53 protein-coding genes, 1 tRNA gene, 3 pseudogenes and 1 riboswitch (1 of these 58 only partly in view) are annotated in these 56,274 nt (G+C 58.4%); of the genes and pseudogenes, 34 read left to right on the top strand and 23 right to left on the bottom strand.

Annotated elements, in window-relative coordinates:
- Positions 1–110: pseudogene (locus H6G62_RS10195) on the bottom strand (transposase); its annotated part reaches 403 nt to the left of the window's first position; the annotation flags it as partial.
- Between the two features lie 63 nt (positions 111–173).
- Between H6G62_RS10195 and H6G62_RS28565 the strand changes: the two are divergent.
- The gene (locus H6G62_RS28565) at positions 174–911 is read left to right on the top strand and encodes a DUF4926 domain-containing protein (protein WP_347239329.1); all 738 of its coding nucleotides are present in this window, start codon (positions 174–176) and stop codon (positions 909–911) included.
- Between the two features lie 213 nt (positions 912–1,124).
- Positions 1,125–2,129 (top strand): protochlorophyllide reductase, encoded by a 1,005-nt coding sequence (locus H6G62_RS10185; RefSeq protein ID WP_190494687.1) that lies wholly within the window; start codon positions 1,125–1,127, stop codon positions 2,127–2,129.
- A gap of 299 nt (positions 2,130–2,428) precedes the next feature.
- Here H6G62_RS10185 and H6G62_RS10180 read toward each other — a convergent pair whose 3' ends face one another.
- Positions 2,429–2,809: a YkgJ family cysteine cluster protein gene (locus H6G62_RS10180; RefSeq protein ID WP_190494685.1), complete on the bottom strand. Its 381-nt coding sequence runs from the start codon at positions 2,807–2,809 to the stop codon at positions 2,429–2,431.
- Between the two features lie 202 nt (positions 2,810–3,011).
- Here H6G62_RS10180 and H6G62_RS10175 point away from each other — a divergent pair, with 202 nt between their 5' ends.
- On the top strand, positions 3,012–3,131 hold the full coding sequence (locus tag H6G62_RS10175; protein ID WP_190494683.1) for a photosystem II reaction center protein Ycf12: 120 nt from the start codon (positions 3,012–3,014) through the stop codon (positions 3,129–3,131).
- Positions 3,132–3,244: 113 nt separating this feature from the next.
- On the opposite strand, the gene map is transcribed toward H6G62_RS10175, so the two are convergent.
- From map to H6G62_RS10145, 6 genes are all read right to left on the bottom strand, one after another.
- Positions 3,245–4,051, bottom strand: a complete 807-nt coding sequence (map, locus tag H6G62_RS10170) for a type I methionyl aminopeptidase (RefSeq protein WP_347239328.1) — start codon at positions 4,049–4,051, stop codon at positions 3,245–3,247.
- Positions 4,052–4,197: 146 nt separating this feature from the next.
- Entirely contained in the window at positions 4,198–5,718 is a 1,521-nt protein-coding gene (gene purF / locus H6G62_RS10165) for an amidophosphoribosyltransferase (RefSeq protein WP_190494717.1), read from the bottom strand.
- A gap of 450 nt (positions 5,719–6,168) precedes the next feature.
- Positions 6,169–7,641, bottom strand: coding sequence for a sugar transferase (locus H6G62_RS10160; protein WP_190494679.1), 1,473 nt, complete (start codon positions 7,639–7,641; stop codon positions 6,169–6,171).
- Between the two features lie 293 nt (positions 7,642–7,934).
- Positions 7,935–9,140, bottom strand: a complete 1,206-nt coding sequence (locus tag H6G62_RS10155; RefSeq protein WP_190494677.1) for a ferrochelatase — start codon at positions 9,138–9,140, stop codon at positions 7,935–7,937.
- Between the two features lie 126 nt (positions 9,141–9,266).
- On the bottom strand, positions 9,267–10,481 hold the full coding sequence (gene alr / locus H6G62_RS10150; RefSeq protein WP_190494675.1) for an alanine racemase: 1,215 nt from the start codon (positions 10,479–10,481) through the stop codon (positions 9,267–9,269).
- Positions 10,482–10,484: 3 nt separating this feature from the next.
- Positions 10,485–10,805 carry a hypothetical protein gene (locus H6G62_RS10145; protein WP_190494673.1) on the bottom strand — a complete coding sequence of 107 codons (321 nt, stop codon included), beginning with the start codon at positions 10,803–10,805 and terminating at the stop codon, positions 10,485–10,487.
- A gap of 379 nt (positions 10,806–11,184) precedes the next feature.
- Between H6G62_RS10145 and H6G62_RS10140 the strand changes: the two genes are divergently transcribed.
- Entirely contained in the window at positions 11,185–12,261 is a 1,077-nt protein-coding gene (locus H6G62_RS10140) for a D-alanine--D-alanine ligase family protein (protein WP_190494670.1), read from the top strand.
- Positions 12,262–12,353: 92 nt separating this feature from the next.
- On the opposite strand, the gene H6G62_RS10135 is transcribed toward H6G62_RS10140, so the two are convergent.
- Entirely contained in the window at positions 12,354–12,983 is a 630-nt protein-coding gene (locus tag H6G62_RS10135; RefSeq protein ID WP_190494668.1) for a hypothetical protein, read from the bottom strand.
- 177 nt (positions 12,984–13,160) lie between these two features.
- Here H6G62_RS10135 and H6G62_RS10130 point away from each other — a divergent pair, with 177 nt between their 5' ends.
- Together H6G62_RS10130 and H6G62_RS10125 are read left to right on the top strand one after the other, a co-directional pair.
- Positions 13,161–13,799, top strand: a complete 639-nt coding sequence (locus H6G62_RS10130) for a restriction endonuclease subunit R (protein ID WP_190494666.1) — start codon at positions 13,161–13,163, stop codon at positions 13,797–13,799.
- A 267-nt stretch (positions 13,800–14,066) separates the two neighbouring features.
- Positions 14,067–15,128 carry a potassium channel protein gene (locus H6G62_RS10125; protein WP_190494664.1) on the top strand — a complete coding sequence of 354 codons (1,062 nt, stop codon included), beginning with the start codon at positions 14,067–14,069 and terminating at the stop codon, positions 15,126–15,128.
- 116 nt (positions 15,129–15,244) lie between these two features.
- Here H6G62_RS10125 and H6G62_RS10120 read toward each other — a convergent pair whose 3' ends face one another.
- Positions 15,245–16,045 carry a creatininase family protein gene (locus H6G62_RS10120; protein ID WP_190494715.1) on the bottom strand — a complete coding sequence of 267 codons (801 nt, stop codon included), beginning with the start codon at positions 16,043–16,045 and terminating at the stop codon, positions 15,245–15,247.
- 180 nt (positions 16,046–16,225) lie between these two features.
- A riboswitch (Glutamine riboswitch) is annotated at positions 16,226–16,307 on the top strand.
- Between the two features lie 39 nt (positions 16,308–16,346).
- On the opposite strand from H6G62_RS10120, the gene H6G62_RS10115 reads away from it, so the two are divergent.
- The 4 genes from H6G62_RS10115 to H6G62_RS10100 all read left to right on the top strand — a co-directional run bounded on the left by H6G62_RS10115 (position 16,347) and on the right by H6G62_RS10100 (position 19,787).
- Positions 16,347–16,517: a DUF4278 domain-containing protein gene (locus tag H6G62_RS10115; protein WP_190494661.1), complete on the top strand. Its 171-nt coding sequence runs from the start codon at positions 16,347–16,349 to the stop codon at positions 16,515–16,517.
- 243 nt (positions 16,518–16,760) lie between these two features.
- Positions 16,761–18,062: a PAS domain-containing sensor histidine kinase gene (locus tag H6G62_RS10110; protein WP_199324885.1), complete on the top strand. Its 1,302-nt coding sequence runs from the start codon at positions 16,761–16,763 to the stop codon at positions 18,060–18,062.
- 145 nt (positions 18,063–18,207) lie between these two features.
- Positions 18,208–18,996 carry a pseudouridine synthase gene (locus tag H6G62_RS10105; RefSeq protein ID WP_190494657.1) on the top strand — a complete coding sequence of 263 codons (789 nt, stop codon included), beginning with the start codon at positions 18,208–18,210 and terminating at the stop codon, positions 18,994–18,996.
- A gap of 29 nt (positions 18,997–19,025) precedes the next feature.
- Positions 19,026–19,787, top strand: a complete 762-nt coding sequence (locus H6G62_RS10100; protein ID WP_190494656.1) for a RodZ domain-containing protein — start codon at positions 19,026–19,028, stop codon at positions 19,785–19,787.
- A gap of 130 nt (positions 19,788–19,917) precedes the next feature.
- Here H6G62_RS10100 and H6G62_RS10095 read toward each other — a convergent pair whose 3' ends face one another.
- Both H6G62_RS10095 and H6G62_RS10090 read right to left on the bottom strand, forming a co-directional pair.
- The gene (locus tag H6G62_RS10095) at positions 19,918–20,742 is read right to left on the bottom strand and encodes a prohibitin family protein (protein WP_347239330.1); all 825 of its coding nucleotides are present in this window, start codon (positions 20,740–20,742) and stop codon (positions 19,918–19,920) included.
- A 120-nt stretch (positions 20,743–20,862) separates the two neighbouring features.
- Positions 20,863–21,747 carry a tetratricopeptide repeat protein gene (locus H6G62_RS10090; protein ID WP_199324884.1) on the bottom strand — a complete coding sequence of 295 codons (885 nt, stop codon included), beginning with the start codon at positions 21,745–21,747 and terminating at the stop codon, positions 20,863–20,865.
- 456 nt (positions 21,748–22,203) lie between these two features.
- Here H6G62_RS10090 and H6G62_RS10085 point away from each other — a divergent pair, with 456 nt between their 5' ends.
- The 5 genes from H6G62_RS10085 (at position 22,204) to H6G62_RS10065 (ending at position 26,121) form a co-directional block, all read left to right on the top strand.
- Positions 22,204–22,737: a pentapeptide repeat-containing protein gene (locus tag H6G62_RS10085; RefSeq protein WP_190494652.1), complete on the top strand. Its 534-nt coding sequence runs from the start codon at positions 22,204–22,206 to the stop codon at positions 22,735–22,737.
- Positions 22,738–22,858: 121 nt separating this feature from the next.
- The gene (locus H6G62_RS10080) at positions 22,859–24,271 is read left to right on the top strand and encodes a DUF3084 domain-containing protein (protein ID WP_190494649.1); all 1,413 of its coding nucleotides are present in this window, start codon (positions 22,859–22,861) and stop codon (positions 24,269–24,271) included.
- 384 nt (positions 24,272–24,655) lie between these two features.
- Entirely contained in the window at positions 24,656–25,045 is a 390-nt protein-coding gene (locus H6G62_RS10075) for a PadR family transcriptional regulator (protein WP_190494648.1), read from the top strand.
- Positions 25,046–25,154: 109 nt separating this feature from the next.
- Positions 25,155–25,715, top strand: a complete 561-nt coding sequence (locus H6G62_RS10070; protein WP_190494646.1) for a cofactor assembly of complex C subunit B — start codon at positions 25,155–25,157, stop codon at positions 25,713–25,715.
- A gap of 79 nt (positions 25,716–25,794) precedes the next feature.
- A complete protein-coding gene (locus H6G62_RS10065; protein ID WP_190494644.1) occupies positions 25,795–26,121 on the top strand; it encodes a 2Fe-2S iron-sulfur cluster-binding protein in 327 nt (108 codons plus the stop codon).
- A 37-nt stretch (positions 26,122–26,158) separates the two neighbouring features.
- Here H6G62_RS10065 and H6G62_RS10060 read toward each other — a convergent pair whose 3' ends face one another.
- Positions 26,159–26,974, bottom strand: coding sequence for an inositol monophosphatase family protein (locus tag H6G62_RS10060; protein ID WP_190494642.1), 816 nt, complete (start codon positions 26,972–26,974; stop codon positions 26,159–26,161).
- 313 nt (positions 26,975–27,287) lie between these two features.
- Positions 27,288–28,751 (bottom strand): BCD family MFS transporter, encoded by a 1,464-nt coding sequence (locus H6G62_RS10055; RefSeq protein WP_190494641.1) that lies wholly within the window; start codon positions 28,749–28,751, stop codon positions 27,288–27,290.
- A gap of 271 nt (positions 28,752–29,022) precedes the next feature.
- On the opposite strand from H6G62_RS10055, the gene H6G62_RS10050 reads away from it, so the two are divergent.
- A complete protein-coding gene (locus H6G62_RS10050) occupies positions 29,023–29,196 on the top strand; it encodes a hypothetical protein (protein WP_190494639.1) in 174 nt (57 codons plus the stop codon).
- Positions 29,197–29,258: 62 nt separating this feature from the next.
- Here H6G62_RS10050 and H6G62_RS10045 read toward each other — a convergent pair whose 3' ends face one another.
- The 3 genes from H6G62_RS10045 to H6G62_RS10035 form a co-directional block, all read right to left on the bottom strand.
- Positions 29,259–30,800, bottom strand: a complete 1,542-nt coding sequence (locus tag H6G62_RS10045) for a cobyrinate a,c-diamide synthase (protein WP_190494637.1) — start codon at positions 30,798–30,800, stop codon at positions 29,259–29,261.
- A gap of 109 nt (positions 30,801–30,909) precedes the next feature.
- The gene (locus H6G62_RS10040; RefSeq protein ID WP_190494635.1) at positions 30,910–31,386 is read right to left on the bottom strand and encodes a GNAT family N-acetyltransferase; all 477 of its coding nucleotides are present in this window, start codon (positions 31,384–31,386) and stop codon (positions 30,910–30,912) included.
- 35 nt (positions 31,387–31,421) lie between these two features.
- Entirely contained in the window at positions 31,422–33,143 is a 1,722-nt protein-coding gene (locus H6G62_RS10035) for an ABC-ATPase domain-containing protein (RefSeq protein WP_190494633.1), read from the bottom strand.
- A 235-nt stretch (positions 33,144–33,378) separates the two neighbouring features.
- Here H6G62_RS10035 and H6G62_RS10030 point away from each other — a divergent pair, with 235 nt between their 5' ends.
- From H6G62_RS10030 to H6G62_RS10020, 3 genes are all read left to right on the top strand, one after another.
- Positions 33,379–33,588 (top strand): RNA-binding S4 domain-containing protein, encoded by a 210-nt coding sequence (locus H6G62_RS10030; RefSeq protein WP_190494631.1) that lies wholly within the window; start codon positions 33,379–33,381, stop codon positions 33,586–33,588.
- A 29-nt stretch (positions 33,589–33,617) separates the two neighbouring features.
- On the top strand, positions 33,618–34,241 hold the full coding sequence (locus H6G62_RS10025) for a cation transporter (protein ID WP_190494629.1): 624 nt from the start codon (positions 33,618–33,620) through the stop codon (positions 34,239–34,241).
- 98 nt (positions 34,242–34,339) lie between these two features.
- Positions 34,340–34,801 (top strand): hypothetical protein, encoded by a 462-nt coding sequence (locus H6G62_RS10020; RefSeq protein WP_190494627.1) that lies wholly within the window; start codon positions 34,340–34,342, stop codon positions 34,799–34,801.
- Between the two features lie 40 nt (positions 34,802–34,841).
- Here the strand turns inward: H6G62_RS10020 and H6G62_RS10015 are convergent, their stop codons facing one another.
- Positions 34,842–36,569: a DUF87 domain-containing protein gene (locus H6G62_RS10015; RefSeq protein ID WP_190494625.1), complete on the bottom strand. Its 1,728-nt coding sequence runs from the start codon at positions 36,567–36,569 to the stop codon at positions 34,842–34,844.
- Between the two features lie 165 nt (positions 36,570–36,734).
- On the opposite strand from H6G62_RS10015, the gene H6G62_RS10010 reads away from it, so the two are divergent.
- The 10 genes from H6G62_RS10010 (at position 36,735) to H6G62_RS09965 (ending at position 46,070) form a co-directional block, all read left to right on the top strand.
- Positions 36,735–37,844 carry a DUF3326 domain-containing protein gene (locus H6G62_RS10010; protein ID WP_190494711.1) on the top strand — a complete coding sequence of 370 codons (1,110 nt, stop codon included), beginning with the start codon at positions 36,735–36,737 and terminating at the stop codon, positions 37,842–37,844.
- A 266-nt stretch (positions 37,845–38,110) separates the two neighbouring features.
- On the top strand, positions 38,111–38,542 hold the full coding sequence (locus H6G62_RS10005) for a response regulator (protein ID WP_190494623.1): 432 nt from the start codon (positions 38,111–38,113) through the stop codon (positions 38,540–38,542).
- On the top strand, positions 38,543–39,775 hold the full coding sequence (locus H6G62_RS10000) for a hybrid sensor histidine kinase/response regulator (RefSeq protein ID WP_199324883.1): 1,233 nt from the start codon (positions 38,543–38,545) through the stop codon (positions 39,773–39,775).
- Positions 39,776–39,820: 45 nt separating this feature from the next.
- Positions 39,821–40,381: a 16S rRNA (guanine(966)-N(2))-methyltransferase RsmD gene (gene rsmD / locus H6G62_RS09995; RefSeq protein ID WP_190494621.1), complete on the top strand. Its 561-nt coding sequence runs from the start codon at positions 39,821–39,823 to the stop codon at positions 40,379–40,381.
- 23 nt (positions 40,382–40,404) lie between these two features.
- Positions 40,405–40,668: a hypothetical protein gene (locus H6G62_RS09990; protein ID WP_190494620.1), complete on the top strand. Its 264-nt coding sequence runs from the start codon at positions 40,405–40,407 to the stop codon at positions 40,666–40,668.
- A gap of 209 nt (positions 40,669–40,877) precedes the next feature.
- Positions 40,878–42,974, top strand: coding sequence for a cation:proton antiporter (locus tag H6G62_RS09985; protein ID WP_190494618.1), 2,097 nt, complete (start codon positions 40,878–40,880; stop codon positions 42,972–42,974).
- Between the two features lie 106 nt (positions 42,975–43,080).
- Positions 43,081–44,133, top strand: a complete 1,053-nt coding sequence (locus H6G62_RS09980; protein ID WP_190494616.1) for a ParM/StbA family protein — start codon at positions 43,081–43,083, stop codon at positions 44,131–44,133.
- Between the two features lie 2 nt (positions 44,134–44,135).
- Entirely contained in the window at positions 44,136–44,477 is a 342-nt protein-coding gene (locus H6G62_RS09975; RefSeq protein WP_190494614.1) for a hypothetical protein, read from the top strand.
- 130 nt (positions 44,478–44,607) lie between these two features.
- Positions 44,608–44,694 (top strand) — tRNA-Ser (locus H6G62_RS09970).
- Positions 44,695–45,170: 476 nt separating this feature from the next.
- Positions 45,171–46,070 carry a hypothetical protein gene (locus tag H6G62_RS09965; protein WP_190494612.1) on the top strand — a complete coding sequence of 300 codons (900 nt, stop codon included), beginning with the start codon at positions 45,171–45,173 and terminating at the stop codon, positions 46,068–46,070.
- A gap of 8 nt (positions 46,071–46,078) precedes the next feature.
- On the opposite strand, the gene H6G62_RS09960 is transcribed toward H6G62_RS09965, so the two are convergent.
- The 3 genes from H6G62_RS09960 to H6G62_RS09950 form a co-directional block, all read right to left on the bottom strand.
- Positions 46,079–47,689, bottom strand: a complete 1,611-nt coding sequence (locus tag H6G62_RS09960) for an ABC transporter substrate-binding protein (RefSeq protein WP_199324882.1) — start codon at positions 47,687–47,689, stop codon at positions 46,079–46,081.
- 191 nt (positions 47,690–47,880) lie between these two features.
- Entirely contained in the window at positions 47,881–49,020 is a 1,140-nt protein-coding gene (locus H6G62_RS09955) for an extracellular solute-binding protein (RefSeq protein ID WP_190494610.1), read from the bottom strand.
- A gap of 238 nt (positions 49,021–49,258) precedes the next feature.
- Entirely contained in the window at positions 49,259–50,122 is an 864-nt protein-coding gene (locus H6G62_RS09950) for a fructosamine kinase family protein (RefSeq protein ID WP_190494608.1), read from the bottom strand.
- Positions 50,123–50,341: 219 nt separating this feature from the next.
- On the opposite strand from H6G62_RS09950, the gene H6G62_RS09945 reads away from it, so the two are divergent.
- Positions 50,342–51,571, top strand: coding sequence for a glycoside hydrolase family 10 protein (locus H6G62_RS09945; RefSeq protein WP_199324881.1), 1,230 nt, complete (start codon positions 50,342–50,344; stop codon positions 51,569–51,571).
- A 518-nt stretch (positions 51,572–52,089) separates the two neighbouring features.
- On the opposite strand, the gene H6G62_RS09940 is transcribed toward H6G62_RS09945, so the two are convergent.
- Positions 52,090–52,389, bottom strand: a complete 300-nt coding sequence (locus tag H6G62_RS09940; RefSeq protein ID WP_347239327.1) for a hypothetical protein — start codon at positions 52,387–52,389, stop codon at positions 52,090–52,092.
- Positions 52,390–52,677: 288 nt separating this feature from the next.
- Between H6G62_RS09940 and H6G62_RS09935 the strand changes: the two genes are divergently transcribed.
- The 3 genes from H6G62_RS09935 (at position 52,678) to H6G62_RS09925 (ending at position 54,872) form a co-directional block, all read left to right on the top strand.
- Positions 52,678–53,322 (top strand): response regulator transcription factor, encoded by a 645-nt coding sequence (locus tag H6G62_RS09935; RefSeq protein WP_190494606.1) that lies wholly within the window; start codon positions 52,678–52,680, stop codon positions 53,320–53,322.
- Between the two features lie 68 nt (positions 53,323–53,390).
- Positions 53,391–54,266: an S-methyl-5'-thioadenosine phosphorylase gene (locus tag H6G62_RS09930; RefSeq protein ID WP_190494604.1), complete on the top strand. Its 876-nt coding sequence runs from the start codon at positions 53,391–53,393 to the stop codon at positions 54,264–54,266.
- Between the two features lie 75 nt (positions 54,267–54,341).
- On the top strand, positions 54,342–54,872 hold the full coding sequence (locus H6G62_RS09925) for a hypothetical protein (RefSeq protein WP_190494602.1): 531 nt from the start codon (positions 54,342–54,344) through the stop codon (positions 54,870–54,872).
- Positions 54,873–54,919: 47 nt separating this feature from the next.
- Here H6G62_RS09925 and H6G62_RS09920 read toward each other — a convergent pair.
- A pseudogene (locus tag H6G62_RS09920) lies at positions 54,920–55,940 on the bottom strand (IS256 family transposase); the annotation flags it as partial.
- Positions 55,941–56,064: 124 nt separating this feature from the next.
- Here H6G62_RS09920 and H6G62_RS09915 point away from each other — a divergent pair.
- Positions 56,065–56,274, top strand: a pseudogene (locus H6G62_RS09915) (IS4 family transposase); the annotation flags it as partial.

Here is a 56,274-nt window from a genome sequence, read left to right as displayed (position 1 = left end):
CCCCAGACCCACCGTTTGCCGGACAGGATCCGGGTTTCCCCGGCTCTGAGACTGGCAAAGACCCGCTCTCCCGATTGACGAGACTGGCCAGAGCGGGAACTGATCGTTTGGATTGTTCGCCCAGATGAAATATTTCCCCGCCTAGTGAGTTGCTACGTTTTGAGGTGATGCCTGTGGTCAGTGTTTTAACTCAATTTCAACTGCTGGATGTGGTGGCACTCAAAGAGGATCTACCTGATCATCATCTGATGGCTGGGCAGGTAGGCACCTTGGTCGAACAATTGGCCCTCGATGTTTACGAAGTAGACTTTAGCGACGATGACGGCCAAACCTATGCGATGCTGCCGTTGCATACCAGCCAATTGGTCAAACTCCACTATGCCCCCGACATCTTTTCCGCAGAGGATTTAGCACAAGGTTCAACCATGGTTAACACAATTCATCAACACGGCAGCGGCGACAACATTGCTGGAGATAAGGTACTGGGCGACAAGGTGGCGGGCAACAAAATCGGCAATCAAATCAACGGGGGCAACATCGCCAGCGTGGTCAACGAGGTCAAGGATCAGGCCCAGGTGGTGGCGGCAGGGGTGAACCAAACCAGCGGCGTTTCTACCGCAGAATTGTTGACCATCATTGCTAGCTTGCGCCAACTTGCGGCTCAGTTTCCCCCAGCGGTGCAAGAGGATTTAATCATCGACATTGATGATGTGGAAGCTGAAATCCAGAAGCCCGAAGACCAGCGCAGTTTGCCCAAACTCAAAAAGCGGCTGACGGCTTTGGCTACAGCGGCCACTCTCGCTTTAGGTGGGGTAGCGGGTGGGGTGGCGGCCACCAACGACTTTGTGGATAACGTGGTTGATCTGAGCGGCAAGTTGGGAATCGAACTGCCTTTGCCGACCCAGCCTTAGTCCCTTGGCTCAGGTAGGGAAGGTGCGAGGAGTGGTCTCGGTGATCAGCCACGTCCAGATCCATAGACTGGGCGGCACGGCAGCCAACGGCCTTCCTCAAGAAAGGTTGTCGGATGTAACGACATTTCAAAAAACGTTAAGAGTTGGCGGTATTGCGTGGAGAATCCTTAAGACTGGAAAACTAGAAGCATTTCAGCCGTCTTTGAAACCGCTATGGAACAGCAAAAAACCGTTATTGTGACTGGAGCCTCGTCTGGGGTGGGGCTGAATGCCGCCAAGGCGTTGGCCGATATGGGTTGGCATGTGGTGATGGCCTGCCGCAACCTGGAGAAGACCCAGGCCGCCGCCAAGGAAATTGGGATGCCCGCCGGAAGCTACAGCATCATTCATTTGGATTTGGCTTCTTTGGCCAGTGTGCGCCAGTTTGTCAGTGATTTTCGGGCCACGGGCCGCACGTTGGAATCCTTGGTGTGCAATGCGGCAGTCTACCTGCCCCTAGAAAAAGATCCGATCTACAGCGAAGATGGCTACGAAGTTAGCGTGGCCACCAACCACCTGGGCCATTTCCTGCTGTGCAACCTGCTGCTGCCGGATCTAAAGTCCTCCCCCGCCGCCGACAAGCGCCTGATCATCCTCGGCACCGTTACCGCCAACCCGAAGGAACTGGGCGGCAAGATTCCCATCCCCGCCCCGCCGGATTTGGGCAACCTGGAGGGCTTCGAGGCGGGCTTCAAGGCTCCCATCTCGATGATCAACGGCAAGAAGTTCAAGTCGGGCAAAGCCTACAAAGATAGCAAGCTCTGCAACGTGCTCACCATGCGCGAACTACACCGCCGCTACCACGACGAAACCGGGATTACCTTCAGTTCTCTCTATCCGGGCTGTGTGGCCGATACGCCCCTGTTCCGCAACCACTTTAAGGCGTTCCAGGTGATTTTCCCCTGGTTCCAAAAGAACATCACGGGCGGCTATGTCACCCAACAACTGGCCGGGGAACGGGTCGCCGCTGTGGTGGCCGATCCCGACCTGAAGGAATCTGGCATGTACTGGAGCTGGGGCAACCGCCAAAAGCCCGGTCGTCGTTCCTTTGCCCAGGAAGTGTCTAACGAAGCCCAGGACGACGCCAAGGCCCGTAAACTGTGGGATCTGAGCGCCAAACTGGTGGGTTTGGATGACGAATCCGCCAAGGGGATTCCCGCTGCGGCTGGGTCGGTTTAGGCCATCACGGGGAACGCCCTCCAGGTAGGGTAAATCCTTCTTGGACGCCCCGATCCCTAACCCCTCTCCTGATGGGCTACTGCTGATACGTCAGCCCGTATTTTGCCTTGCGCCGAGGAGATCCCCCCTAGCCCCCCTTAGCAACGGGGGAACCGGATTCAAAGTCCCCCTTGCTAAGGGGGATTTAGGGGGATCTCCCAGGCGGTGAAGGGAAAAGGCCAGATGGGTATCCGCGCCGATCCTGACGGGAGAGGGGCTTGTTGTGCGCTGGGGTAGCGGTAACGTGGCACCGGGAGACCCTAATCGGCGTCGAGGGGAGGCTCTGGTTCGACCCAGCCGACGGCTTGGTTGAAGCGCTGCATTTCGGGGCTGGTTTCGCCGTAGCGATCTTCGATGTGCTGCTGGCAGCAGTCGATGGCGAAGTCGTTCAGGTCGGTGGGGTCAATGCCAAACATTGCCTCAAAGGTGTGGGGCGTGACCTGACAAAACTCAGGGCGGGTGTCGTAGATCGAGCAGTTGCGGGCTTCGGCGTTGTAGTGAATACACCAGCCATCGTCTCCCACCAGGCTCAAGTATTGCTGAAGCTGGTCGGGGCTGAGATAGTCCTCTAGGTCGGGGCGTTCGCTGGAGTCGAGGAAGCAGCAGGCTCCGCAGTTGGTCACACATTGCCAGGTGGTCATAGTCCGGTTGAGTCCTTGGGTTGAGTCCTTGGGTGGCGTTCTTATCAGCGGGGTGGGGACAGGCGGGACGAGGAGACTGCCCGAACGCGATGGGCCTTAGAATTTTGTTAAGTTATCTAAAATAGACAGGCCGTAAGCGGGTAAAATAAGCCACAAGTAATTTGCTAGCTTTCATTCTAGTTGGTCTGTGTTGGGAGGATCCATGAGCTTTTTGAGTAGCATCAACTTCGAGCTAATTGCCCAGTTAGCGATGTTGGCCATGATTGTTATCGCTGGCCCCACCATCGTCTTTTTGCTGTTCCTGCGTGGCGGCGACCTCTAAGGTTTTGGTCGGTTAAGTCCGTCGGTCGGTTAAGGACGATGGAAAAAGGGGGCGTCCGAGAGGGCACCCCCTTTTTTGTATTTTTTGAATCCTTCGCAGATACCTCACGGCCCCTAGGCGAGGACTTTGGCCGGGGAGAGGGTGAGCACTTCGACTCCGGTTTTGGTGACGGCAACGGTGTGTTCAAACTGGGCGGAGAGTTGGCGATCTACCGTCAGAGCCGTCCAGCCATCCTCCAGGATTTCAGCCTCGTGGGATCCGATATTGATCATCGGTTCGATGGTGAACACCATGCCGGGGCGTAGTTTTTTGCCCTTGCCGCGCACCCCATAGTGGGGCACCTGGGGGGCGGTGTGGAAGATACGGTGGACGCCATGGCCGACAAAATCTCGCACGACGGAAAAGCCCTCGGCTTCGGCATATTCTTGAATGGCGGCTCCAATGTCACCAATGCGGGCACCGGGTTTGACCTCACGGATGCCCCGCCACATGCATTCTTCGGTCACTTCTACGAGTTTGCGAACCCTGGGTGCAACCTCACCCACCAGGAAGGTACGGGAGGTGTCCCCGTGGTAGCCATCGACGATGGGGGTGACATCGATGTTGATGATGTCGCCATTGCGTAGGATCTGGTTGGCGTTGGGGATGCCGTGGCAAATCACCTCATTAACGCTGGTGCAGATGGACTTGGGGAAGGGCATCACCGTGCCTTCGTAGCCGAGGGGGGCGCTGATGGCTCCTCGCTTTTTCGTCCAGGCTTCGGCTAGGTCGTTGAGTTCCAGGGTGCTGGTGCCCGGTTTTACGTAGGGGGTCAAATAGTCCAAGAGCTGAGCCGCCGTTTGGCAAGCCTTGCGCATTTTCTCCAGTTCGCGGCTAGAGAGTAGGGTGATGACTTCTGAGGAGGTTGTTTGTTCTTCCACGGTCGGTTTTGAGGGGTGAGTAGGGGATAGCGTGACAGGAATCCAGAGTCCCAGCATCGGCTGGGGTACGGGTTCTATGGTAAAGAAAAATCCGTCCTTGCGGGCAAAGTCATGGGGTTAGCCACGCCCTTCGTCCTGCCGTGGGGCTAGGGGGTGACGGGCTGCTTGGCCTCAAACTTTAGTTTGGATCGCTTGAAGGGTTCTGGGATGTCTACGGGATATTTTCCGGTGAAGCAGGCGGAACAGAAACTACTGGGTTCCTGGTAGGTGGCATTGAGCATCCCCTCCCAACTCAGGTAGGCAAGGGAATCCACCTCAATTTGCTTGGCAATGTCCTCGGTGGATTTGGTGGCGGCGATCAGTTGATCTTGGCTGTCGGTGTCGATGCCGTAGAAGCAGGGATGGGTGACGGGGGGCGAAGAAATCCGCATGTGGACTTCTGTGGCTCCGGCATCGCGCAAGGCCCGGACAATTTTACGGCTGGTGGTGCCCCGCACGATGGAGTCGTCCACAATCAAAATTCGCTTGCCCTCTAGCACGTCCCGCAGGGGGTTCAGCTTCATCCGAATGCCCACCTCCCGCATGGACTGGGTGGGCTGGATAAAGGTACGGCCCACGTAGCGGTTTTTGATCAGCCCCTCGGCGTAGGGAATGCCAGACTGTTGGGAGAAGCCAATAGCCGCCGGAACGCCGGAGTCGGGCACCGCCATGATCAAATCCACCTCGGCGGGGGCTTCCTTCGCCAGTTGGTGGCCCAGTCGCCGCCGATAGCTGTAGAGGCTTTCGCCATTGACGATGCTGTCGGGGCGGGAGAAGTAGATCATCTCAAACACACAGAGCTTACGCTGGGTAGCCTCGGCCCAATGCCGCGAGCGAAGGCCCTGATCGGTGATCCACACCAGTTCTCCCGGCAGAATGTCGCGCACGTAGGTGGCCCCAATGATGTCTAGGGCGCAGGTTTCTGAGGCCAGCACATACTGAGCCGGACGGCCCTCGGCGGGGATGTCGCTACCCAGCACGCCCAGCACCAGGGGCCGAATCCCTTGGTGGTCACGGGCTCCCAGAATGCCGTCGGGGGTGGCAATCACCAGGCTAAAAGCCCCCTGACAACGGTTAAAGGCTTTTTCAGCGGCCTCCACCCAGTCCAGCCCGTCATTCACCGCCTCCGCCAGGGCAAAGGCGATCATCTCAGAATCCGTCGTTGTCACCAGGTCGTGGTTGCGCTGAAGCAACTCTTCCCGCAGGTGGTCGGCGTTGACCAAGTTGCCGTTGTGGGCTAGGGCCAAATCCCCTAGGCGGGTGGGCACTATGGCGGGCTGGGCATTGCACACATGGCTAGAACCCGTGGTGGAATAGCGGGTGTGGCCCACGGAAATCTGCCCCGGCAAGTCCTTTAAAACGTGGTCATCAAACACCTGGGACACCAACCCCATGTGCTTGTGGGCGTGGCTGGTGCGGCCATCAAAGGTGGCAATTCCCGCCGATTCTTGCCCTCGATGCTGGAGGGCAAACAACCCAAAGTAGGCCAACCGAGCCACATCCTCCCCAGGGCCATAGAGGCCAAACACACCACAGGCTTCTTCGGGCTTGTCGGGGCGCTCTGGGGAACGTCCCCCATGGCTGGGAGACTCGTCGGAATGGGCCAAGGATTCTGCGGGAAAAGTCATTGCAATGGTGGGGTAATGGGGTCGGCGCGATAGAAAATCGGGGGCAACGGTCACTAGCCTGTCCTAGGGAACAGACCGACCGGGGACATCGGCAGGCAAGCGAATAACAACACAGCGGCTTTGCTGATTAACCGGGGGCAGGCTGGATCAGCGGCTAACAGAACCCGACTCGCCCCTGGGGTAATCAGCCATGGCGCATCGGGTTAAGGGAGGTTTAATGATCTGTCCTGGCCCGATCTTATCAAATCATTGGGGCGGGTCGCCTTCGGTTGATCTGGGGCAGCGATAGACCCTTTGACTAAGATCGCCCCATTCCCAAGGGCAGGGTATCCCTTGGAGTGCAATGAAGGGTTTCTCGGCACTCTAGCCGCCTAGGCAAGAGGCTTAAGCCCCTTGCCTTCATCTGGAGCGTGGCGGTTCTGAGTCGTGACCACACCGTGGGGCTTTGGTTCAATAGGCTCCTTTGCCCAGCAAAACAATGCCGACGGTTTCTGCCAGAATTTCGAGATCGAGATTGATGGACCAGTTATCGATGTAGTGGAGGTCGAGGCGGGCCACGTCGTCGAAGGTGTCGATGTCGGAGCGGCCAGAGATTTGCCATAGCCCCGTCACCCCTGGCAGCACTTGGTGACGAATATTGTGCCAACCGTCGAATTTGGCCACATCCCGCACGGGCAGGGGGCGGGGGCCAACCAGGCTCATCTGGCCGCAGAGGACGTTGAAGAGTTGGGGCAGTTCGTCCAAGCTGGTGCGACGGAGAAGGGAGCCGACCCGCGTCACCCTAGGGTCGTGCTTTACTTTGAACAAAATGCCGTCGGCGGTCTCGTTTTGCTGCTCTAGCTGGGCCTGTCGCTGGGGGGCATCGGCGGCCATGGTGCGAAATTTCCAGACCCGGAACGTTTTGCCATGGAGGCCCACCCGCTCCTGACGGAAAAAGATGGGGCCGGGAGAATCTAGCCGAATCGCCGCCGCCAGGGCCAGAAACACCGGGGCCAGCACTAAAACGCCCAGACCAGCACCCAGGTAGTCCATCCAGCGTTTCACCCGATAATCCCAGCCGCCCACCAGGGGAGCATCCAGGCGCAGGGTGGGCAATCCGGCTACGGTTTCGGGTTGGCCTCGGCGGTAGAGCATATCCCGACTGGTGGGGAGAAGTTGCATGGACACCCCTGCCCGCCGTAGTTTCCAGTACAATTCCGAGGCTAGGTCGGCGGTGGGTACGTTCTCCACCAGCACCAGGGTGGCCTTGGAGGCCAGGATGGCTTGGTAGGTGGCGTTGGAATTGGCCGTAGAAGCCAGGGCTGCGCCAATCACAGGCACCTTGGCCCGCTGATCCAAAATATCCGCCAGCCGCTTCAGCCGTTGGGCCGGGGCAATCAAAAAGACACGGGTGGGGGTGTGGGCCTTTTCGAGGGGGCGCAGAGCCAGCGTCGCCACCACACGGGCGATCATCACCAGCCCCACGCTGCTAATCCAGGCCACGAAAAATAGGGACCGGGGGAGATCCAGCTTGGGGTCGTAGAAATACATCCCCACCAGGGAGGCGAGGTAGACCATGCTCACCAGCTTGCCCGCCTGGAGGTAATTTTTGATGTGTTGGGTGGATCGATATAGCCCTGCATAGCAAAACAGGCCCAGGGTGCAGGCAACCATCACCCAAAACGGACTCGGCAAGCCCAGCCATGTCCACCACACCAACTGGGGTGGAATCGGCGAAAACAACTGGTTTAACGACCGAGCCATATGCCACGACAGGGCCAGGGCCAACCCATCCCCCGCCATCAGCACCAGCCCTCGCTGGCTCGACCAGGTTAACGCATCCCGCAGGTGCAGCCGTCGGGGGGCACGGAGATCCTGGGAACGTTCGCGGCGAAGGTGGGGCCGATGCTTAAACACAGCGGGGGCAGCACGGTGACAATCCATAGAACAAACCCCTAGGGCGCAGGGGCCAGGGCGTAGGCTTCTTCGTTAGTATTCCGCAATCCTGCGGAGAAACGATCAGGTACGCCGCTCTGGTCATGTCTTGTAATACTTGATGGGGGATGCAGGGTACCCTGGCAGCAGTTCTCATTTTGGCAAATTGGCCGTTCGCCCTGAGCCTGTCGAAGGGTGAAAAGGCTTCGACTGTTCGACAGGCTCACAGCTCAGCCTGAGCGGTATTTATTCGCCAGCCTAGTCATACTGAGAATTGCTGGTCCCCTGGTCTAGAGCTTGCGTTAGTGGTGACCGTGGTCGTGATGACCGTGATCATGATGGTGACCGTGATCATGATGGTGACCGTGATCGTGGCCATGGTGATGCCCTTGCACCGCAGCGGCTTGGGCAGCGGCGAGGCTGGGGTTCACCGCCAGGGCTTCGGCTTCCAGCAGGTCGGCGATGGGCTTATCGGCCCAGGCCGCCGCCATGGCCAGAAATTCCGGCTGGTCGTTGACGCAGGGCATTTGCACGTAGGTCACCTCTGGGTGTTGGCGGCGCAGGCCGCTGATAATGTGCTCCACATCCAGCAGGGTTTCGTGGTTTTCGGTGGCAAAGCCGATGGGCATAAACACCAGGGCGGTGGCCCCTAGGTCAATCAGGTTGCGGGCGGCCAGGGTGGCGTTGGGCTGCGTCCATTTAATTAGGGGCGTATCGTGGTTGAGCCAGCCCACGGAAATCAGCGGATATTTTTGAATCAGCTTGTCGCGCACCCGGTCGTAGAGCTTCTGGCTTTCGTCGATTCCTGAGGTGAAGCCCTTGGCCTCGTGGGGGCAACCGTGGTTCATCAGCACAATGCCCGTTTGGGAGGGCAGGTGGGCCACGGCCAGGTCTTTACGGATTTTTTCTTCGACGGTGTGGGCTAGCAGGTCGATGTATTCCGGTGCATCGAAGAAGGAAGGAATGTAGCGCATCCCCTTCACCCAATGGTCGGTGCCGTCGGCCAGTTGGGTGAGGGCGGCGTTCACCTGCTCCACGGCAATACCGCTAGTGAAGATGGAATCCACCACCAGCAGGGGATAGATCAGCAGCTTGTCGTAGCCCTCTTGTTTCACCTGTTCGAGCACCTGTTCCGGCAGGAAGGGCTTACAGAAGTTGAAGGCCTTGAACACCTTCACCCGATCCCCCCAGCGGTCTTTGAGGTGGGTTTCGATGCCTGCCCGCTGGGCTTCAAAAATGGCGTTGTGGGGAGAAATAAAGTTGCCGTGCTGGTGGCTCCATTCGTGCAGGTCGAAGGCGGCTAACAGCTTGGCCAAGGGAGGATAGACCCAGGTGGGCACCGGGGCAAATTTGGCCGTCAGCAAATTCAGGGCTTGCTCGTTGCAGTTGGCGAAGTCGTCGTAGCTTTCCACTTCGCCGTAGCCCATCAGCAGCACCGCCACCCGGTTCTCCCCGGACGCGGCCACGGGGGCATTGGTACTTTGGATGATATCGGGGGTTGCAACCATATTGGCCCTTGGGGGAAATCGTCCCCTTTAGGCTAACATCCCCCCCAAGGGGATAGTGTTAACGGATTATGGAGGTTGGGAGCGACCTGGGGCTGTTGACCTCGGATAATGGCGATTGGCCGTGGGTTATGGCGGCGGGATTTGACCGATGACAGTGGGTTTTACCCCATGGCAGCTAGATTCGGTGGCAATGCGGGGCAGACGATGTTTGAAGCCGCAGAGAATTTCCCAGGAAATCGATTGGGTGAGGTTGGCCCAGTCGTCGGCGGTAATCCGATGGGGGCCGTCTTGGCCCAGCAGCGTTACCACGTCGCCCTCTTGCAAATCGGCAATGTGGGTCACATCGACCATCAGTTGATCCATGGTGATGGTGCCGATCTGGGGCGCAAGCTGACCCTTAATCATGACGTTCATTCGGTTAGACAAAATGCGGGGCACCCCATCGGCATAGCCAATCCCTACCACGGCCATGCGTAGGGGGCGGTCGGTGACGTAGGCATGGCCGTAGCTTACCCCGGTTCCGGCGGGGAGGTCTTTTAGCAGGGTGATCCGGGCTTTGACCTGCATGACAGGCTTGAGAGCCAGCACCCCTTGCAGGTGGGGTGCGGGATACAGCCCATAGATCCCCAGACCCACGCGCACCATATCGTAGTGCAGGGCCGGATCGGCTAGGGTGGCGGCGGTGTTGGCCAGGTGCAGCCGGGGGGGGAGTAAATTTTGGGTCTGGAGTTGGGCTACCGCCGCCTGGAAGCGCTGCTGCTGCTGGATCATGGTGGTGGGATCGGGGCTGTCGGCGGTGGCCAAGTGGGAATAGAGCCCGCCAATGGTGAGGTGGGGCAAGGGGGACACACATTGCACAAAGTCCACGACCTCAGCCGCAGGAAAGCCCAGCCGAGACATCCCCGTGTCTAGCTTCAGGTGAACCTCCAGGGGATGGGCCAGATGCAGGGGTGCTAGGGTTTCAGAAAACACCAGGGCTTGCTTTGGCGTGACCAAGGTGGGCCGCAACTGCCAGCGGGCCATGGCCCGCATTTCCTCGGGACTGTTCACCGCCCCCATCACCAAAATCGGAGCCTGAACCCCAGCGGTGCGCAGTTCAATGCCCTCCGGCACCGTGGCCACCCCCAGCCAGCTTGCCCCAGCCTCCAATGCAGCTTGGGCAATCATCACCGCCCCGTGACCATAGGCATCGGCTTTGACCACAGCCATTAGTTGAGTGGGGTCGCCTAGGTGCCGCCTAAACTGCTGCACATTGTGGTGCAGGGCGTCTAGGTCAACCTCCACCCAAGCCCGACAGCAGCGCATTGGCCCTAAGCTTGGTGTTTGATCCCAACTCAGCATGGCTTATTTCTCCATCACCACGGGCATTGTTCCAGCAAGTCCTACCTCGATTCCACGGGTTAGCGACCCATCATAGCGCCTATGGCTCGCAGGGGCACTCACCAGGTCTTGGCCATCGCCCTCCACAGGATTGGCCAGGGTCTTCTCGCTCACCAAAATCCCACTCCAGTGATGCCGCAGGCGATTGGCATTGCCAAACTCGCAGCCCACCCCCAACGCACTCGCGAATTCTCGAACAATCCTGAACCAACCGTCCCTCGGCAGTCCCAGACCCCTATTCACCCGACAGCCCCCCTCATCGCTGTCGTACACTCGCCGGGTCAACCCTACCGTCCCCACAGGAATTTGATAGCGCCGGGTTCGTTTCGAGCGCCCTTCCCCAGACTCACTCTCGCAGGTCTCGATCTGCTACTGTAATTGTCCTTCCAGGATCGTTCTACCCAGTTCCTGCCACGCTTGCGTGAACGCTTCGATATCGCCTTCGGCACTCGGTTCCCCCTCCCCAACGGTCGGGAGTGCGTTGAGATGTTCGCGGTAGGCTCTGGTGACATGCGACGTAGTCCCTCGACGGTCTTTTTTGGCTGACACTACGCTTTTTCTCATCCCCGCGCTTTTTTCATTCACCCGGATAGCGGGGGCTATCGCAGACGCAGGGGCAGGGTGTGATACCCTATCCGCTAATCAGCATGAGGAGGGCGACGGAATGACCGCAATTACGGTGGGTCTGGTGTTTGGCGGCTGCTCTGGGGAGCATGAGGTCTCGATTCGGTCAGCCCAGGCCATTGCACGGGGGCTGGGCAGCGGAGCCAATGGCGAGAAATACCAGATCCTGCCCGTCTACATCCGCAAGGATGGCGTATGGCTGGCGGGGGCAGAGGCCGCTGAGGTGTTGGCCTCTGGGCTACCCCTGACTGACCTCCCGGAACCTGACATGATTCCCCCCCTGCAACGGTTGCCCCAGTTTAGCTCGGCAGATGAGATCGACCTGTGGTTTCCGGTGCTCCATGGCCCCAACGGCGAAGATGGCACGGTACAAGGCTTGTTCACCCTCATGCAGCGGCCCTGGGTGGGGTCTGGGGTGCTGGGTTCGGCCCTGGGGATGGACAAAGTGGCGATGAAAAATGCCTTCGCCCAGGCGGGTCTGCCCCAGGTGAAGTATCTGGCCGTAAACCGCAGCGAAGTATGGTCGAATCCCTGCGTCTTCCCCAAGCTGTGCGACCGCATTGAGGCGGAACTGGGCTATCCCTGCTTTGTCAAACCCGCCAACCTGGGGTCTTCCGTGGGCATTGCCAGGGCCACCAACCGCCGCGAACTGGAAGCCGCCCTGGACAGTGCCGCCAGCTACGACCGACGGCTGATTGTAGAAGCCGGAGTTGTCGCCCGTGAGGTGGAATGTGCCGTGCTGGGCAACGACAACCCACGGGCCTCGGTGCTGGGGGAAATTGCCTTCCAAAGCGACTTCTACGACTACGAAACCAAATACACCAGCGGCCAAGCCGATCTCACCATCCCCGCCGCCTTGCCCGAAGCCGTTAGCCGCCAGATTCAGGACATGGCCGTAGCGGCCTTCCAGGCGGTGGATGCAGCGGGCCTTTCACGGGTGGACTTTTTCTATGTCGAGGCCACCGGGGAAATCCTGATCAACGAAATCAACACCCTGCCCGGTTTCACCGCCACCAGCATGTACCCCATGCTCTGGGAGGCCAGCGGCGTTCCCTTCCCGGAACTGGTGGATACCCTAGTGCAATTGGCACTCGAACGCCATAGCCCCACCCCCTAAGCCACTCCCCAAAATCACCGCTACCGTAGGGGCGAGGGAACCTCGCCCCATCCTGTCCTGCCCCGCAGACTCGACCGTTGAACACCGCCCGTCTAACGAATCGCCCCTAGGGTATTTTTCCAGCTCAGTTCCTTACCCAGCACCCGCAGCGCCTTTTGTTCGTCCCCGCTAAACAGGTCGCTGGCCACCAAATCCGCCAACACCTGCTGGGCGAGTTGGGCGGCGAATAGTCCCCCCGACCGCAGCAAATGGCTGTAGTAACTAAATTGCGATTGTCCAGTTTCGCTACGATGGAACTGATAAATTTCTGCCTCGGTCATTTTGTAAACGGCGGTATTGGCAGGCACCACCACGCGGGGAATGCCGTGGAAACCGTAGCGGCCCTGATCGCCCTCGGCAAAGCTACCCACCAGCACTGTCCCCAACAGCGTCCGGGTTTCCTGCACCAGGTCGGGGGTAAACAGGGGATCGGGTTCGCTAGAAAGGCGGGGGCCATTGTTGAGAAACAGCGGGTTAAACAACTGGGAGTTGTACACCAAGCCCACGGCCCAGTGGCGGCTGTCGTTGTCGAAGCTGACGAACTGGCCAAAGCCGCCATCCTCTGGGCAGGGCGGGTTCACCACATCCTGGGCATCGTCCACCTGCACCACATAGTCGCAGTGGGAGTTGGACTTGACCACCTTGCCAATCCGACAGCGATTTGTCTGGGAAAAGAGATCCATAGGGCCAATCCAACCATTGCAACGGAGCTGCCGATCATTATCGCCTGAGACTAGATGGCCTGAGACCCATCGCCTGAGACGGAGGCCAATCCCTACCCAGCGCCAACGGATCGCAGACTTATCCTGATCGCAAACGTATACTGAGTCTAATACGGCAGCATTGCGGGACTGAAATCCATGCAGACGGTCGCCATTGAGCAACTCACTCTATTTGATCTAGAGCAACTTGATCTAGAGCAACGCTTTGGCCTGGAAGAGGTGCAGGAAGCCGCTTTTTTTGGGGAATGGCAGCGGCCATGGCCAGCCCTCAGCGGCGATGAACGGGCTAGGCTGGATCGGGTGAAAGCGGCCTATGCCAACCTGGAGCGGCGATCCCTCCTGGAAAACACCGTCAAGCTGGCGATTGTGGCCCCGCTGCTCGATTTGGCAGGGCTGTTTTTGCCGCCGTTCTATGTCACTACAGAAAAAACGGTGGAAATTGTCGCCCAAGAGGCGGAGGTGATCCTGCGAGGGCGGCTGGATGTGCTGGTGCTGCTGGAACAGCTCTGGGTGTTGGTGATTGAAGCCAAGCGGGCGGAGTTTTCCCTCAAGGTGGGCATTCCCCAGGTGTTGGGCTACATGTTGACGGTTCCCGATCCCCATCGGCCCCTTTACGGCCTGGTGACCAACGGCGGCAGCTTTATCTTTATCAAGCTCCAATGGCAAGGGGTACCCCGCTTTGCCCGCTCGCGGGAATTTATCCTTGACCAAGATGACGGGTTGGCCCAAACCCTGCAAATTCTCAAGCTTCTCGCCGCCGAGGTGGCCCAAAGCTAGGGCCATTTCCCTTCAAGCCAGGTCGTTCCCAAGGATGCAAGCCGGGATACCATCGCAACGACCGCATTCGCCTATAATCAGGCCGATTAGGTGGGTGCCGCATAGGTTGATGAATCGATGAGTCATGCCAAATCCAAATTGAAAAACCCTGATTCCCGGCCCCAAAAACGGTAGGGGCGAGGTCTCCTCGCCCACTGATAATGCCGGGGGTAAACGAGCCGGATTTAGTATCACTGAGTCAATCCGTCCTAAACGCCTGAGGTCGGAATGCGGACTAGCTCCTTTAAGCGCATTGTGATTGGCATCGTCTTCTTTTCGCTGACGATCCTGTTTGCGGTGTCGGGCTACATGATGGCGGGCTGGGGCTTCCTCGACGCCGTGTATATGGTGGTAATTACCATCTTTGGGGTGGGCTATGGGGAAGTCAAACCCCTGACATCTCCCATCCTCAAGCTGTTTACTATTTTTGTGATTGTAGCCGGAGCCCTATCGGTGGCCTACACCGTCTCCGGCTTCGTGCAACTGATTACCGAAGGGGAAATTCACCGTGCCCTCAACCTCAAACGTATGACCAAGGACATTGAAAACCTCGACCAGCACGTCATCATCTGCGGGTTTGGCCGCATTGGCCAACTGGTGGCCCGCAAGCTCAAGGCCGATCATCAGTCCTTCATTGTGGTGGATAGCGACCCCGCCCGATCCGCCCAGGCCCAGGAGCAAGGCTATCTGATGTACCAGGGCAACGCCACCGACGAAGCGGTGCTAGAGGCCGTGGGCATCCATCGGGCCAAGTCCCTGGCCACGGTGCTACCCAACGATGCCGCCAACGTCTTCATCACCCTCACCGCCCGCGAAATGAACCCCAACCTGATGATCCTGGCCCGGGGCGAACTGCCCTCCACCGAAAAAAAGCTGCGCCTCGCCGGAGCCAACCATGTGGTGTTGCCCGCCAGCATTAGCGCCCTCCGCCTCGCCCACCTGATCACCCATCCCTCCGCTGTAGACTTTTTATCCCAAACCAACGGCCACCAAGGGCTCAACGAATTTTTGGCCGAACTGGATATCCAGCTCAATGAAATTGTCATCGAGGCGAACTCTTCCCTAATCGGCGGCACCATTGGCGACATCGAAGTCAAAGGCCAAGGCACCTTCATCACCGTGGCCCTGCGGCGGGCCGATGGCGAGGTGATCATCCATCCTCCCCGCACCACCTACCTGGCCCAGGGGGATTCGGTGATTTTGATGGGTCACCAGGGCGATATGCCCAGCTTCGTGCAGCAAAACGTCCTCAAGCGGGAAATGCGCTACCGAGGGGCTCGCCTGCGCTAGGTTCGCCCACCCATCCCCTCAGGACGGCTACTGTGTACACATAAGTCTTTGACGTAGACGATATCGGGAATAGGGAATCGATCCCCCCTAGCCCCCCTTAAAAAGGGGGGAATTCGTTAGGCGTGGGGCTGCTGAAACCGATGAATATCCCCCAGCACCGTCACCCAACCCTGTACCAGGGACTCCAACAACTGATCCCCCTTGGCGGCGGTGGCCACGGTGGGGTCGCCCAGCACGCCGCTTTGGCTGAGGTCTTGCGTCACCCAGGCAAAGGGCAGTGCCCCTTCCATGGTGAGCCAGGTGTTGGTGGGCAAATTCTGGGGAAATTCGGCCTGGGCCTTGTCCATCCGTACCTGGTCGGGCAAGATCGACAGCATCAGGCTGGTTTCAGCATCCCCGGCATGGATGCCCAGTTCTAGCTCCTGGGGGGGCAGCAGATCCACCGCCGCATTGGGCACCGCCCACACAAATAGCGGAAACACCATCAGGTCAGGATAGGCCAAGTGCAAATCGCGGGCGACGATTTCCAAGACCTGGGGCTGGCCACCGTGGGCATTCAGCAGCACCAATTTGCGAAACCCAGCCCGATAAAGGCTTTCGGCCACCTCGGTGATCACCCGCAGCAGGGTTTCCGCCGACAGGGTGATGGTACCCGGAAAATGCCAGTGCTCGTTGGATTTGCCGTAGTACAGGGGCGGCAAACTGTAGGCCGGAATCGTCTCATCCAGCCGCGCCAGGGCATGGCCCAACACCGTGGTGGCAATGGCGCTATCCACCACCAGGGGCAGGTGGGGGCCATGCTGTTCAATGGCTCCCATGGGCTGCACAATCACCACCTGATCCCGGTGGGGCATGGCTTCAATCTCAGTCCAGGTGAGGTAGGGAAAAAAACGGTGGGGAGGAATGGGGCCGTGCATGGCAAAACCTAAGGCGAGATGTTGCATGGGTGAAGCGCCCGTTGATAGCCCAAGACAGCCCAAGACGCTACCAACGGATAGGGTTTCAGGTGTCGAGGGAGTGGGGCATCGGCTTAGTGAGTGTTTGCTGACATTGAGTTTGACAAATCCAGCGTAAACGGTAACAATACATACAGAAATAACGTTCATCTCCAAATTTAGTTGCCGCTATCGTGATCGACCTTTGGAGACGGAAGTAGAGCTTAGCTCGAAGGAACGCGCCTCTGTTTATCCCTTCATATTCCACTAAGGAGAGGCGATTATGTCCCTAATGTATCGTGGCATCACCTACAACCCCACCCAAGCAGCGGTTGAAATGTCTGAAGAAGTGATTGGTCGCTATCGCGGTGCTGTGGCCACCCGTCATCTGGCTAAGAATGCCAAGGCCGACCATGCCCAGGGGCTGAAGTATCGTGGCGCATGGGTACGCTAGACCCTAGTCAGAAAAGTTTTAATCGAAGCCTAGGAGTCCTGATATAGGTCACTGGATTGAAGTTTTGCTCATCTCATCTCGTTTGAGCACCCCTGGGGGGTGCTTTTTTTTGCGATAAGCTTGAAGGCGGCGTCCTGGGCGGCATGACTTGGTGGTGCAGACCCCAGGGTCTCCGGTGCGAGGCTGCTTTGGGATGGCTTGGCCCTTATTAACCCTTTGTCTGTGGCAGTTTTTTGGTATTTTATGGGCCTGTTAACGGGCGTTCTGGTGCTGGGGTGGCCATGTCTCCGGCAACGGAGTCGCCAGCGACGCATTCTGGCTCTGCTGCGAACGTCATCCTGGGCCGTGGCCCAAGGGCGCGTTGAACAACTGATCGCCGCCCATCCCGAACAGCAGGAGCAGATCGATCAGTTGGGCACCAGCCGCGACACCCTAGAACGGATCCTCCAGGTGGCTCCGGTGGGCTATTTGCAGGTGGATGAGGAAAATCAGCTCATTTGGTGCAACGAAGAGGCCACCCGGCTGTTACACATCAGTCAGCCCTTGGCGAGGCCCATGCAGCAGCGACGGTTGCTCTTGGAGGTGGCCCGTTCCTACGAATTGGATGCCCTGATTGATGAGGCCCGCGATCAGCAACAGCCCTGCCAGCGGGAATGGATGCTGTACCAAATTTCCCCCGATCCCCTCCATCCCAAGGAAAAGCCCACCTACCCGCTGCGAGGCTATGCCCTGCCCTTGGGGGATCGCGAGGTGGGGGTCTTTTTGGAGAATCGCCAGGAGGCGGCCCTGCTGGTGCAGCAGCGGGATCGCTGGACCTCCGATGTGGCCCACGAACTCAAAACCCCCCTCACCTCCATTCGCCTGGTGGCCGAAACCCTTCAGCCCAGGGTGGATTCATCGCTCAAGATTTGGCTGGATCGCCTCATCAACGAAACCATTCGCCTGAGCAACTTGGTGGAGGATCTACTCAACCTCAGCCGATTGCAGGGCAGTCCATTCCAAGGACTAACCCTCAAATCCGTTGATCTGCCGCCGATGATTCAGTCGGCATGGCACAGCCTAGAACCCCTGGCCCAGGTCAAACAAATCCGCCTAGACTACCAAGGCCCCAGCCAGTGTCTGGTCACCCTTGACGAAACCCTCTTCCATCGGGTGCTGCTGAACTTGATGGACAATGCCATTAAACACAGCCCCGCCGCCGCCACGATCTGGGTCTGCCTAACGCCGTCCGTCACCGCATCTGACCCTGACGCCGATCCAACCTTCCACTTGGATGTCATCGACAGTGGCACGGGATTTCTAGCCAAGGATTTGCCCCACATCTTTGATCGCTTCTACCGATCCGACCCCTCCCGTAGCCGTAGCACCCTCACCACCGATGCCGCCACCTCCGACCTGGGCCAGGGAACGGGTCTGGGGTTGGCCATCGTTCACCAAATCGTCGAAGCCCACGGTGGCACCATCGCCGCCGCCAATCATCCCGACCTCGGTGGAGCCTGGTTGCGCCTCACCCTCCCCCAATCCCAACCGCCCCTATTGCCCTAGGCGGATCCTCTAACGGACTCCGGAGAACATTGCAGGGTACATCTGGGCCTAGCCCTAGTTGGCTGGATGGGTTACCTAAGAACTTATACCTATAGAACAATTGCTATAATAGTAAACTGACCCATGCAATTGCGGTTTAACCCCCATGGCAGAACGCCTTCAAAAGCTATTGGCCCAGCATGGTCTGGCCTCGCGGCGAAAAGCTGAGGCCTGGATTTTGGCGGGGCGTGTAACCGTGAACGGTGTTCCGGCCCACCTAGGCCAAAAGGTAGACCTCGCCCACGACCAAGTGGCGGTGGATCAGCGCCCCCTAGAGCCTCAGCAACGGCCCCAGTCCTGCTACCTGTTGCTAAATAAGCCCCTGGGTATGGTTTCTACCTGTGCCGATCCAGAGGGTCGCCCGACGGTCTTAGATGCCCTGCCATCTCACCTTCAGACCTTGGGGCTGCATCCCGTGGGGCGGCTCGATACCTACTCCACCGGAGCCTTGATTCTGACCAACGACGGCGACTTCACCTACCGCCTCACCCATCCCAAACACGACATTGCCAAGGTCTATCGGGTGCGGTTGGAGGGTCGGGTGTCGTCCGCAACCCTGGAAACCTGGCGACGGGGTCTGGAACTCGATGGCCGCATGACCCGTCCGGCAGGGGTCTTGGTGATGGGTACTCCCACCGCCCAAAGCACCGAGTTAGAAATCACCCTGTGGGAGGGTCGCAATCGCCAAATTCGCCGTGTGGCCGAAGTCCTAGGTCACCGGGTGCTACACCTCCATCGCCTAGCCGTGGGGCCAGTTCGGCTGGGTAAACTGAAAAGGGGGGCTTACCGATCTTTATCATCGGTCGAAATTAGGGCATTATTAGCTGAGTCAGAGGTTCAACCGACGGTCCCACGGCCATCCTTGCGGTCTTTAGTTGGTACGTCGCCGTTTTAGTGAATGCTCCCTGTATGAAGACGAAACAGTTGGTTGATTCTAACGGTCTGTATCGGCCCCAACTCATTGAATTGGGGAAATTGTTACAGACTGCCCGTCAGGATCAAGGCCATTCCCTAGAGGTGATGGCCAGTAAGACTTTGATTCGGGCCAGTTTGCTGGCGGCCATAGAGCAGGGGAAGCTAGACGACCTTCCCGAACCTGTCTATGTTCGGGGATTGCTGCGACGCTACGGTGATGCCCTCGGTCTGGATGGGGAGACCCTAGCCAGCCAGTTTTTTGCCCCACCCAAGGTCAAAATTCGATCCTGGAAAGATTCTCCAGCGGCCCAACTGCGCCCGCTCCATCTCTATGCGGCCTACTTTGTGGTTCTGTTGGCGGCGGTCAGTGGGTTGTCCCACCTGCTCAGGCAAACCACCCCAGAAACGACCACGTTGCCGCCCCTGGATCCCCTGAACTCCGTAGATGCCCCGGCAACTCCGACGGCTCCCGTTGCTCCTGAGGTTGTCCCGGAGGTGAGCGAACCCAGCGCCCCCATCGAAGTTAAAACAACCCTCACCGCCCAATCTTGGATGCGGGTGACCACCGACGGCAGCACGACCTTTGAAGGGATCCTGCAACCGGGTGACAGTCGGCTGTGGACAGCGGATCAGGCGCTCACGATTCGGGCAGGCAATGCAGGGGCCGTCGTCATCAGCTACAACAACCAGCAGGCAGAACCCCTGGGCCAACCGGGCACGGTGAAGGAAGTCACCTACTCCCCCGCCAATATTCTGAGCCTCGCCCCCTAGGGCGCGTCCACGGCATAGACCTGGCAGGTGGTCGTAACCCTCGCTGTCTCAACAAGGGGCTTAAGCCCCTTGTTGGGTGACAGGACAAATTAGGGCTTGATCTGACGGCCTGATGGAATGACAACCGTCCCTAGCCTGGATTGGCACCCGCCGCAGGAGCATTGAGGTTGTAGATAAAGGGGACGCTGCTGCCCTGGCCGTCGCCAATCACGAGCACCTGGGGTACGAGGGATCCTCCGGCCTTCCAGGCTTCAATGGCTTCCTTTTGCAGCACCAGTTGGCCACCCTGGGCCTTTAGGGTTTCGGCAATGAGGCGCTGGGCCTCGGCTCGACCCTTGGCACGGTTCACCTCGGCCTGGGCCTCCTGCTCGGCCTCCTGGGCAATGTAGACGGCACGGCGGGCGCGTTGCTCGGCAATTTGCTTATCCTCTACGGCCTTGGCAAACTCGGTGGAAAAGGTGAGATCCACCACGCTGGTATCCAATACCAGGATGCCGTACTTGGCAAGCCGGGAGGTGAGGGCATCGTCAAAGTCCTGCTTGAGTTCTGACCGCTGGGTAATGGCTTCCTCGACCGTACGGCGGGCCGCAGCAATCTTAAAGGATTCCTGGGTTTGGGGCGCGACAATTTTAGACACCAGGTTTTCTAGGGTGCCCTGGGTGCGGCGAATATTGACCACCTCGGTGGGGTCAAGGCGAAAGTTAATAGCAAAGCGGCCCGACAAATCCTGAAGATCTTTCGTGGAACTCTGGGCCGGAACCTCAAACTTTTGTACCGTCACATCATAGACATCCACCGTGGACACCAGGGGCGGCTTGAGGTGCAACCCCTCTAGCAAAGCCCCGTCCTGGGCCTTGCCTAGAATGCTCAACACCCCCGCCTGACCAGGGTTAATAATCACAAAGCTACTGGTGACTAAGGCTAAGCCCACAATGGCTAAAAAGCTCAGAATCACAGGTTGCCAGTTTACCGAAGCCGATTTCAAGGGCGTCTCTCCACATCACGCTGCTCCTCTACCGTATCGAGGATTGCCTCGGTTGGCAGAAATTCGTTAGGAAGACTCACGATTCCCAGCCTAAAGTTCAGCAATTAAGCTGCGCACCGCAGGGGTATTAAAAAACTGCTGGGTCGTTTCCATCAACCGATTGCCCCACAGGTTTTGGCGGAGAAACTCCTCGTCAGCGTAGCGGCTATCTTGTTCTAGGGCGGTCATGCCCATGGCTAATGCTTGCTGGCATTGGCTACTGCCCGCATTGGCGACCGCCCGACAATTACCCTCGGCATAGCGAACCACGGCAATCGCCAGTTTGGGTTCGGGCTCTTCCCCTCCGGCCAAGGCCAGCGCTTCTTCCCACTTAGCCACGGCGGCGGTGGCGTCCCCCTGCTCGTATAGCACTAAGCCAATGTTGTTGACCGAGGGCCAAAAGTCGTCCTGGGCCTGCACCGAGGCGGTATAGCGGGCAATGGCTTCGCCGTACTGTTGCAGCAGGAGATAGGCATTGCCGAGATCAAAAAGGGCGTTGGCGTTGTTGGGCTCGCGGCGCAAACCCCGCTCTAGGTAGCGGCTAGCCTGAAGGTAGTCTTTCTTTTGGATATGGGCCGACCCCAAGGCAAACAGGATGCGCGGTTCTTCAGGGGAGATGGTATTAGCCTGGGTGAGCAGGGCAAGGGCGCGTTCGGTGTCGCCAGACTGGAGATACAGCCCCCCCAGCAGAGCCAACACCTGGGCATCGTTGGGGGCTAGTTGAACCGCCAGTTGGGCCAGGGTCAAGGCTTGGTTAAACTGCCGATATTCGGCTAATTGCTGAGCCTCGCTGGCCAGATAGCGCCCCTGCTCGGTCATCAGCTCGTAGTCTAGGGGCAACACATAGGGGGTGAGAGCCTGGGCCTTGGAAGGCTGGGGAGCGATCAGGAAACCGCTCAGGGCCAGGGCAGCTAGCAGAGAAATCCGTTTGAGCACAGCAGTTCTAACGCGGCAGTTTTAGTGTACAAGGCAAATCTAACCATCAGGGTAATCGATCCCAGGCGGAATCGTCGGCCCCGGATCGCCACCTTGTGCCACTGTCCACTGCCAACCCCATCGCCTGTGCAGTAGGGTCGCAAAGAAAAACCCTGGGATCCCTCCAGGTATCCCAGGGTTCAACAATCAGGGTGCATCTACTCTTCTCTAATACGGAGGGGCTGAATAGCTTCCGGACAAGTTTGAAAAAAATGCCAGAAAAATTCCGATCAGGGGCTGGCTTGGCCATGGGGTGAGGTTTCGGTAAGCGGGGAAGGCCCGCCTAAACCTGAAGAGATGCTTAACGGTGAGTTATGACGAAACGTAAACCTTTACATTGAAGAGCGGGTTTTGGTTGAGCACATATACCCATCTGCCACGGCTTAACCAAGATTGTCGAATCGAGTGTTGGTGACCATGCAGCGACTGACTGGGGATGCTTTACAACAAGCCTACCGTGAGGGTCAGCGGCAGTTTCCCCGACGAGACCTGACCGCAATTCACCTGTTTCAGGCGGGCCTACGGGAAATCGATCTCCAGGGGAGTTGCTTGGCCCAGGCTTACTTACCCTACGGCAACTTCACCCTGGCCAACCTCACGGGCGTCAACTTTACCGAGGCCCAACTGGGGGCCAGCAACTTCTATGGCGCGAACTTAACCGAGGCCCGTTGCCCCCAGGCCGATTTTAGCCGCGCCGATCTCCAAACCGCTAACTTGCAGGGCTGCGATCTGCGGGGCGCTAACCTCAGTGGGGCCGACCTGCGGCAGGCCGATCTGACGGCGGCCAATTTAGAGGGCTGCACCCTGGTGGGGGCTCGGCTGGAGGGGGCCATTCTCCACGACGCTAGCCTGAAGCGTTGCAACCTTTTCCGCGCCGTCGGGGCCGATCTCACCGGAGCCCGCTGCGACCCAACCACCATCCTGCCCACGGGCTACAACTATGGGCGCTAGGGCTTGGGGGAAGCCCTAGCCTGCTCTAGCCCTGGGAGGCCGCTAGGATATCCGCTCCCAAGCTCACATCCTTACAGTAGAGTGGGGCTGGGAGTGAATGGAAAGGGTCTGACCGCAGGGCATGGTTTCTGGATATGTTTTGATACTGGCGATGCTGGTGCTGGGGGGAATCATTGCCACCGTCGGCGACCGCATCGGCACGAAGGTAGGGAAGGCCCGCCTCAGCCTGTTTAACCTGCGCCCTCGGCAGACGGCAACCCTGGTCAGTATTGCGACCGGTAGCGTGATTTCGGCCTCCACCCTGGCCATTTTGTTTGGCATCAGCAGCCAGCTCCGCACCGGGGTCTTTGAGCTAGGGCGCATTCAGGCCGACCTCACCAATGCCGAAGATCAACTGGCCCAATCCCTAGCTGAGCAGGAGAACGTGCGGGAGGACCTACAGGCGGCCTCCACGGAACGGCAACGGGCCCTGGCTCGGCTGCGGGAAATTAACCAATCCCTAGATCAGGCGGTGGAGCAGCAGGCGCAAACCCAGGCCCAACTGCAAGGCACCCGCGATCAACTGGTGGCGGTGTCGGAGCAGGCGGAAGCGTTGCGGCAGTCCACCGACAGCCTGCGGGTCGAGCGGGATCGCCTGGTGCAGCAACAGGAAACCATCCGCGCCCAAATTGCCGAACGGGATGCCGCCATTGCCGAGCGAGATCAAGCCATCCGCGCCCTCGATCAATCCATTGCGGATCGCGATCAGGCCATCGCCGAACGGGAAAAGCGGCTGGCCGACCTGCAAACCCGACAAAACCTGCTCTCCCGGCAGGTGAGCGACCTAGAACGTCAGTTTCAAGGGCTGTTTCAGGGCAGTATTGTGCTAGGCCGCAACCAGGAACTGCTCTCCGGGGTGATCACCATTGAAAACCGTAACCAAGCCCAATCCGTCGTCAACCAAATTTTAGCGGAGGCCAACCGCCGCGCCATCCAGGCCATTGCCCCCGGCACCTCGCTCGATCAGCAGGTCATTGCCCTCGGCACCCAGGAGGTGGATCGCCTGATTGACCGTTTGGCCCTAGGGGGGGAATTTGTGATTCGAGTGCTCTCGGCGGCGAACTATGTCATTGGCGAACCCTGCGTGGTGATGGGCGAAACCCCCTGTATTCGCGTCTTTGTGGACGCTGGCCCCAACGCCCTGATCTATCCCCGAGGCACCCTACTCTCCACCGTTGCCCTAGAAACCTCCACCCGCGCCGACCAAGAGCTGGTGGAGCGGGTGAACGTTCTCCTCGCCGCTACCCAGTTCATCGCCACCCAAAACGGCGTCATCGAAGACGAACTGATCATCGCCGATAACCTAACGGAAACTCTACTGCGCTTTCTATCCGCCGTTCAGCAGGAAACCCAGCCCCTCGATTTACAAACCGTTACCCTCACCGACCTCTATGCCGCTGGCCCCATTCAGGTTGATTTGGTCGCCACCCGCAACGGTCGAACCCTGTTTAGCACCCGCGACTTTGCCCGCCCAACCGTCGTTCCCATGCCCTAGGGCAATGATCCCCGATCCCCCCATTCACCCCCGATCCCTAGGTTAGGAAGCCCCTATGGGGCATCGCCATGGTTGCCACCCCGAATTCTCTCTAGTCGCGAATATTTAATAATCTCTAAAAAAATTTGCAGATAGTTACTATCTAGCCATTCTGTGTCACGGCGGGGATCACCTGTGCTTAGAATTAACCTACCCATTCCGTTGCAGCCCATCCCGTTAAAGCGGTGTTGCTCGATGAGGCGGTAGCGCCCTGCGGGATATGCGCCTGAGTTCCTAGAAACTCATGATTTGTGGTGAATGGATTTGGTTTGCGACGGCCTGTCGCCTAGCCTAGTTCGCCACCATTTCCGGGTGAGTGGCCCGTTAATCTCTTGGAGAGATCCCATGAAATTTGAAGATATATATCAGTTTTTCGAGGATCCGCCGCCAATTTATCTCAATAAGGAATTGGCCGTGTGCTACGTGCTAGCCGTATTGTTGCAGCAAGATTCCTACGGCACAGAGCTCATTCAGCACCTCTCAGATCAGTTTACCCACTACCGCCTTTCGGATACCGTACTCTACGGGGCGCTCAAGTTTTTGGAAGACGAAAAGGCCATTGATGGCTACTGGAAAAAGGTGGAAGGGCGAGGGCGGCCTCGGCGCATGTATCGGCTTAATCCCGATTGGCGACTTCAGGCGGAGGAACTGGCGGAATTTTGGAAAACCTACATGGGAAACTCCATCACGCCAGCCTATACCGATAGCCCTGTGCTATCGGTGCCTCGGCTCTAGGTGGGCCTGGGCAGATCCTCCCCCATAGCTAGGCCAAAACCGGGCGCTAGCTGAATGGCTCAACATTGCTTAATAATGTAGAACAATACCCTCACTGCCGAGCGCTGCTGTGACCAACACCGTCATTTATTCCACGCTGTTCCTAACCCTGCTGATGATGGTGGGGTTATTCTTTTTCATTCGGGCCTCCACCAAAGACCGGATCGAACGTCTCATCCTCGATCCCCCAGCCCCGGCAGCAACCACCATGGATGCCTTAACGGCCTACTTTGAGCAGCGGGCCTACCAGGTAGAGGCCATGGATAGGGCCACCCAGCACCTCACCCTCAAGGGACAGGTGCGCCCCAGCGTCTTTTTGGCCGGATTCCTCACTAGTTTGGCGGCGGTGGGCTGTCTCTGCTTTGCCCTCGTGCTGTCCAGCCTCTTTCCGGGGGTGGGCATGGCCTTTGGCGGGCTGATCCTCCTAGCACCTGTGGCGGGCTGGTTTTATTGGCGGCGGTCGGGTCGCGAGGAACAGGTGATCGTGCAGGCCCAACCCCAGGATGACGCCACTGTCCAAAACCGAGTCATCGTCACCGCCCACCGAGACGAACTCATTGCCCTAGAGCAAGCCTGGAAAACCCAACTGCGCGATCTAATCGCCACCGCCGCCACCGAGCTATCCGTCTAACCCCAACTCACATCCCAGCCCCCAATTCCCGATCCGTGCGTTATAAAACTAGGTATGTTATGCACAGGGGAATCGACCCATGCCGACGGTATCTGCCCAGGGCAAAACCTTTGAATGCGAAAGCGGTGCCAACCTGCGAAAGGTGCTGCTGGCCAATGGGGTAGATCTCTACAACGGCCAGTCTACGGTGATTAACTGCCGTGGCCTCGGATCCTGCGGCACCTGTGCCGTACAGGCTGAAGGGGATGTGTCAGAGCCAACCTGGAAGGACAAAACCCGCCGTTCCCTGCCCCCCCACAAAGCTGACCGTAACCTTCGCCTCGCCTGCCAAACCCAGGTGCTAGGGGATGTCAAAGTCACCAAATACGACGGCTTTTGGGGCCAGGGCGAAGCCGTGGTTTGGTAGGCAGAATTACCCTAGCGACAGTAATGCTGTAAATTCCTTACCCCCGCTGTCCTACCTGGGCAACTAGGGGCAAAAAGGTATCTACCCAAGTTGCCTGAGCTGTCACCAGCGTTGGGTAGGGCTGACGACTATAGTCTTGGCCCACGGTGAGGGGAAAGGGATTGCCCCCATCCAGGGCAACCCAGGTAGCTCCGGCGGCTTGCACAATGGCCCACACGGCGGCAATATCCCAGATTTTGGGGGTGGCTTCCACCGCACCAATCGCCCAACCCGCCCCCACCAGCAACAGATTATAGGTGGCGGCTCCCAGCATCCGAATTTTGCAGGGGAAGGGCTGGGCCATCACTGAGGTACTGCGGGCACAGAGGCTAAAAAATTCCTGGGGGCCAGGTGCCGCTGGGCTGGGCTGCATGGGGCGACCATTGAAAAACGCACCGCTGGACATGGTTAACCCACTATCACCGGGCCAATAGCCATGGAAGGCCTGCCCCAGGGGCGGCAGGGCGACATAGCCAAACACGGGCACCCCTCGGTAGAGTAACCCCAGGGAAATGCCCCAGACGGGAATGCCCCGCGTAAAGTTGGTGGTGCCATCGATGGGGTCGATAATCCAGCACCAGTCGGTGTTAGGGAAAATATGTTCCACCTCTTCGCTGAGGACACCGTGGTCGGGGAAGGTGTCGTGGATGGCGGTGCGGAGGGCTTCATCGGCCCAACGGTCGGAGGCCGTTACCAAGCTGCCATCGGCCTTGAGATCGGCCTGGGCATGGCCAAAATCCTCCAGTAATTTTTGCCCCACGCGCTGGGTGGTGATTTGGGCAAAATCCAGCACCGTCTGCCAAAACAATTCCATGGAAAACCTGTTGAGAATGTTGATTTTGAGGGGCGATTTTGAGAGGCGATTTTAGGAGCGCAATCCCGCCTAACCTAGGGTCGCCCTCACCCTAAATCCCTCTCCCTTGGGGCTCATGCTTATACACAAGTCTCCATTCTGCTGGATTCCTAGGGTTGATCCCCCCTAGCCCCCCTTATGAAGGGGGGAACCGGATTCAAAGTCCCCCTTTCCAAGGGGGATTTAGGGGGATCTCCAAGGAATTGCGGCATGAAAACATAATGTGTATGAGCCGCAGATCCTTACTAGGAGAGGGGCTGGGGGTGAGGGCCACCTAATCCATGTCGCTTTCCAAGGCGGCGGTGATGGCAGCCTTGGCATTGGATTGAAATTCGTGAATATCCACCCGGCTCAGCAGCCCAATGGCCACCATCATGCCCACCGCCTGGAGGCCAAACACCAGCCCGTAGGCCAGCAGGGCATTGGGTTCGCCCACCGCTGCGGTTCCCTGTCCGCCGCCGAAGATCACCCGTCCCAGATCCAGCAAACCACCCCCTAGCACCGTGGCGCTGCCCCTGGCGATGGCCTGGGCCAACCCCCACGCGCCGATGAAAGTACCCGCCGTTTCCGCCACCGTGAGATCCAGCATGAGCACGATGGCCCCCAGGGTGAGCACCCCAGAAGCCGTACCAAACAAGAACACCGCCGACAGCAATACTTGAGGCGAGGCCGTCAGTCCCGACAAAATGAGACCCACTAGACAAAGCGCCGCCCAGGTACAGCCCAGCTTCACCGTGCGCTGCTTGCCGATGCGGGGCACCACCAGCCAGCCCGTGAAGATAATCCCCAATAGTGTGCCCATGCCAAAGGCGGCATTGAGTTGGGTGGTTTCGGCGATGGTCATGCCAAAGACTTCGCCGCCGTAGGGTTCGAGGATGGCGTCTTGCATAAACAGGCTGAGGCTGAGCACCAGCAAGAAACTGAAAAACAACCCCGTTTGACGACTGGCGGTGAGAATCCGCAACGCCTTACCTAGGGTGAGGTTGTCCTCGCGATCCTTGAGGGACGACCGTTCCCGCAGGCGCGAATATTTGCGCTCGATGCCGTAGGTGCTGAAGACAGCCAGGGCACAAACCACCGCTGGGGCAATGATAAACAGCCGATTCACCGCACTCCGCACCTGCTCGAAGGGGGCATCTAGCTCGATGGGCTTGAGCACGATGGAGGTGATAATCACCCCGGTAATAATGCCCACCATCAGCATGGCCCAGCCGATGCTGACCAGGCGGGAGCGGCTGTCCTCGTCAGACACATCCACCAGCAGGGCGGTGAAGGGGGTTGAGGTCGCACTCAGGGCCAAACCGTAGGCCGCAAACAGTACCCCCAGCAGCCCTACCCAGGGGTATACCGCTGGCCCCCACCCGTTCTCTAGGGTACGACTACCAATTTGCCACACCACTTGCAGGGCCAAAAAGGAAATCACCGCCACCGAGCCAATCCCTAACCAGATATAGCCGCTACGGTGGTAGCCCAGCAGGGGCCGAGCGTCGGACATTTGGCCAAACCACACCCGCGCCGGAGCCATGAATTGATGCACCGCAATGGTGCCCGCCGCAATCAAGGCCGGAACCCGCAGTTCCTCAATCATCACCCGGTTGAGAACGCCCAGGGTGAGCAAAGACATAATGCCCAATCCCATGTTGAACACCCCCAGGCGCAGCATGGTCAGCAGGCTTAAATTGGGGCGGGCCGACTGAGCGGGCGGAGGACTGGGCAAGGAAACGTCGGGGCTAGACATTGCAACAATCCAGGGATGAACGGCAGAAAACAGATTCCCCCATTTTGCCATGGTGGCGGGAAGCCATTGGGCTAGATCGCGCTGTCCTATCGGCAATTCCTAGCCCAAGTTGCCAAGCCCCAACCCCAAGGATCCAACGCCCCAGGAGGACGGCCTTGCGCCTTTCCATGCAACCTGCTCATGAATGACATAAACGGAGGTTTTGGTAACATAGGCTACGGTTCGTTAGGATTTAAGGGTCAAGAAAATGAGTTAACAAACCGGAGACGTTATGACTACGACTCAATCCTGGAACAGCAAAGAACTGACCCAATTTGGCCGCATACTGAGCGTTGGATATGACCCTGGCCTGGGAGGTGATATCCCCGATGGCCAAACCTGGACGACCAAAAACTATGTCCGCATGGCTAAAACGCTAGGCCGTGGCTACAATCCCGGCCTGTAACGGATACTAAATCCGGCTTGCTTACCCACGGTATCAGCGGGCAGAGCGAGGAGACCGCGCCCCTACCGTTCTACGATGGCTGATTGGGCGTGGTGATAGGTCGCACAGGCGACAAGGAACTGTTGCGCCTGGATCTGACTGCCCTGCCAGTGCAGATGCAGGTAGGACGCATGGAGATGACGAGCCCCCCAACCCTCGGTGGTGTGGGGGCTTTTGGCATCAAACCGCTGCAATTGGTAGAGGGGGGCACTGGGTGGCCTGGTGACCTGGGAATGGTGAAATTCGTGGCCCCAGACCTGTTGTTGGGCCTGGAGAGCCACACTGGTGGCGGTGGCGGTGGCCCGTCGATAGCCTAGGGTGAGCCGCGATTCCATGGTGACCGTCGTGGGCAAAACCCCCACCATGGGCCAAGTTCGCCCCTGCAAATCCACCAGATGTTCCGCCAAATACATCAACCCGCCGCATTCGGCGTAGGTGGGCAATCCGGCCTGAATGCGCTGACGCAATTGTTGCCGTAGGGGCCGATTTTCCGCTAGTGCCGCCCCAAACATTTCTGGAAATCCGCCACCGAGGTACAGCCCATCCGTCGCTTCTGGGAGGGTCGCATCCACCAGGGGACTCCAGGGCACCAGTTCCGCCCCCAGGTAGGTTAGGTAGGTTAGGCCATCGGCATAGTAGAAGCTGAAGGCGGCATCCTGGGCGATTGCAAGGCGGGGTTTGGTGCGGCGAATCAGCTCCAGATTTGCCGTTTCGTGGGGCTGGGAGCGGCTTTGAGGTACCTCTTGGCTTTGAAGACCGTGGCTTTGGGGATCGTGGCTTTGGGGATCGTGGCTTTGGGGATCGTGGCATCGGGGATCGTGGCATCGGGGACTGTCTTCAGAAACCGGGCTTTCCAGCGTTTGTAATGCTGGGGAGACGGCCTTCGAGACCCTGAGCAGCGGCAGCAGTTGGGGCCAATCGAAGCTGGTTTGTCCTAGGTGGGCAAGGCGATCTAGGCGTTCCTGAAGCTGGGGCAATTCAGCGGTGGGCACCAGGCCCAGGTGGCGGTCGGGGAGGGTAATCTCTGCCTGCCGACGTAGAATGCCCAAAATGGGCAGATCAAAGGTGGCGAGGGCATCCTGCAACAGTTGCAGGTGGCGATCACTGCCCACCCGGTTCAGCACCACCCCTGCTAGGTTCAGGGCCGGGTCGAAAGAACGGTAGCCATGCACAATGGCCAACACCGACCGCGAGAGTCGGCTGCAATCCACCACCAACAGCACGGGCAAGTTCAACAGCTTAGCGATGTGGGCGGTGCTGGCGGTTTCGGCGGTGCCCGTGGCCCCATCAAACAGGCCCATCACCCCTTCCACCACGGCGAACTCCGCATCCCGACACTGTTCCGCAAAGCATTGGCCCACGTAGACGGCTGAGGTCAGCACTGGGTCGAGGTTGTAGCAGGGACGGCCCGTCACCCTAGTATGGAACATGGGGTCGATGTAGTCTGGCCCCACCTTAAAGGACTGCACCCGCTGGGAACGCTGGGCCAAGGCCGCCAATAACGCCAGCGTGACTGTGGTTTTGCCCACGCCGCTGCGTTCCCCCGCAATCACAATTCCGCCCACCCGTCATACCTCGCTCATCCCGGTTCCATTATTCTGGAGCATCCCATATTCGGAGGATCGGTTCACGCCGTGCAATCTATGCAGGGGCGATCTGGAATGGATGAACGCCCTACGGTTTGAGAGAACGCTTCATCAAAAGGGCCTCTGGTTGATAACCCAATTTTTGGTAAAGCGCCTGGGCCGGGGCGTTTTCGCTAAACACTTGCAGACTGATTTGGGGGTGACCTTCAGCGGTGGCCCATTGGTGAGCGGTGTGCAGCAGTTCCGTCGCCAATCCCCTACGGCGGTGGTCGGGATGAACGTAGAGCAGCAGCACATAGGGATGGAGTAGGCCGCTGCGTTGGTCGGTGGCTTGGCCCAGCCAAATGCAGCCCACGGCAATGGCAGATCCTCGGCTACCGGGGCGTTCTACCATCCACAGGGGCGTATCGCAGGAAAGATAGCGATCCACCGTGGCCGCGAGGTGTTTAAGAGGGGAAGCCTCCCCTAATTCCTGGTAAGTGCGCTCCATAAATTTGACCAGGGTGGCCCGATCCAGGGGTGATCCTAGGCGCAGATGATAGCCGGGAATGGAAAATGAGGACATTAAGGGATCGCATCAAGAGTTCGCATCAAGAGTCATCAACGAACGGACTGCACCTGAAGACTACGGAGGCGGTTGATGGCGGCAGCGAGTTCTAACCCGCGAAACATCACCAGATCCCCCATGGGCCAGTCGGTGAGGGCATCCAGACCATGATCGGCTAAATCGGCCATAACGGCATTAATCACCTGTGCAAGGGGACGATCTGGGGTCATGTGGTAGCGCTGGGCGTAGACGATGGCCTCGGCAATGGCCCGTACCTGGCCCGGTTCCACCAGTTGCTCCACGGCAGAGAGATCGATGGCTTCGGTGCCGATCTGCAACTGATCGGTGTCCCTAGCCTTGAGGTTGACGCTGCGCCGCCCTTTGCTGGGGTCGATGCTGTGGGGCTGCACGATGCGGGGCGTGAGGTCGCCGAAGCGGGAGCCGCCCTCGCGGTGGCGGTCGGTTTGGTATTGGGCGGCAATGGCTTTGGCCTGAGTAGTTACGTCCTGGGGCACGAATTCATCTAGAGCGATGACCGTATCGGCCACGTCAAAATAGTCGCCGCTGCCCCCCATCACCAACACCGTGGAAAGGCCGTAGTCAGTATAAAGCTGGCGCACCTTGTCGATGAAGGGGGTGATCGGCTCTCGGTCTTTGGCGATCAGCGCCTGCATTCGCCGATCCCGAATCATGAAGTTCGTGGCGGAGGTGTCTTCATCCACCAGCAGTACCCTGGCCCCGGCTTCCACGGCTTCAATCATCGCCGCCGCTTGGGAAGTACTGCCGCTGGCGTTCGTGGTGGAAAACTGGCGGGTCGATTGGCCCTGGGGCAGGTGGTTGATAAAGGGCGAGATATCCACCCCGGCAATGCTTCGGCCATCCTCGGCCCGCATCTTTACCGCCGCCCCATCGGTAACCACCTGGTGCCGTCCATCGTCGGGAATGTGGTTGTAAACGCCCGCCTCGATGGCCCGCAGCAGGGTCGATTTTCCATGGTAGCCACCGCCCACAATCAGGGTAATGCCCTGGGGAATGCCCAGCCCCGTCACCGATCCGGCGTGGGGACAGGGCAACGTCACCCGCAGCGATTCCGGCGACTGAAACGGCACCGCCCCATCCGCCAAGGGCCGCTCATCCACGCCACTGCGCCGAGGCAACACCGCCCCATCCGCCACAAAGGCCACTAGCCCCCGATCCGCCAACTGAGATCGCAGGGCATCGGCATCCTCGGCACCGTAGATATGACGCTGAATCGCCGCCGCATCCAAGGCCGCATAGCGCAGGGTGTCATCAACCAACTCCGGCAGCGCCCGACAGAGCAAGTCTGCCGCCTGTTTTCCGGCAATGCGCCGCCCAAAGGCCGGAAGCCCCACCGTCAGCCGCAGTTCCACCGTTTCTGCTGTCACCTGAGCCGCACTCCGAGGCAGAATCGCCTGACTGGGCCGCACCACGCCAATCAGCCCACGCTTGCCCGACCCTGCCTGTCGCTCTCGCTGCTGGGTGGCCTGGTACGCCGCTCGAATCAAAAAATCCGCCAGCGCCACTGCCCGCCCTGGGGTCTGCCGCACTTCCGCCGGAAACCCCGCCACCGCCTGGGGCATCACCACCCGCACCCGACTAGGGGCTGCAAAGGGATCCCCCTGCACATGGTCGATGTGGAGCGTGAATGCCTCAAATCGATAGGCACCCTTGAGGGACTTGTAGGCTCCATAGCCCTGGCCATCGAGGCGATGCAGTTGGTCGTAGAGAAGGTTGAAATCGGGGGTGCTAGTCAAGGCCGTACAACGTTAACGGATTTCATGATGCCTGGGCACTGAACGGCCACGGAAGGATGGCTAAGGGACCGGGGATATGGCAAGACTTGAAGGAGGATCCTGTGTCAGAATTGCACCAGTCTGATTGCGCTGCCAGCCTTTTACCGAGAACTCTAGGAATATCGACCCGCAATATTGACCCGCCCGTTGGATACACAACCGCTTCAGCCTAGCCGTCATTGCGATTTAGCTCACCATGCCCAGCCTCGACTACATCAAGCTCGATCAGTTCCTGAAACAAATGCAGGTAGCCGCCAGCGGTGGACAGGCCAAGGTGATGGTGCAAAGTGGTGAGGTGCAAGTCAATGATGACATCGAATTGCGCCGAGGTCGCAAGCTGGTTAACGGAGATCGGGTAGTGGTGGCGGGGCAGACCTTCATTGTAGATTTGCGGGCCTTGTCCTAGGTGGTTTTTCTGTACTGAGGCGAAGGATAATGGGTGACTGTGGATGTCATGTTGAGGCCCAAACCGTTGCTCAACGGCGGGTGTTGGTTTGGCTAATGGCCATTAACGCGGCCATGTTTGTGGCCGAGGGACTGGTGGGCTGGTGGGCACAATCCACGGCTCTCACCGCCGATGCCCTGGATATGCTGGCCGATGCCACGGTCTACGGGGTATCGCTCTATGCCGTGGGTCGCCGCCAAGGCCATCAACGGCGGGCGGCCAGGTTAAGCGGCTATTTCCAAATCTCCCTAGCGGCCCTGGTGTTGGCGGATGTCCTCCGTCGCTTCTGGCAGGGCAGTGATCCCCAATCCACCCTCATGGTCATCATGGGAGCCTTAGCCCTCGTGGCCAATGTCATCTGCTTGGCGTTAATCACCCGTCACCGTCAGGGGGGGATTCACATGCGGGCGAGCTGGATTTTTTCCCGCAATGATGTCCTTGCTAACCTAGGGGTGATACTGGCGGCTGGGCTGGTGGTTTGGTGGCGGTCGCCCCTCCCCGATCTGATCATTGGCCTGGGGATTACCCTCCTGGTGCTGTGGGGTGGGATCACCATCCTGCGGGAGTCTTCTGCTACTACCCCACCAGAGCCATCCTGTCCCAACAGGGGATAAAGCGTTGATGAAGGACTTTTCAGTCCCTACGGGAATCTACGCGGATAGTCCTCAGCCTAAAATAGGGGGCAATACCTTTGCCATCACGGAGGATCTCCATGGGTTTGCCCGACTTGCTACAGGATGCCACCACCCGCGCCAAACTCATTAACGCCTGCGTTGACCTGATCGACACCCAAGTCGCGGCCAAGGGAGGCTTAGGGGGCGTGGCCCTCAAAACGGCCTATGGCGTGGTGAAGGGGCTAGGGGCAAGCTATATCCCAGGGGCGATAGAACGGTTGCTACCGGAGATGCTGACCGCCCTAGACCCGCTCTGGAGCGAAGGAGCGGCCACCGGAGATGCCGCCGCCTACCTCAAGGAGCATCGCGCTCTCACCGCCGATAGCCTGCTCAGCGTGACCGATACCCGCATTGCCCACAGCAGCAACAGTCTCATTAAAACCACTTACCAGCGCCTACGACAGTCTGTAAAGGGGGATGTAGAAGCCGCTGTGCCCGGTTTGGCCGATATCTTGGGCGATATCTTGGCCCACCAGGCCGCCCAGCCCTCGGTGTCCTAGCCTTCCGTCCCTGGGTTCTGATGCAGGGTAGAGGACAGGACTACAGCCCCAAATCTGCTCTGGCCTGGGCGGCGGCGGGGAGAACCAGGTCGTCGGGCAGGTCTTCCCAGGCGGTTTGGCCCACTTGGCGATAAAACGTGCTGTCGTAGGGACGGGTGCGCACCACCACGGGCATGGGCACGGCATGGCCCAGGATAAGGGCCTGCTGTTTAGAGTCCAGCTTGGCCAAGACAGATCGCAGATTTTGCCCGCCAGAGACCCCGGTAAAAATGGCGTCAATATCCTTTTCATCGTTGAGCAGGGCAGTGATGCGGGTGCCAATTTGGGACATCACTTCGTTGTCAATGCCGGAGGGGCGTTGATCCACTACCAGTAGGGTGACAAAGTATTTCCGCATTTCCCGCGCAATGGTGCCAAAAATGGTCTGTTTGGCGGTGGCGGGGTCGAGGAATCGGTGGGCCTCTTCAATGGTAATCATCAGTTGGCGGGGGCGATCCACCGGATTTTTGGTCTGCAAGAAACGGTCGGCCTTTTGTACATAATTGGCATGAATACGGCGGGCGATCACGTTGGTCGCCAGCATATAGGCCAACATGGTGGACTGGGAGCCAAATTCCACCACCACATGCTGTCCCTCATCCAGTGCAGCAAGGATTTTTCCCACATAATTTGTGGTGCTGGTGTTGCGTAGATATTTCAAATCGGCCAGCCGAGTCAACTTCCGTTGTAGAGCCATAATGGAGGACTTGCTACCCATTTTGGTTTCGCAAAACTCCTGAATTTCCTCATTCGTCATGATCAGCAAGCGGTTAATCCAGGATTTGCCAAATTCGTTACGCAGAATAATCGCATTTTCTAAACTGGCCTCCGAAAGATTGAGTTCCCCCCGCACTAACGCTAGATCTTCCACATCAATTTGGTCGAAACCAATAAAGAGCTCCTGGGCATCGTTCACCCCCCGTCGTTTGGTCGATTCTGGATCTAGGGTAAACATCTGCACCTGACCAGGGAAAAGCTGTCGTAGCCCTTTTACGGTACTAAATGCCTTGCCCTCACTGACCGCTTCCCAGCCATATTCCGAGTGCATATCAAAAATAAGATTGACCGCTGCCCCTCGCTGAATGGTGCCCGCTAGCAGCAGCCGAGTTAAGAAGGATTTTCCGGTGCCAGACTTCCCAAAAATGCCATTACTGCGCTCTACAAAGCGGTCTAGATCTAGACAAACAGGCACCTCCATATCAATGGGTTGACCAATGGCAAAATTGCGCCGATGGGGGTCGTCCTCCCAACCAAAAATAATCCGAAAATCCCGCTCGCTGGCTTCATAGACCTGGCTAAAGTGGGCGGGAATCGTCTTCACTGGAAGCAGTTCCACGTCCGCATTACTCTGCGCCACCAATCCCGTATACTTTCCCGGATCATCTTTGGCGATGTTTTTTCGTCCCCTGTTCCCTGTTCCCTGTTCTTCCGCCATCTCCGTAAACATCAACATGGGGATTAACGTCAACGTCCCGTAGGTGCCCGTGCCCGCCAAAACCTCCTGCAAAAATAGATTTTCGGGTTCTGGAGGATGGGCCAAGATTCGCTGGCTCCCCGTCCCCAGGGCCACGTCGGTTAACATGCAAAAAAACTGAGATCGTCGCCCCCGCACCACCAAAAACTTGCCCACCCGCATATCTTCCACCGAAATATCGGGATGGAGGCGAATGTCTAGCCCTTGGCTAAGGGATCCCTGAATGACCGAACCGAGGGGATGGGGCGTCATCATGGCGAATTCTGTTTAGTACAAGAATACCTTGACTTTTTAGACTTGCCCATAGCGGATTTCACTCGGTTGAAGTGCATCGTGAGGATCCCCCCTGCCCCCCTCCCTATGGGATCATAGGTGGGTTCCGTGACGAGGGGGTAGCGCATGGCTAGCGGGTTTCAGGGGATGGCATTGCGACCCTATACGGCGGTGATGGTGGTGCCGACGGGGGTGGGGGCGGCCATTGGTGGCTATGCCGGGGATGCCCTGCCTGCGGCGCGGGTGGTGGCTTCGGTGGTGGATCGGCTGATTACCCATCCCAATGTGATGAATGGGGCGCAGTTGTATTGGCCCTTGCCCAATGCCCTGTATGTGGAGGGGTTTGGGCTGGATCAGTTTGCGGCGGGACGGTGGGGGCTGCGTCCGGTGCATCGGAATCGGGTTGGGCTGGTGCTGGATGCCGCCATTGAAACAGAGTTGCGTGGACGACACCTGCAAGCCGCCGAGGCCACCCGTGCCACCCTGGGCCTGGATGTGCTGGACTATGTGATTACCGATGCGCCTCTAGGGGTGACCCTGCGGCAGGCAGACTCTGGAGCCACCTGGGGCACGCTGGAACAGCCCGATAGTTTGCTGCGGGCGGCGGAAAAGGCCATGGCCGCAGGGGCAGAAGCCATGGCCGTGGTGGCCCGCTTCCCGGACGATGAGGATGAGGCCGATCTGGAAACCCTGCAAAACTATCGCCTCGGTCAAGGGGTTGACCTAGTGGCGGGGGCCGAAGCGGTGATTAGCCATTTAGTCGTGCGCACCTTTGGGGTGCCCTGCGCCCATGCTCCGGCCCTCAGTCCCTTGCCCCTCGATTCGGCAGTGTCGCCCAAGGCGGCGGCGGAGGAAATTGGCTATACCTTTTTGCCCTGTGTGCTGGCGGGGCTGAGCCGTGCGCCCCAGTTTGTCACCCGTCCGGGAAATGCGCTGTCTGACCATCTACCCGCCAGTTATGGCCAATCTGGGGACATCTGGGCCGACCAGGTGGACGCCATTCTCGTCCCTGCGAGTGCCTGCGGGGGCGGTGCCGTCCTGAGTCTCAGCCGCACCAAAACCCTAGTGATTGCCGTGGCTGACAATACCACGACTCTCAATGTGCCCCTAACGGCTTTGGGGGGACATCCCGTCAACGTATCCTCCTATTTGGAAGCCGTTGGGGTCATCGCCGCCCATCGCGCCGGAGTGCATCCCCAGTCGTTGACCGCCCAGGTTCCCCATCTCTCCCCATTGGCCGATGAGGTTCTCCCCTAGGACAGATTAAGGTTGTTCCCACGGCTTTTTACAATACGAGCAGAACGAGGCAAAACGGGCCATACCGTGATGTCAATCGGTTGTCTGTTGACAGGCAATCGACAGCATCGGGGCTAGGAATTGGGGCCATTTGATTGGGGCCATCCGTCGTTGGTGAATCGGGAAAAGCGCCATCGACAGAAGATTCGTTAGAAGATTCGTTGGCGGGAAGCCCAACCGGAAAACATCGCCCTCGCCTCGATTGTTGGTTATCGGAGCACAAAACCATGCCAGAACGAACCGTCCATGTTTTGCTTGTGGAGGATGATGAGGTCGATGTGATGAACGTGCAGCGGGCCTTTCGTCGCCACCAGATCCGTAATCCGCTGTATGTGGCCCACAATGGCCTGGATGCTTTGGCCATGCTGCGCGGTGTGGCCAGCCCTGAGGCCGCTATCCCTAAACATCGGCGGGTGGTGTTGCTGGATATCAACATGCCCAAAATGAACGGCCTAGAATTTCTGCACGAGCTACGGCAGGATGAATCACTTTGCTCAACTCCCGTGGTTGTCCTTACCACCTCCGATGCCGATCAGGATCGCCTGGAAGCCTATCGATTGAACGTGGCTGGGTATATCCTCAAACCCGTTGCCTTTGCCACCTTTGCGGAGGTGATGGCCTCCCTCAACCACTATTGGGCGATCTGCGAGATTCCCTAGATGATCGAACCTCCTGTGACCCAACAACTTAGGCTGCTGCTGGTGGACGATGACGAGGTGGATCGAATGGCGATCTGCCGTGCCCTGCGGCGGTCGGCCCTGGCGGTGGCGGTAACGGAAGTGACCCATGCCGATCAGGCGCTAGATCGGCTGCGGCAGGATCCCTACGACTGCGTTTTTTTGGATTACCAATTGCCGGATCGCGATGGGTTGACGCTAATTCAACAACTGCGGCGGGAGGGCGTCAGTATTCCGCTGATTATTTTGACGGGCCAAGGGGACGAGCAAATTGCCGTAGACCTGATGAAGGCCGGAGCCAGCGATTACCTGGTGAAAACGAGGGTGTCTGCCGACCGATTGGCCCTGCTGTTGCGCAATGCCCTGCGGGTCTATGCCGCCGAACAACGGGAGGCCGAAGCCCAGGCCAAACTCCAGGAGAGTAACCGCCTGCTAACCCAGCAAAACGAAGAACTCGAACGCCAACGCCACTACATCGAAGACCAAAACCTGAAGCTATTGGAAGCCTATCGGGTGAAGTCGGAATTTTTGGCCACCATGAGCCACGAATTGCGCACCCCCCTCAACGCCATTCTGGGGTTTTCCCAAATTCTGGAAAGCCAATCTAAGGGGCCGCTGACCCCCCACCAGGCCGAAATGGTGAAACGCATCCTCACCAATGGCAAAACCCTGCTCAACCTGGTCAACGACATCCTCGATCTCTCCAAGCTAGAGGCCCAACGGCTGACCCTAAACCCTGCCCCCGTCCATCTCCATGGTCTTGTCCAGGCGGTGCTGTCGGATTTGCAATCCCTCGCCCAGGGCAAGGCGCTCACCCTGGAAACCGACCTAGCCCTCACCGATCCCATGGTGGTCAACGACGAACGGCGACTGCGCCAAATCCTCACCAACCTGGTGTCCAATGCCATTAAATTCAGCGATCAGGGCTATGTGCGAGTGTCCACCGCCGCCGCCCCCGACAACCCCGATACCTTCCTCCTCACCGTGGCCGATACGGGCATTGGCATTGCCCCCAACCAACGCCCCCACATCTTTGAAGCCTTTCGCCAGGGCGACCAAAGCCTCCGTCGCCGCCGACCGGGTACGGGCCTAGGGCTGGCCATCGTCCAGTCCCTCATCACCATCATGGGTGGCACCATCACCGTCGATAGCCAGGTGGCTCAGGGGACCACCTTTGTCGTTACCCTACCCCGCCAGGTCTTGGCTTCTCGATAGTTGTGCCCCCGCCCCCTGTTGCTACCAGACTGCTAGGATTGACCTATGCTGCGAATCTACGGTAATCGTGCCCTAAAAACCCTCCCCGGTGACGCCACTCGCCCCACCGCCGCCCGTGTCCGCGAGGCCCTGTTTAATATTTGGCAGGGGCGTATTGGGGGCTGTCGTTGGCTCGATCTCTGTGCCGGGAGTGGGGCCATGGGGGCCGAAGCCCTCTGTCGGGGAGCGGCGGAAGTGGTTGGCATTGAACAATCGGACAAAGCCTACGCGGTGGCACGGGAAAACTGGCAGCGGGTGGCCCAGCCCGACCAGGTGTTTCGCCTGTTCAAGGGAGATGTGGTGAAGCAACTCTCGCGGCTGAAGCACCAACCCTTCGACCTGATCTACTTCGATCCCCCCTACACCAGCGACCTCTATGGCCCTGTCCTAGAACGCATTGTCCGCTACGGGCTGCTGGCCCCCACCGGAGAAATGGCCGTGGAGCACGGGGCAGAGGGCTGGCAACCCACCGACCTTCCGGGGCTGACCCTTGTCCGGCAAAAGCACTATGGCACCACCCATCTGGCCTTTTATGCCCCTGCCCCCCCTCATTCCCGCCCCCTTTAATCTGTCGTTACCCGTCCTTACCTATGCTTGATCAGTCTACTCAGTTTCTGACCGAGGCCGAATCCGCTAAGGTTGATGCCGCCCTGCTGTCCTCCCCGGAAAAATTCCTGGCCCGACTCACTATTTCCACCGCCAAACTGCTCGGCATCATCTCCGCCGATTTAGGGATTCCCCTAGCCTCCCTCTCCGCCACCCATATCATTCAGTGGTTTGAGGAAGACGCCAAACGCAAGCGAGAACAGGGCATTGATGCCGCCATCCTCAAGTGGGATTCCGACGACTTATAGCGGGTTTTACCCGAATGAAGTACACCGCTGAGATCCCCCTAGCCCCCCTTATTAAGGGGGATAAAAGGTGAATCTTCTACAGCGATAAACTGGGGGAGCTGAAGCTAAACAAGCTCGTACCTCACTGAAGCGAGAACCGCTATAGGAGCATAGGCCAAGTCAATTACAGAGAATGCTGAGCGTAAATTAGGGTGATGGGGGCGATGGTGATGGGTGTGATCAGCGGGTGGAACGCCATCGGGGTCGGTTTGGGAGTGGAACCAGGGGTGGGCACTCCGCTGTTGGCCGCTCGTTTTTTTGAGGAACCGCTGACCGACCCGGTAGCGATATTTCTGACCATTTTGGCGGTGATGTTAATTGCGCCGCTGTTGGTAGAACGCCTGAAACTACCCGGCATTATTGGCCTCATTGTAGCCGGGGTGGTCATTGGCCCCTACGGACTTGGCATTTTAGAACGGGACGATACGATTGTTCTGCTGGGCACGGTGGGTCTGTTGTTTTTGATGTTTCTAGGCGGCCTAGAAACCAGCTTGGATGATCTAAAAAGCAATGCTGATAAGCCCATTATTTTTGGCTTGGCGACGTTTCTAGTACCGATGGTGTTGGGAACTGGGGTAACCCTCCTCCTAGGCTATAGCTTTTGGGCTGCGGTGTTGGTGGCGTCTTGTTTTGCCTCCCATACTCTAGTGGCCCTGCCTGTGTTGAATAAGCTGGGTATTATGCGCCACCCAGTCACCATTGCTACCCTAGGCGCAACGCTAATTACCAATGTGTTGGCCTTGCTAGTATTGGCGGTGGTGATCAAAGCCGATCAGGGGGACTTAACCCTAGGGTTTTGGTTATTTCTCATTCCAGCCTTAACGATTTACACCGTGGCGGTGCTGTGGGGAGTGCCGAAGCTAGGACGCTGGTTTTTCAAAAAATTTGGCCACGACGAAGGGGCAGAATTCACCTTTGTTTTAGCGGCTCTGTTTGTGGCTTCTTACCTAGCAAGTTTGATTGAGATTGAGCCCATTGTAGGAGCTTTTTTGGCTGGGGTTGCGATCACCCAAATTATTCCTCGTCTCAGCCCCTTAATGAACCGGGTGCAGTTCATTGGCAATACTCTATTTGTGCCTATCTTCCTGATTTCGGTGGGTATGTTGGTAGATCCATCGATCTTGATTCGGGAGCCCAAAGCCTTACTGTTTGCCGGAATTTTGATCGGCACAGAATTGGTGAGTAAGTTTCTGGCCGCTTGGGGATCAGCCCGCTGGTTTGGTTGGCAATTCCCCAGTACCATGACGATGTTTGGCCTCTCCATTGCCCAAGCCGCCTCTACGCTAGCAGCTATTACCATCGCCTTCAATATTAACCTGGTGGATGAGGTGGTAGTCAATGCCATAGTTTTGATGATTTTAGTCAGTTGTGTGCTGTCACCCTGGGTTGTGACTCAGTGGGGGTCAAAGATGCCTATGGAGACCACCAGGCTCTCTGCTCAACCCAGGGCGAGACCCTCGGAGGATGGAGCAACGGAGGAGAATCCTATCCTGGGGAAACGAATTTTAGTGCCCGTAGCGAACCCCAGCACTGAAGACAATTTGCTGCAATTGGCGATTATTTTAACTAAGCGCGTAGGGGGAACCTTGCTGCCGCTCCATGTCCTGCCAGATCGCAACCAACCCATCGCGGAAACGGCCAGAAATCATCAGCGACGTTTGTTAGAAACCGCTGAAACAATTGCCCATGCCGCCGCCATTCCCGTGCAGCCCATTGGTCGCATCGATGATTCGGTGGATTGGGGCATTTTGCGCACCAGCCAAGAACACGACGCCGACCTACTCATTTGCGGCTGGAAGGGCTATTCCAACTATCGGGAAAACTTCTTTGGCAGCGTACTCGATAATATCGTGCGTTCGGCCACCATCCCCGTTCTGATTAGCCGTTTTCCCCAGCCAATTGGTAACACTGAAGCCATACTCTTTGCCATCACAGGGCAACAGGCCGATCTGGCCCAAGTCCAAAGCACCCTAGTGGTGGCCCAGGCCATGGCCGAGGAACTGAAGGCTCCCCTGCGGGTACTGCAACTCACCATTGGATCGAACCGAGATCGTGCCCTCACCCAGTTTTTGCGAACCCAAGCGGTAACCGTCAACCCCGTCCAGGGCAATGCCGTGCGGCGCATTTCCGAAGCCCTTCAGCCCAATACCCTGCTGATGGTCATCGCCAGCACCTACAACGTGGGACAACCCGCCCTCGGTCGCGAACCAGAGGCCATCACCCGCGCCAACTGGGACACCAACATCATGGTGATGAATTTTCCCTAGATGGTCGTCTGGGGGCTTGCCAGAATAGTACAAATCAACTAAATTAATTCAGGTGTACTCGTGGGGACAGCCGTCCCCTCCCCTGTCGTCCCACTATCCAAGCCCTATGACTACCTCCGTTTCGACCACCCTTGCCCCTGCCGCCACCAACGGTCGCTCCACCACTGCCCAAAAGGCCGCGACCAAAACCCGCACCGTCCAGCCCTCGGCCACCACGCCCATCCTCGCCTTGGATGCCGGGAACTACGATCTCAAGTTCTGCAATGGCCACAGCCATCCCAAAGCCATTCGATCCGTGCGCTACCAGCTCCCCCAGGGGCGCGATGCCGTCAGCTATTCCAACGCCTCACCGTTGATTGAATTGCCCGACGGTCGCCGCTACCACTTTGGTGCCCAGTCCTATAAGTACCGTCGCCAGCAGCAAACGGTGATTGAAAACAAAGTGGATCTCACCCGCCTACATCTCTATGCCTGCCTAGAGCCTCTGGCGGGTGGCGTCACGGAGTACGGACTCCATCTGATCGTGTCTACCCCCGACCCCCTGCGCAATGGAGAAGCCATCCAGGGCGAACTCCTGGGGTTGCACGAATTTACCCGCAATGGCTTAGATTTCCGGGTCATCGTCGAAAGCGTCACCGTAGAGCGCGAGGGCATGGGAGCCTACTACTACGCCAAGGCCCAGGGCGTCATTCCCGACAACGGCTATACCATCGTCATCGACATTGGCGGTGGCACCTGGCTTACCCGCTTGGTGGATGCCGATAGTGAGGTCATCGACGAAAACATCCTAGACCGGGGCGGCACCTACGAACTGGCCGTCGCCATCAGCTTTGATCGCCGCCTCACCGATACCCTGGGCAGCAGCGCCGACCCCTGCATTGTCATGGATGGCTTCCGGGTCGATCACACCTACGCCGACACCGACCTCTCCTGGGCCGACTGGCTCGACGAATACCTCGACCCCTGGTTTAAGGGCATCTTCCAAACCGTGAAGGCCCAATACACCCCCTACATGCCCCGCGTCACTCGCTTTTTGGTCACGGGCGGCGGCTCCCACCTGATCGCGGATCGGCTTCAGGGGCACCCCCTCTTTGCCGTTATGGGCGACCCCCAATTTGCCAACGTGCGCGGCCTGTTACTCACCGCCGGGGAGGTCTAGCCATGGCCAACGTCACCCGTGAAACCGTCCCCAGCAGGGCAGACAACAAAGTCCGACTCAGCCCCGATGTGCTGGAAAAAGCCGAACGCATCGCCGCCGAATGGGGTCTCAAAAATGCCCGTGCCGCCGTGGAAGCTGTCTTTCGCAAATACTGCGACGACTACCTCCATGGCCGTCCCAGCCCGTCCCCCTGGTCATCACGCTCTCTAGCTGAGGGGGGCGCAACCTACGGCCAAACCCACTACGGCCAAGCCGTTCCCGCCTACGGCGATCTGCCCACCACCTCGGCCTCCTCTCCCCCCTGCGAGGCTCTAGATGCCCTAGACCAACTGCTGGCTCTCTAGCGCTGGTTCTAGAGAATTCAGGCCACCAAAATCAAGAAGCCCAGGGAGTACAACGCCCTCTGATCGGAATTTCCCCACAGAATTTCCGCCGGAAAGACCTAATCAGAGGGTAAAATATCACTCACCACCAGGAGAGGTGGCAGAGTGGTTGAATGCGGCAGACTCGAAATCTGTTTTAGGGTCAAACCTAACGAGGGTTCGAATCCCTCCCTCTCCGTTGAGTTTCAAGGCTTTTGGCCCCTTGGGTAGGGCGAGGCCAAGCTACCGTTTTACCTGGCGATGAACTTGTAGCAAACCTAACAACAGTTGCAGCGTCAAATACTGCTGGGTTTTGAGATGAGCCTGAAGGGTAGTTTGGTAGAATGTAGGTAATATCATTTACTTAGGGGGCTGTCAAAGCTACCTATTTTTTGTCCCTGCCATTCTCTCAAAGCCTTGTCCAGATTCACATTGAACTCCCTTGTCACCCGCTAAGGATTGGCGGGCAAAACTTGATCACCTTGCTAGGCTAATCCTCAAAAGCCCTACCCTAGCCCTTTCCCGGAAGTAAAGGTAGGATGAACTAGCGCAGCGTAGCCTATGCAGCATCGGTCTTTCATAGGTTGTGGTGGGGCCGAGCGCAACCAAGGACTTTGCTGATTGGCTTAGATCAGGTTAATGTCCCCGTTCGATGATTTGGGAGTATGTGAGGTGATGGCCCAGTCCTCAATCCATGGGAAATTGCTTGGCCTAGCCCTAGGCGTCATCGGCAGTCTGGGGAATGGCGGGGCGGCGATGGCCGCAGGACAACCCGTTGCAGGCTGTTCCCCCCGTGTCGCGGAGGATGCCGTGGCCGTAGTGTCCCTTAAAGTGGTCTGTCCGTCTGACGTCACCCTGCTAGCCCAGACCCCAGCGCTATCCCCCACTCCTGATCCACCCTCGGAGACCTCTCCTCCCCATTTGACCCCTAATCCATCCCCTGACTCCACCGAGTCGCTCACGGAAGCCGAACTGGCCCCCCTCGAACTCGATCCCAGCATTATTGAAGAAAGCCCGGTGCTGCGGCAGTGGCTGAATGAGGTGCCTGACCTTGCCGAGGAAATTCGCCATACCCCCAGCTTTCGTACCCGGCTACGGGTGGGCTATGCCAACTTTCCCTCCAACGGCGCAATCGGCGGCTTTCAGATGGGGGTTGACGATGTGTTTGTGTGGCCAGGAACGGGGCTGACCGCCAGCGCCGACTACAGCCGCAGCAGCAACGGCCAACGAGAAGCCTACGGAGCCGAAGCCCGCTACTACCTGCTCCCCTTGGGTGGCTATGTGAATGTGGCCCCCAGCGTCGGCTATCGCTCGGTATCGGCCCCCGCCTACAGCACCGATGGCGTTGACCTGGGCCTGCGGTTGATGCTGATTCCTTCCCGTGGGGGGGCGGCGGATCTTTCGGTTAGCCAGCACTGGGTAGCCCCCGGCACCGATGGCGAAGTGGGCGTGACGCGCTTTAATCTGGGCTATGCCGTGACCCATCAACTACGCCTAGGCAGTGATTTGGAGTTTCAGAACTCCCGCTTTGGCCAAGAGAGCCGCTGGGGGCTTTCCCTAGAGTGGCTGTTGTAACGCTCGGGCTAGGGCAGGGGCACAAAGTCAAACCCCGTGCCGGAGCGACTACCCGGTTGTACCTGTACCAGCAGCACCGTGGCATTGCGATCCCCAGAGGGCAGGAAGGTTACCGCGCCCGTTGACCCCATGGCCGAGAAGCCCTGACCACCCAGGGCCGATGCCAGGGCCGTCCGCCCTGTTGTGCCGCTACCCGGTGCCACGTTGCCCACGCTGCGAGCCGTCTTCAGGGCTTGGAAGGCGTCGTAACTGAGGGCAGTGCGCCAGTTGACATCGCCACCCCACAGGCTAGAGGCCGTTTGGGCAAAGGGGGGCGTGGATCGCAGGGGATGCCAGGGCACGGTGAGGATCGCCCCATTCAAGCTGTTGCCGCCCTTTTCTAGGGTTTCGATGCGGTAGAAGGCGTCCCCGGCAAAGATGGGGATCTGGCCTTGGTTGGCCTGGGCTACGGCAATGGCGGCGTCAAAGGTGGCGGAATCGGGGATGAGCACCACCGCATCGGCCCCGCTGCCCTGGAGCGACGCGGCGGGATTGCCCTGGGACAGATCCACCAGACTGGCCACCTGCCCCCCCTCTAGGCCGAGGGTGGTGGAAAAGGCCGTCTGCAAAGACTGGCTGTAGGAACTTTGGGAGTTGTAAAACACGATGGGGCGGCTCTTGCCCGTGGAGAGCATATGGCGGGCCAGGGTGGTGCCCGTAAATTGGTCGCTAGGGATGACCCGGAAGATCATGTTGCTGCCCTGGCGAGTGAGGGTCGTGAGGTCTGTGGTGGTGCTGGTGGGGGCAATCATCGGCAGTTGGCCCTGCTGATAGATGGGCGCAGCGGCCAGGGTAGCGGTGCTAGTGCCGTGGCCTACCACCGCGACGATATCAGGGTTTTGCACCAGGGCATTGGCGATGGCGGCGGCTTGGTTGGGGTCGTTGCGGTCGTCGGCAATCATCACCTTAATCGGCACCCCCGCTTGGATGGCTTCATCCTGGGCCTGGGCTACCCCACGTAACAGTTCACGGGCGGCGTTCGGGGTATCGTTGGCGGGCACCACGGCGGCAATGCCTAGGGCGGGGGTGTTGCCTAGTTTGGCATTATTTAGGTAAATCAAGGGTTCTGGGTCGTTGCGCAGGGCTTGGCGGGCGGATTGGAAGCGCGTCACCGCCGTGGCCAAATCCCCGCTGGCAAAGGCAGCCACCCCGGCCTGGAGGTCGGCATTGGTGTTGTCGGCAAACAGCACCCGATCCCCCCAACTGAGGGCGCTGGCCACATCCCCGGCTGGGCTGGGCGAGGTCGGAGCTGTCGTGGGGGGTGCCGTGGACGGCGGGTTAGTCGGTGTCGTTTGTGAGGTGCCGCCACCGGGAGGAACCACCACTGTCCCCCCTGGCGGCGTGGTAGGAGCCTGGGGCTTGAAGAACGTGTTGTAGCCGATCACCCCAAGGCCCGCCAGCCCGCCCAAAAATGCCAGCGCCCCCGCCCCCAGCAGAATCGGCGCGAGGGAATTGCCCTTCTTCAGGGCTTGGCCACAGATTTCGCACTTTTTGGCGGTGCTGGGGTTTTGCTCGTAGCCGCATTTAGGGCAAGTGACGTGGGTGAAGCTGTCTGTCATGGCGGGGAAAGGGGATGTCACGATCGGAATCAGGCGGTGGGCAGTGGGTCGCCAAGGACGACCCACTGCGCCTCAATTACTACAACGCCTCAATTCGCTTTCCCCGAATATAAACCCCTGTCCCCTGTTTTGGCGGAAAACTTTGGATTGAAAACTTAATTGCAGCACCCGGCTCTAGCGCCCTGCCCTGAGGGATGGTGAACCCTCCGTCCCTATCCCGTTCTGACCCGTTGCCAAAGCTGGGTGTATTGGGCTTGCACGGTGGGGATCAGGGGCCACAGAAATTCACTATTAGCCAGTCCGGTGGTGTCGCTCACCAGTCCGGCCTCCGACTGGAAGGCGGGGGGGAGATTGGCTAGTCCTGCGCCCCAGTGCCGGGGGGTTAGCCCTTGGCCGTAGATGGCCATTTGCTCGGTGAAGGTCTCGCTGAGGCAAAAGGTGAGCCAGTCCATCGCCATGGGGTTGGGGGTTGGGGCCACCCTGGGCTGCACCCAAAGATCGGCGCTGGCGAGGGTGCCCTCCGTCGGAATCACCAGTTCAAGGTGTCGATAGCGCAGGGCAACGGGGCGCAGGGCATCTAGCCAACCCACGGTAGCCGCAGCATCGCCCACAATCAACGCTTTGAGGCTGTGGGTGGAGCTATACCAGCGCACCTGGCGATGGAGTTGGGCGAGAAAAGAGTCCAACTCAGGGATCGCGCTCAGGTCGGGGGCATTGGCAGAGGCGTTGAGCGCCTTGAGCGCCAGACCAATCACCAACCGCTCATCGTCGGGCAGCATTAGCCGCTGGTTCCATTCCGGGTGCAGCAGATCGGCCCAGCCCCGCACCGGATCGGCCTTGGCCCCCAGGGTGCGACGGTCGTAGAGGATGGCCAGGGGCGTCCATCGGTAGGGAATGCCCCACACATCCCCCGCTTCGTCGGACATCCCCTGTCCATTGCGCCGCACCAGGGCAGGCCAAGGTTCCGGCAGATCGACCCAACCCGTTAGCGTTTCGGTAGGGATGGCCTGGATAAGCCCCTGCTGAATAGCGGGAGCCAGCCAGGTATCCGCCTGGGTCACCCATTGGGCGGTTCTGGGGGAAGCACTCGTGTTCGCCGCCGTGGCGTTTGCCTGATGCTCACTCTGCCAGCTTTGCAACAGGTGATAGAGGTCGAGGAGGGAGTCCTTCGCCACCACAGAGACTTGGCCCGTCTGGGATGGTTGTCGTTGAAACCACTGCACCACCTGTCCCGGTAGCGATCCCGCCAAAATCGCCAGCCCCACATCCCCCGTCCATAGACGCTGACAGCCCGTGGTCAAACTGGTAAGGGCAAGCCCCAGGGTGGTAGCTAAAAAATTGCGACGATTCATGGGCAAGGGGCCAGCAACGGCCCAAAAGGCGAGACAATATCCTCTCAGACCATAGCAGTTCACCCTAGCCCTTGACCAAGTTTGATGAAGACCCTACGTGAGATCGTCAGTGTGTCCACCGCCATTATCTTGATAGCCTTTATTGGCCTGAGTTTGGCCCGGTTGGCCTACTTTTTCCTCCATAGCCAAAACCTGCTGTAGGTGGGTCTAGAGGGAACAGCCCCCTCATCCCAACACCTCATCCCAACAGTTGGTCAATCATGCGGTTGGCCTGGGCTTCGTAGCCGCCGCCAAAGAGATTGAAGTGGTTGAGGATGTGGTACAGGTTGTACAAAATTCTGCGTTGGGCATAGCCCGCCTCTAGGGGATAGGCCGCTTGGTAGCCCTCATAGAAAGCGGTGGGGAAACGGCCAAACAGTTCGGTCATGGCCAGATCCACCTCCCGATCCCCGTAGTAGGTGGCGGGGTCGAAAATCACCGGATCGCCCTCCGCTGTCACCGCTGCATTGCCCGACCACAGATCGCCATGCACCAAGGCCGGGGTGGGAGAATGCCCCGCCAAGAGATCGGGTAAGGCTTGCAAGAGTTCCAACCGTCGAGGAAACCGCCCGCCCCGCCGCTGAGCCAGACGAAACTGGTGCTCCAAACGATGCTCTTGGTAAAAGTCCAGCCAACTTGCCGTCCAAGGATTCGGCTGCGGAGTAGCCCCAATGGTGTTGCCCTGGTGCCAGCCAAACCCCTTCGCATGGCTAACTCGATGCATCGCCGCTAGGGTTTCCCCCATGCGCCGCCAAGAACCTTCGCCAGAATGCCCCAAGTCCAGCCACTCCAGAACCACATAGGCCGAGGCCTCGGCGGTGCCCCAGCAAATCGGTTTCGGGACGCGGATCGTCTGACTCTCGTACATCTCCGTTAGGCCCAGCGCCTCCGCCTCAAACATGGCCACTTGGGCGGCACGATTCAGCTTCAGAAAAAAACGCTGGCGACCATCGGTAATTTGATACGCCTGGTTGATGCAGCCCCCGCCCACCGAACGGCGGTCTGTAATGACAAAGGCCGTCCCCGTTTGGGCGCTAATGTGTTGAGCAATGGCAGTCCACATAGTTGGGCACCTCGATCAATCGAGACTCCAGGGAATTGCAGTCTCAAAAAATAACACAGTGAGACGGAAGTAGCCCTTCCATAACACTGTGTTGCACTTCAGATTTGAATCTGCGAAGAGAGAATGCTTTTTGGTATGAATCGAGGTGCCCGTTAACCATTCTCAATGCCAGCCAGCGCTCATTGTATAGAATAGCCAACAGCGATTCGCTCTCCCCCTATGACACCTCAACTCAAACACAAACTCAAACGCCGGATTCTACTGTTTTGGGCCGCGCTGCTGGCCGTGGTGATGCTGGGTGGGCCTGCGGTCGCCTTTTCGCCTGTAGTGCCTTGGGGGGCGGATCCGTGGGAAACGGCCCCGACGCCCCAGAGCTTCCAGAAAATCCGGGGGGTGTGGCTGACCACCAACGATATGACGATGCTGCGGGATTCCGCTCGGGTGCAGAGCGCCATGGCCGAGTTGTCTCAGATCAACTTTAATACGGTCTATCCCGTGGTCTGGAATTCGGGCTATGCCCTCTACCCCAGCGTGGTTGCCCAGCGAGCCGGAATTCCCTACATTCACCGAGGCTTGGCGGGGCAGGACATTCTGGCGGATGTGATTCACCAAGCTCACCGTCAGGGGTTGCTGGCTATTCCCTGGTTTGAGTTTGGCTTTATGGCTCCACCGTCGTCGGAGTTGGCCATGGCTCACCCAGACTGGCTCACCCAGCGCCAAGACGGTAGCCAGACCTCCGGCAGTGCGGCGGGGGAAGTGGTGTGGCTCAACCCATTTAAGCCGGAGGTGCAGCAGTTCATCGCCAGCCTAATTGCCGAAATTGCCTCCCGCTACGACATCGACGGCATTCAGTTTGATGATCACACCGCCCTGCCCAGCGACTTTGGCTACGACCCCTACACTATGGCGCTCTACCAGCAGGAAACCGAGCAGCCAGTCCCCAGTAACCCTCGTGATCCCGCCTGGATGCGCTGGCGGGCCGACAAGATTACAGACTTTGTGGCCCATCTCAACCAGACGGTGAAACAGTATCGCCCCAACGCTATTGTGTCGGTGTCGCCGAATCCCTATGACACGGCCTATAACTCGTTTTTGCAGGATTGGGTGGACTGGATCAACCGTGGTCTAGTGGATGAACTGTTGGTACAGGTCTACCGCTGGGATATGAACAGCTTTACGGATCACATTCTGCGGCCTGAAATTCAGATGGCCCAAACTCAAATCCCGGTGGGTATTGGCATCCTGACTGGGCTACGCAATCGACCCATGCCGATGTCGATGATTCAAGCCAAGGTGCTGCGGGCGACGGCCCAGGGGTTGGGGGTCGCCTTTTTCTACTACGAAAGTCTCTGGTACGACGCACCGGAACCTGCGGCAGAGCGTCAGGCCCGTTTCCGGGATTTGTTTAGTGTTCCAGCGTCCCGGTTTAGCCTACGTCGCCAGGTTTAGTCAAAAAGTTGCCTTTGGTTAACCTTTTCTCCTGACGAAATTCTGGCCGCAATGTTTGCAGAATCAGCGACGGTTCACCTCGGTAGGAGAGTTCTAGCGAGATCCCCCTAAATCCCCCTTACAAAGGGGGACTTTGACCAAACACCCTCTCATACCAAATCTGAGCCAGAAGACCCCGATTCCCAGGCCGACAAACCGTAGGGGCGAGGTCTCCTCGCCCGCTGATACCGTGGGTAGGTAAGCCGGATTTAGTATTACAAAGGGAGGATTTTGACCAAACACCCCCCTTCCCAAGGGGGGCCAGGGGGGATCCAAGCTCAGCCGTAGTGACGATCCTGGATGGCTAACTAGGACTGACGTGGTGATGTGTAGCCAATGAGCAGCCAACCTGGAAAATGGCCCTCTCAGAGACTATTTATCCTTGATCAAAGACGTAGGATGTCTTGGCCAAGTATTATCCATGCTGAGTAGGCAATGGATGCATGGCACTGAGGCTAGGGCAGCCTAAACGCTAGAGGCTAGAACGTGGGGGGCGTGGAGGGTTCGGACTGCCAGTCGGGGCAGGGGCCATCATTCCCCCAGCCGTAGGGGTGGATGGCGCAAACTAGGGTTTGGCGACGGTCGCGGGCGGTGCCGTAGGCGATGCCATGGTAGTTGGCACAGCGACGGCAGGGGGCGGGGCGAGAGGGGACGGAAGTCGCGAACCCCACCTGAGAACGCAGAATGTGCTGCTTGCTTTGTATCCGATGCCATTGTTCGTAGGCCCGGTGGTGGCAGCGGGCATTGGCTCGACTAAACAGATCCTCTGGGAGCGCCACAATATCTACTGTCCGGTTTGGGGAGAGGTCATGTTTAGCCTAGCGAAGCCCCTTGGGGTTCTGGGTAAACATTAAACAGATCTAAAACTTCTCTGTCCCGGCCAGGAATCCCTCAACCCAGCATGACGCCGAACCCCGTGACTTAGAGTATTATCAGCAGTATCGGCTAAAGTAGCCGATTTTGGTATGTTGGCGCGGTTGGCCTCAAAGCTTTGTAACCGTTTGGTGTAAGCTAACAAAGCCAATAGGGAATGATTAATTAAGAGATATCGTATTCATTTTCCAAGCATGAAGGATTCCACCGTAGGCGACCAAAAGCAACTGTTGCTGATTGACGACGATCCCAACCTCATTTTGCTCGTCAAAGATTACCTTGAGTTTCGTGGCTACGACGTCAAAACCGCTGGCAACGGTCGTGAAGCGTTGGAGTTGCTCGACGAAAGTTTGCCGGACATGATTATTTGCGATGTGATGATGCCAGAAATGGATGGTCACACCTTCGTGAAGCATGTGCGTGAGAACCCGGAAACCGAATGGATCCCAATCCTATTCCTTTCCGCCAAGGGTCAAAGCCAGGATCGGGTGAAGGGGCTCAATACTGGGGCCGATGTTTACATGGTCAAGCCCTTCGAGCCGGAGGAACTGGTGGCTCAGGTGGAGTCCTCCCTGAAGCAGGCATCCCGGCTGATCAAACAACAGGCTAAGGCAGGCGGTGGCCCCGCCATTCAGGTGCCCTTTGATGTGGAACTGACCCCCACCGAGCTGCGCGTGGTGCAGTTTGTGGCCCGTGGCATGGCCAACCGCGAAATTGCCGAAGAACTGCAAGTCAGCCAGCGCACCATTGAAAGCCACGTCAGCAATATGCTGGGCAAAACCGGGCTACACAACCGTACCGAACTGGCCCGCTGGGCGATTGAAAACAACAAAGCCTAGGTTACCGCCATATCCTAGGTTACCGCTATATCATGGGGGTCGGCGTATCAGCAGGACTCAGCGGGAACATGGCAGCACAGGCGCAGATCGGCATTATCGGCGGTAGCGGTCTCTATCAAATGGAGGCGCTGACGGACATTGAAGAGGTTCGGGTGGAAACGCCCTTTGGGGATCCCTCCGATGCGATTATCCTTGGCACCCTGGACGGTACCCGTGTGGCCTTTTTGGCTCGCCACGGTCGCGGCCACACCCTGATGCCCTCGGAACTGCCCTTCCGCGCCAACATCTACGCCATGAAATCCCTGGGGGTAGAGTACCTGATCTCCGCCTCGGCGGTGGGTTCCCTCAAGGAAGCGGCCAAACCCCTGGATATGGTGGTGCCCGATCAGTTTATTGACCGTACCCGCAACCGTATCTCCACCTTTTTTGGCGAAGGACTGGTGGCCCACATTGCCTTTGGCGATCCGGTCTGTCCCAACCTGGCTAAGCTGGTGACCGACGCCGTGGACAGCCTGGAGTTACCCGATGTGACCCTGCACCGGGGCGGCACCTACGTTTGCATGGAAGGCCCCGCCTTTTCCACCAAGGCAGAATCGAACCTGTACCGCAGTTGGGGCGCGACGGTGATCGGTATGACCAACCTGCCCGAAGCCAAACTGGCCCGCGAAGCCGAAATCGCCTACGCCACCCTGGCCCTGGTCACCGACTACGACTGTTGGCACCCAGACCACGACAGCGTCACCGTGGAGATGGTGATTGGCAATCTGCAAAAAAATGCCGCCAATGCCCAGCGGGTGATCCGCGAGGTGGTGAATCGCATCGCCGCCGCCCCGCCCGAATCTGAGGCCCACTCCGCCCTGAAGTACGCCATCATCACCCCCCTGGACAAAGCTCCCCCAGCCACCCTCGAAAAGCTCAGCCTGCTGCTCCAAAAGTACCGCTAAGGAACGTGGATTGAATAAGATGCAATCCTGAGGGCTGAGTTTCTATCCTAGAGAGGCAGCGAAAAGAACCGAGAGATGACCACCCCCTACCCTGCCTCCGTTGAAGCTCAAATGCAGCGGTACTACCAGTCGTTGTTCGAGAAGGATCGTCGGCGTTATGCGGCCATCGAAGCGGTGAAATTAGGGTATGGCGGACAAGCCTATATCCGACGACGGTTGGGATGTCATCACGCCACCTTGGCCCTGGGCTTAGCCGAACTGAACGACACCGCCGCCCTGGAGCAGGAGGGGATTCGCCAACCGGGCGGGGGCCGACAATCCGCATTGGCCACCCTAGCAGGTCTAGACGAGGCCTTGTTGCGGGTGCTGGAGCGCCACACAGCGGGGTCTCCGATGGATGAAACGCTCAAGTGGACGAATCTCAAGCGCCACGAGATTGCGGCCTTGCTTCCGGAGGAGGGCATCCGGGTGAGTGTGACGGTGGTAGACCAGTTATTGAAGAAGCATCATTTTCGGAAACGTAAAGCGGTGAAAACCCTGGCCACTGGAAGCAGTGAGCACCGTAATGAGCAATTTGAGCTCATCGAGCGCTTGAAGGAAACCTAGGGGCTGGCAAACAAGAGATATTGTCAAATCTGGTGTATGGCTAGGATCTAGGCGGCGTCCTGCATCTGGGTCACATCGGTGTTGTCATCAGTCCGGTATCCATCCTTGAACGGAATGCCTTCAATCACGTCCGCGAGGTGTTTGAAGCCTCGAATTCTGAGCCAGCTTTTCTGAGCCCTCTCCACCAGATTGAAGACCAGGGCCAGGAGGGTGTCCTTGGAGACACAGCCCCGGGTTTGGTCGGTTCTGAGGCGGACGGTGGCAAAGGTGAATTCAATGGGATGGGTGGTGCGAAGATGGGCCCAATGCTCAGCGGGGAAATCGAAGAAGGTGACCAAGACATCCCGGTCTTTGGCCAGACCCTGGGTGGCCTCCGGATACTTGGCCTGGTAGGTCTGAGAAGGTGACCAAGACATCCCGGTCTTTGGCCAGACCCTGGGTGGCCTCCGGATACTTGGCCTGGTAGGTCTGAATGAACCGATGGAACGCCTGATTGGCCTCGGTCTTGTTGTCGGCTCGATAAATCTCCCAGAGGGCTTGTTTCGCCTCCGGTTGCTGCCGTTTGGGGAGTTTGTTGAGCACATTGGCGGTCTTATGCACCCAGCAGCGCTGTGCCTTCGTGGTGGGAAACACCTGGGGCAGGGCCTTCCAGAAGCCCAACGCCCCATCGCCAATGGCGAGGCGGGGAGCCTGGTCGAGCCCCTGGTCTTTGAGCCGCAGCAGTAAGGCTTTCCAACTCAACTCCGATTCTCGATACCCCATCTCCAGGCCCAGCAGTTCCTTATGGCCCTTGTCTGTCATCCCCAGGATGACCAACAGGCACTGCCGTTCATCGGCCCGGGTGGTGAAGTAGATGCCGTCGGCCCAAATATGGACATAGCGCTGTTGCTGTAATGACCGCTGCTGCCATGACCGATGTTCCTCACTCCATTTTGCTTTCAACCGACCGATGGTGGCCGGAGAGAGTCCTTTCGGTGCTTCGCCCAACAGCGATGACAGCGCCTCACTAAAGTCCCCACTGGACACCCCTTTGAGGTACAACTGAAGTGGATCCCTCAAACTGGACAGAGGGCTAAGCTCTGAACGACTCCTTAGCGGGTGACAAGGGAGTTCAATGTCAATCTGGACAAGGCTTTGAGAGAATGTCAGGGACGAAAAAATAGGGGGCTTTGGCAGCCCCCCTAAGCAAATGATATTACCTACATTCTACCAAACGACCCTCCAAGCTCATCTCAATACCCAGCAGTATTTGACGCTGCAACTGTTGTTATGTTTGTTACAAGTCCATCGCCAGGTAAAGCTGTCGGTGTTGGCCAGTGTCTTTCCCCAACCGATTCAGTATTCGAGTCGCAAACGAAACTTGCAGTGGTTTTTAATCTTGCCCCAATTGAGTGTGAAGCTG

The sequence above is a fragment of the Phormidium sp. FACHB-1136 genome, assembly GCF_014697375.1.
Classification (GTDB): domain Bacteria; phylum Cyanobacteriota; class Cyanobacteriia; order Phormidesmidales; family Phormidesmidaceae; genus Nodosilinea.
The sequence above is the reverse complement of the archived record's forward strand: the minus strand, read 5'-3'. Positions and strand labels throughout refer to the sequence as shown.

Coding starts and splice junctions, on each gene's coding strand:
- H6G62_RS09990 (WP_190494620.1), top strand. CDS start 40,405: ATGCTTGATCAGTCTACTCAGTTTCTGACCGAGGCCGAATCCGCTAAG.
- H6G62_RS09950 (WP_190494608.1), bottom strand. CDS start 50,122: ATGTGGACTGCCATTGCTCAACACATTAGCGCCCAAACGGGGACGGCC.
- H6G62_RS10180 (WP_190494685.1), bottom strand. CDS start 2,809: ATGACCACCTGGCAATGTGTGACCAACTGCGGAGCCTGCTGCTTCCTC.
- H6G62_RS10020 (WP_190494627.1), top strand. CDS start 34,340: ATGGGTTTGCCCGACTTGCTACAGGATGCCACCACCCGCGCCAAACTC.
- H6G62_RS10010 (WP_190494711.1), top strand. CDS start 36,735: ATGGCATTGCGACCCTATACGGCGGTGATGGTGGTGCCGACGGGGGTG.
- H6G62_RS10085 (WP_190494652.1), top strand. CDS start 22,204: ATGCAGCGACTGACTGGGGATGCTTTACAACAAGCCTACCGTGAGGGT.
- H6G62_RS10055 (WP_190494641.1), bottom strand. CDS start 28,751: ATGTCTAGCCCCGACGTTTCCTTGCCCAGTCCTCCGCCCGCTCAGTCG.
- H6G62_RS10065 (WP_190494644.1), top strand. CDS start 25,795: ATGCCGACGGTATCTGCCCAGGGCAAAACCTTTGAATGCGAAAGCGGT.
- H6G62_RS10040 (WP_190494635.1), bottom strand. CDS start 31,386: ATGTCCTCATTTTCCATTCCCGGCTATCATCTGCGCCTAGGATCACCC.
- H6G62_RS10160 (WP_190494679.1), bottom strand. CDS start 7,641: ATGGATTGTCACCGTGCTGCCCCCGCTGTGTTTAAGCATCGGCCCCAC.
- H6G62_RS10135 (WP_190494668.1), bottom strand. CDS start 12,983: ATGGATCTCTTTTCCCAGACAAATCGCTGTCGGATTGGCAAGGTGGTC.
- H6G62_RS09965 (WP_190494612.1), top strand. CDS start 45,171: ATGGCCCAGTCCTCAATCCATGGGAAATTGCTTGGCCTAGCCCTAGGC.
- alr (WP_190494675.1), bottom strand. CDS start 10,481: ATGCTGAGTTGGGATCAAACACCAAGCTTAGGGCCAATGCGCTGCTGT.
- H6G62_RS09945 (WP_199324881.1), top strand. CDS start 50,342: ATGACACCTCAACTCAAACACAAACTCAAACGCCGGATTCTACTGTTT.
- H6G62_RS10050 (WP_190494639.1), top strand. CDS start 29,023: ATGACTACGACTCAATCCTGGAACAGCAAAGAACTGACCCAATTTGGC.
- H6G62_RS10175 (WP_190494683.1), top strand. CDS start 3,012: ATGAGCTTTTTGAGTAGCATCAACTTCGAGCTAATTGCCCAGTTAGCG.
- H6G62_RS10060 (WP_190494642.1), bottom strand. CDS start 26,974: ATGGAATTGTTTTGGCAGACGGTGCTGGATTTTGCCCAAATCACCACC.
- H6G62_RS09980 (WP_190494616.1), top strand. CDS start 43,081: ATGACTACCTCCGTTTCGACCACCCTTGCCCCTGCCGCCACCAACGGT.
- H6G62_RS10080 (WP_190494649.1), top strand. CDS start 22,859: ATGGTTTCTGGATATGTTTTGATACTGGCGATGCTGGTGCTGGGGGGA.
- H6G62_RS10185 (WP_190494687.1), top strand. CDS start 1,125: ATGGAACAGCAAAAAACCGTTATTGTGACTGGAGCCTCGTCTGGGGTG.
- H6G62_RS10000 (WP_199324883.1), top strand. CDS start 38,543: ATGATCGAACCTCCTGTGACCCAACAACTTAGGCTGCTGCTGGTGGAC.
- H6G62_RS10015 (WP_190494625.1), bottom strand. CDS start 36,569: ATGATGACGCCCCATCCCCTCGGTTCGGTCATTCAGGGATCCCTTAGC.
- H6G62_RS09925 (WP_190494602.1), top strand. CDS start 54,342: ATGACCACCCCCTACCCTGCCTCCGTTGAAGCTCAAATGCAGCGGTAC.
- H6G62_RS10105 (WP_190494657.1), top strand. CDS start 18,208: ATGGCAGAACGCCTTCAAAAGCTATTGGCCCAGCATGGTCTGGCCTCG.
- H6G62_RS10005 (WP_190494623.1), top strand. CDS start 38,111: ATGCCAGAACGAACCGTCCATGTTTTGCTTGTGGAGGATGATGAGGTC.
- H6G62_RS10075 (WP_190494648.1), top strand. CDS start 24,656: ATGAAATTTGAAGATATATATCAGTTTTTCGAGGATCCGCCGCCAATT.
- H6G62_RS10130 (WP_190494666.1), top strand. CDS start 13,161: ATGCAGACGGTCGCCATTGAGCAACTCACTCTATTTGATCTAGAGCAA.
- H6G62_RS10120 (WP_190494715.1), bottom strand. CDS start 16,045: ATGCACGGCCCCATTCCTCCCCACCGTTTTTTTCCCTACCTCACCTGG.
- H6G62_RS10115 (WP_190494661.1), top strand. CDS start 16,347: ATGTCCCTAATGTATCGTGGCATCACCTACAACCCCACCCAAGCAGCG.
- H6G62_RS10030 (WP_190494631.1), top strand. CDS start 33,379: ATGCCCAGCCTCGACTACATCAAGCTCGATCAGTTCCTGAAACAAATG.
- H6G62_RS10110 (WP_199324885.1), top strand. CDS start 16,761: ATGGGCCTGTTAACGGGCGTTCTGGTGCTGGGGTGGCCATGTCTCCGG.
- H6G62_RS09985 (WP_190494618.1), top strand. CDS start 40,878: ATGGGTGTGATCAGCGGGTGGAACGCCATCGGGGTCGGTTTGGGAGTG.
- H6G62_RS09975 (WP_190494614.1), top strand. CDS start 44,136: ATGGCCAACGTCACCCGTGAAACCGTCCCCAGCAGGGCAGACAACAAA.
- H6G62_RS09955 (WP_190494610.1), bottom strand. CDS start 49,020: ATGAATCGTCGCAATTTTTTAGCTACCACCCTGGGGCTTGCCCTTACC.
- purF (WP_190494717.1), bottom strand. CDS start 5,718: ATGACTTTTCCCGCAGAATCCTTGGCCCATTCCGACGAGTCTCCCAGC.
- H6G62_RS10025 (WP_190494629.1), top strand. CDS start 33,618: ATGGGTGACTGTGGATGTCATGTTGAGGCCCAAACCGTTGCTCAACGG.
- H6G62_RS09935 (WP_190494606.1), top strand. CDS start 52,678: ATGAAGGATTCCACCGTAGGCGACCAAAAGCAACTGTTGCTGATTGAC.
- rsmD (WP_190494621.1), top strand. CDS start 39,821: ATGCTGCGAATCTACGGTAATCGTGCCCTAAAAACCCTCCCCGGTGAC.
- H6G62_RS09930 (WP_190494604.1), top strand. CDS start 53,391: ATGGCAGCACAGGCGCAGATCGGCATTATCGGCGGTAGCGGTCTCTAT.
- H6G62_RS10140 (WP_190494670.1), top strand. CDS start 11,185: ATGACCGCAATTACGGTGGGTCTGGTGTTTGGCGGCTGCTCTGGGGAG.
- H6G62_RS10155 (WP_190494677.1), bottom strand. CDS start 9,140: ATGGTTGCAACCCCCGATATCATCCAAAGTACCAATGCCCCCGTGGCC.
- H6G62_RS10125 (WP_190494664.1), top strand. CDS start 14,067: ATGCGGACTAGCTCCTTTAAGCGCATTGTGATTGGCATCGTCTTCTTT.